Raw genomic sequence first — 46,058 nt, 5'->3', positions numbered from 1 at the left:
AGGTCTAAAAGCCTCATAGAACTGTACGAAATCTGTGTAGAAAAGAGAGGGGATTTTCAATGTTGACGAAGTCTAAAGCTTCTGCGTATATATTATCCTTACTCCTCTCTTTTGTTCTTTCTAATTTATCCTTAAATTTAATGAATTGTAAACTTAAGACGTATATAAAACATAGCTATTACAGGCTTCCGAGAGGTTCGTGTGTTTTTGCAAAGTCGCCAAATTTTTAAATTTGGCTTTTTGAGAAATTAAGATAAAAAGAAAATTTAAAAATTCGGCTTGGGTATAAACCGAAAGTTCCGTGTCTTTTTGCACGCTACGTTTCATATACCAACCGTTACCAAACATTTGAGCTAGACACCGAAAAAAATAGATATAGACAATCTATCATATACAAGTATTCCGATAACTATGTACTTTAATGAAAAACGACAGAATTTAGCTTCTGGAACTGGTTTCATTTACGAGCGGAATAAAAAATTGTATTTAGTTACAAACTGGCACAATGTAACTGGATTAAATCCGATTACCAAAGAGCATTTAGGAAATAATGGTGGAATTCCAGATGTAATAGTTTTGACTTTACAAACACAGAAAAAGCCTTACATAAAATGGAAAAATTTCACTTTCAATTTATATGACGAAAATGAAAATGCCGATTGGTATGTGCATCCCAAACATAAAGAATTGGTAGATGTTGTCGCTATTGAAATTGAAATCGACGAAAGTTTCGAAGGAATTTTTCAGCCAATAAACAATGTGAAATTCGATGATTTTAAGTTAGAAATATCGGACGATGTTTTTATTTTAGGATTTCCATACAAAATTAAAGGTGGTGGACAATTTCCAATATGGAAAAAAGGCAGTATAGCTACTGAACCTGATATCGACTTTGAAGGTTTACCTAAAATGTTTATTGATACAGCAAGTCGTCCTGGAATGTCAGGTTCACCTGTTATTTTTAGAAGAACTGGTATTCATAAATTTACCAACAAACAAAATAAACCTGACTTTATACTTGGGAGAATTCAAGGATTCGTTGGAATTTATTCTGGTCGTGTCATTGGAAAAACGGAATTGGATGCTCAACTTGGAATCGTATGGAAAAAAGAAGTCATTGATGAAATAATCGATGGAAACACAAAAGACAAAAAAACGTTTGGTAACACCGTGTATAATTAATTGCTTTGTTCTTCCCTACTTGCGAAAATTCCTGCGGAATTTTCACGGGTTCGTAAAAGTTTGCTAAATTAGTTGCTGAACCACGCAACTAATCATACACAAACACGTTATAAACAAGTTGAAGAAAGTACTACAATTAATATTTATAGTTATTGGATTAACTTCTTGCAAAGCCCAAGAAGTTGACGGAATTTGGATGTCATATAATAATCGAATTATCGAAGAAGGAAAACTCACTACTTCGAGAGATGAAGGAATAATTATAGATTTTGACAAACAAGCTATGGGAAAAATAACAGCTGATTCTATGTTACAGGTCAAAATTGATTATACCAAGTCAAAAATATTATTTAGTGCTGACTCTCTCAATATTGACTTTAAGGTTTTCGGAAAAGACTCGATTGAAATAGATTTTGAACGGAATATGATTCACGTCTTTAGACCTTTGAATTTAAAGCACAAATTAGAAGTTGATAAAAATGATATTGTACAATTTCTTACCAAAAACGAGTTTCAAGAAATAAATGAGGATTTAAGTTTAAAATTTCGAAATGAACTACACTTTTATTCTACAATGGCTGGAGATAAAAATGACCAACGCTTTTTGGAAAGTCGAATTGATACGAATGGATATTGGTCCATTGAAGAACTAAAAGGTAATTTCTTTTTAATATTTGCAATTGAGGAAATTGGAGAACAAAATATTTATCAAATAACTGAATTGACAAATTGCAGAATGACATTAGAACCAATGCAAGAATACGGCTATTGGATTAAGAATTTAACCGAATTAAAAACCTGTTTATAACCACGTGTATAATTAATTGCTTGGTTCTAGCCTACTTACGAATATTCCTGCGGAATATTCTATTCGGTTTTTATTTGCTAAATTACGTGCTTAACCACGCAACTAATCATACACATACACGTTGTAAGCAATTTGACAAAAATATCGTGATAAAGAACCTGAACGAATTACATAACTTATTTTTCAACGAGTGGAGATTGCCATTTATTCGATTAGAGAACGAGAATTTAATCTCTAAATCGAATAGTATTTTACTTAATTATGTCAAGAATTTTGGTGCATTAATTGAAAAAAACAACAATCAAGACCATTTTGAAATAAGTCAAAATTCAACGGAATTAGAATTGACCAATTTCATTGCAGAAAATTCTGGAAATTGGAATATAGCTGTAAATAGAAAGAGTGATAAAATTTATTCAAACGAACATTGGTTATATACGGAAAGTGACTTTACTGATTACAAAAAATTAAATTTTGGAATTGAGGAATGTTTAATAAGTTTTAGCTTGCAAGAAGTATATTTCGAATATTGTGAAAATAATATAAAAGCAAATTCAGAACTGAATCTAAAACCGCTTTGGATTGACAAAAGATATTGCTCAAATGAAAGAACTCATAGCTTTTATTATGATTCCGAATTTAAAGCTCTGAAATTCAATCACAGTCATAATAATTTTGAAAGAATAGCATTTATAAAATAACAATAGCGGAATAAAAACTGCTTACAACAACGTGTAAAATTAATTGCTAGTTCTAGCCTACTTACGAATATTCCTGCGGAATATTCTATTCGGTTTTTATTTGCTAAATTAGTTACTTAAACACGCAACTAATCTTACACAAACACGTTGTAAGTAATTTAAAAAAACCTCGAATTTGAAAAATATTTATTGGATTTTAATCCTGATTTCATTTCAATCATATTCTCAAAATGAACAATGGTTCGATTTTGAATTAGATTCTCTCATAAGATTTAAATTACCAGCCGAAAACGCAAGTTTATTCGATTCTGAACAAGATGGAATAAAAATGTACGAACTGTCAGCGGAAAAAAATGGAATCGTATATAGCGGAAATAAAATACTGATTTCTGACTCAAGTCTTCCGAATTCAATCGCTGACTTGAAAAGCATTTACGATGAGGCTATGCCGAACGTTTCAAAAAACTATCCAAATACAGTTGTAAAAAAACAAGATATTGAGAATAACGGATTTAAAGGACAAAAAGTGACTTTAACTGACAGCAATGGAAACCGATTATATGAATCTGAAGTTTATCTCTTAAACAATAACCTGTTCTTGTTTAATTGCATCTCTAAAAACGAATCTGACATTAAAGATTCTAATTTTTTCTTTAATCAAATTTCATTACCTAAAAACTCGGAAATAAAACAACTGATTGGAAAGTCTGACTTTCAAAAGACAATATCAAATTTTAAAACAGAACTTTTGATTTTAATTGGAATTATTGGATTGATAATCGGAATAATATTAATTAAAAAAAACTACTTACAACACCGTGTATAATTAATTGCTTTGTTCTTCTCTACTTGCGAAAATTCCTGCGGAATTTTCACAGGTTCGTGAAAGTTTGCTAACTTAGTTGCTTAACCACGCAACTAACCATACACAAAACCGTTCTACGCAATTTGCCAGACCAATGAAAATCATATTTAACGACAGCGTAATTGATAATAAAATAGTCGAACCTGACTATGAATCTGAATTTAATTCTGCGAAAGAAAACGGATTTGAAACTGAAATATTCAGCTTTGAGGAAATAGAAGATGGAAATATAAATAATGCACTGAAATTCATTAAAACTTGCGAAAAAATTGAATTAGGGATTTATCGAGGTTGGATGATGACACCGAAAATTTATGAACAGTTTTACAATGGACTTCTAAAAAAGAATATTCAGTTGATTAACAATCCAACAGAATACAAACATTGCCATTACTTACCAGAATCCTATGACAAAATAATTAAAGAAACACCAAAATCCAATTGGACTAAAGACATTTCCAAAAACAGTATTTTAGAGTTATCAAGTGAATTTGGAGATAAGCCGATTATTGTGAAAGATTATGTGAAATCGGAAAAGCATAATTGGAATGACGCTTGTTTTATTCCAAACGCATCTGACAAAATTAAAGTTTTGGAAATAGTCAATCGATTTATTGAATTACGAGGAGATTATTTGAACGAGGGAATTGTTTTCCGAGAGTTTATAGAATTAGAGTTTCTAACTGAACACTCTAAAAGCAAAATGCCATTAACTAAAGAATTTAGAATTATTTTCTTAAATAAGAAAGTTGTTCAAATTTTCAATTATTGGGACGAGGGAAATTATGATTCTGAAAAAACTGATATTGATTTCTTCCAAAATATTACAGAGAACATAGAAAGCAATTTCTTTACAATGGACGTTGCGAAAAAGAAAAATGGAGGTTGGATAATAATGGAATTAGGAGATGGGCAAGTTGCTGGACTTCCAGACAATGCGAATAGGAATAAATATTATAACGAACTGAATAAAAACTGCGTAGAACACCGTGTATAATTAATTGCTTTGTTCTTCACTACTTGCGAAAATTCCTGCGGAATTTTCACGGGTTCGTAAAAGTTTGCTAAATTAGTTGCTGAACCACGCAACTAATCATACACAAACACGTTGTACGCAAGTTGACCAATGCACTTTCCTGAAATAGGTTGACTAAAAATTAATCATTTAATTACAGTCACTTATGAAAACACAAAATGAACACTGGCGAAAAAAAAACTATCAAAAAGCAACACTAGAGACTAAACTTTTAGTCGTTGACAAAATCCTAACTGGACACATTTCCAACAATCAAGCTTCCAAAAAATACGATGTTCCCAGAACAACAATTTCCTATTGGTTAAGAAAATACAGTACCTTAGTGCAACAAAATACTGGTATGAGTAAAAACGATGAGATAAAAAAGTTAAGGGAAAAAATTGAAGAATTAGAGTTTCAGAAAGACTTTCAACAAGACATTATCGCTGATATGGAACTTACTACAGGAGTTGATATGTCAAAAAAGTCATTACCCGAAACATTAGCAAAAGAGATAGAGCGAAAGAAAAAGGCAATTATAAAAGAAAATGGCTCTATGGATGTTTTGGGATCAGCAAACAAGCCTTTTACAAAAGACTCAAAGCCCAAAAGAAAAAAGAAATAGATCATCAAAAAATGATCAAAATGGTGAAAGACTACCGTAAAAAAGTAGGCTCTAAAACTGGTGGAACCAAGTTATATAGTGAACTAAAACAAAACTTTATAGACGCTGATATTAAGATAGGTAGAGACAAATTCTATCGGTTTCTTAGGCTAAACAATCTTTTGGTTCCAAAAACTAAAAATTACATCACGACCACCAACTCAAACCATATGTATAAAAAATATAAAAACCTGATCAAAAACCACGTCCCTAACCGACCAGAACAACTCTGGGTGAGCGATATTACTTACATTAAAACACAATACGGCCATAACTACCTAGCACTAGTCACAGATGCCTATTCTAAGCAAATCATGGGCTATAACCTGGAGAACCATATGAGAACTTCACTTTGTAGTAAGGCTCTTGCTATGGCTATTAAAAATAGAAAATATCCCAATCAAAAACTCATTCATCATTCCGATAGAGGCTTTCAATACTGTAATCCTAAGTATACGAAGTTCGCTGAAGAAAATGGTATTGTAATGAGTATGACTGAGCAATACGACCCGTATGAAAACGCAGTAGCAGAGAGGATCAATAGAACACTTAAATATGAATATGGTCTAAAACAAACCATTAAAAGCACAGAACTAGCTCAAAAATTAACCCAACAAGCTGTTTATATTTACAATAATCTGAGAACACATTTTAGTCTGGATTTGAGGAAACCAGCCGAAGTACATTCAAATCCAAATATCAAATACAAGTCCTATCGAAAAAATAATGTAAATTTACCTGAACTCACGATTTAAGAACACAAAATTGTAACCAAAAAGAGTCAACCTATTTCAGTATAATACACATATACAGAACCGTTGTAAGCCATTTGAGAAAAACCGGAACGAATTGACCAAAATCGAAAACATTGAAAAGATTTTAAAAACAGTTGAAATCCACGAAAGAATTGTTCGTAAATCAACTGAAATTGACAACGAAACAAAACCCTATTTTCTTGAACTATCGAAATTCACTAAAGACTGTTTATCTGACGAATCTAAAATTGGGAAATTAAATTCGTATCAAATTAAATCATTGGAAAAAGAACTTTTGATTTACTGGAATGAAACTATAAGTTTGGAAACTGAAAAATTTTGGACTGAAATTCTAAACGAAAAATTAAATATTAAACGAAAAGAGCCATTGAAATTCGCTTTAGACAAAAATAGGTTTCGTAACGTTGAACAAGGAATTGAAGCAAGAAAATATTGGAACGAACTAAAAAAAATCAAGTCTATTAACGATAAGTTTTCGAAAACTGAAATTGAGAAAATCGAAAAAATAATTGCCGAAGACGAAAATAAACGAATAGGAATATTAAAAAAGTGTTTAGCGAAAAAAGTAATTCCAAAAAGTCATTATTTGAAGTTTGGAGAATGTATGGCTTATTTTACAAACTGTAGACTTTTTAATAAATATATGACTGAAAAAGAAGTTGATGAATTACACGAAATTTGGAGAAATTTCAAATCATAAACTGAATAAAAAACGGCTTACAACACCGTATAAAAAAAATTGCTAAATTAGTGCTTAACTAAAGGTAGTTGCATTTTTATCAACTTCTGAATTTCCTTCGGAAATTCCTCGCTGACAAAACCGCAACTTTCCTTATACAACAACGTTACCCAACATTCCTAAAATGAGAAAACAATTAACTTTTTAAACAAACAAATAAAAATTTGTGTAAAAAATTATAGTAAATTTGATGTTAGTTAGAATTTGAAAAAATATAAATGAGCAAAAAAAAGGAAAGTTTTAAAGATAAAGTTTACAGAAATCTATTTTGGATATTATTAATAATTGGTATGCTTATTTTGTATGCTTCATCTTGGACTGTTTTTAACGAGTATATTCAAGATATATTAGAAAAAATAGGATTATCTGTTCTTTCTTCAGGTGTTTTCGCCTCAGTCCTTAAGTCATTGCAATTTACTGGGATTTTTAAAAAAGAAATAGAAAAGATTGTTTTAGGAACAAAGTTTATAGAAAACAGGAATGACCTTCCTAAATTATGGAAAAAAGTATCAAAAAGCGTTTACGATAAAAAATTTCCAGAAATAAGTGATGAATTAGATGAAATAATTTTAAACTCTTATTTGCCTATTAAGCATAAATATTATTATCAAGACTTTAGATATACTTTGAAAATTGATGAGTTAACAAAAGACAACATAATTAAATTTACTCAAACTTATAGTTTTGAAGTTGTTCTAGAAAAAGGAGAGAATGAAGCTAAACTTGAAAGCGTTTTTACAATAGATAAAATTCCTGGGTTAGAAAATCTAGTTAATGAACGTTTATATTATAAAATTGATGGAGAAAATGTTCTTGACAAAACTAAACCTGAAATCACAGAAGATGAGTTTGAAAAGAAAATGAAATTTTCTATTGTTGTACCGAATAAGAAAAAATTTCTTGTAGAAACAAAAGAAAGGCGTGAATATTGCATAAATGAAGACAACTATAAATTATTGAGAGTAAATTCTATAACTAAAGAAATGGATGTAAGTATTACATACCCTAAAAATATGATGGTATCTTTCTTCAATATTGGACTAGTGAATAAATTTGAAAGAAAACATATTGACCACGAAAGAACTATTAGCAGAATTCATAAAAAAGGTTTAATTTTGCCATATCAAGGATTTGGCATAACTTTTGGAATAAAATAAATTATTGTTAATAACTTTGTTGTTCTTAAATAAAGTACATATATTGCTTTAAATTAGAGCAAATAATAAAAACTATTATAATATGAAAACATTAATCAAATTCGGAGAAGAAGATTTAATTTAAGTTAAACCACATAAACAAAAAAAGCAACTCAATGAGTTGCTTTTTTTGTTTATAAAAATATTGAATAACTAAATCTGAATAAAAAAACGTTGGGTAACAATGTATATAATTTATTGCTAGGTTCTAGCCTGCTTACGAAAGTCCTCGCGGACTTTCTATTCGATTTTTATTTACTAACTTAGTAACTTGATCACGCAACAAACCATATACTAAACCGTTGGCAACAAGCTGTAAAATTCGTGAAATCAAGAAAATTAGAAGTTTAAATTGATAATTTTGTATCTTTGATAAAAAGCTAATAAAATGGATTTACAAACAAGAAAACTGGAACTTATTCAAGAGTTTTTAAAGATTCAAAGTGAAGATGTTATTTCACGACTTGAAAAAATCCTTAGAAAAGAAAACAAGAATATTGATAATGGTGATTTTAAACCAATGACAATTGAGGAATTTAATTCTCGAATTGACAAATCTATGGAAGATTCAAGAAATGGTCGATTAATAGAATCTAGCGAATTAAAAGCCAAGATGGATAAATGGAATTAAAATTATTTTGGACTGATTTTTCTCAAAAAGAATTAGAAAAAATTTATCAATACCATCGGGAAAAAGCAGGAATTCGAATAGCAAAAAAACTAGTTAACGGTATTTATAACGAAACTTTAAAATTACAAAGGCAACCGAAAATTGGACAAGCCGAAGAGCTTCTAAAAAATAGAAGTCAAGGTTTTAGATATCTTGTCTATAAAAACTATAAAGTCATTTATTGGATTAACAAGGACGAGAACAGAATTGAAATAAATGATGTTTTTGATACTCGCCAAAACCCAATAAAAATAGAACGAAAAAAATAAAAGCCAGTTGCCAACACCGTGTATAATTAATTGCTAGGTTCTTCCCTACTTGCGAATATTCCTGCGGAATATTCACAGGTTCGTAAAAGTTTGCTAACTTAGTTGCTTAACCACGCAACTAACCATACACAAACACGTTGTGTGTAAGTTAAAAAATCAGAACGCTGAATGACAGAAACTGTTGAATTGAGAAATAAACCTGAATTAAAATTTATCTTGAATACGGATGAATTTAATGTCATTGATGCTTCCGAACCGAAAAATAACGGAACTTACTCATACACTGAAATAAAAAGTGCGGAATTGAACTCTGAACGGACTGATTGGCTGATTTCAGTTTTGAGCGTAATAGTCGACTTTTTAACTGGAAGTGGAAACGGAGGGAAATTTAATTGTACTTTCCTGAAATACGTTGACTAAAAATTAAACCTTTAATTATAGTCACTTATGAAAACACAAAATGAACACTGGCGAAAAAAAAGCTACCAAAAAGCCACTTTAGAAACCAAACTTTTAGTCGTTGACCAAATCTTAAATTGTCAGCTACCCAACAACCAAGCTTCTAAAAAATACGACGTTCCCAGAACAACTATTTCCTATTGGTTAAGAAAATACAGGTATGAGTAAAAACGATGAACTGCGAAGCACATCACGAATACCTTTGAAATAGAAAATAATGAGTAAATTAAAAGATTAAAGGAAAAGATTGAAGAACTTGAGTTTCAAAAAGACTTTCAACAGGACATTATCGCGGATATGGAACTTATTACTGGCGTCGATATGTCAAAAAAGTCATTGTCCACTTGAGCGAAGCATATGCATGAGTACCTATTTATTTAATATAATCAAAACGAATAAAACATTAGCAAAAGAGATAGAGCTAAAGAAAAAACAGCGTATAAAAGAAAATGGCTCTATGGATGTTTTACTCACAATATTTCTATTATTTATATAAGTGTTCGTGCATCTGCTTCACTCAAGTGGGATATCTAAACAAGCCTTTTACAAAAGACTCAAAACCCAATAAAAACAAGAAGTAGACCATCAAAAACTAACCAAAATAGTTAAGGACTACCGAAAAAAAGTAAGCTCTAAAACTGGTCGGATTAAGCTACATGCAGAACTTAAAGCAGATTTTAATAAGGCTAATATTAAGATGGGCAGAGACAAGTTCTATCGCTTCCTCAGACTTAATAATCATTTGATTCCTAAAACTAAAAATTACATCACAACGACAAACTCAAACCATATGTACAAAAAATATAAGAACCTGGTAAAAGACCACGTCCCTACTAGTCCTGAACAACTTTGGGTTAGCGATATAACTTACATTAAAACACAATACGGTCATAATTATTTAGCTATTGTTACAGATGCTTATTCTAAAAAGATTATGGGCTACAAACTAAATAACCATATGAGAACATCACTTTGCACCGATGCACTCGCTATGGCCATTAAAAACAGAAAATACCCCAATCAAAAGCTTATTCATCATTCGGACAGAGGTTTTCAATACTGCAATCCTAAGTATACAACTGTTGCTGAAGACAACAATATCATAATGAGTATGACTAAACAATACGACCCTTATGAAAATGCTGTAGCAGAACGAATTAATAGAACGTTGAAATATGAATATGGATTAAAACAAACGATTAAAAATACAGAAATAGCTCAAAAAATGACGGAGCAAGCAGTCTATATTTATAACAATTTAAGAACCCATTTTAGCTTGGAATTAACAAAACCAGCAGAAGTACATTTAAATACTAATATCAAATACAAGTCGTATCGAAAAAATAAAGTAAATTTACCTGAACTAACGATTTAAGAACGGGAAATTTTAACTAAAAAAGAGTCAACCTATTTCAGTATAATACACTTAGCAAAAACCTAATATTATTAGTCCTAGATATTAATGAAAACATTAAAAGAACAAACTGACGCTAAAATCGCACAAGGCCGAAAAGCAAAACCCGAATTTATGCAAGGGGTCGATGACATAATCCTTAAAGCCAAAGCTTTTAAACCAGGGGAAAAGGCCATTAAAATTGGAGAAAACGCTCCAGATTTTAATCTTCCGGATGCAAACGGAGATATAATTTCATTATCAACTCTTTTACATAAAGGTCCAGTAGTTGTTACTTTTTACCGTGGTAGTTGGTGCCCATATTGCAACTTACAATTAAGAGCTTTACAAGCTAAATTAGATGAGATTAAAGCTTTGGGAGCCAACTTAATTGCTATTAGTCCAGAAGTTCCAGATGGCTCAATGACGGAAAATGAAATTAGTAAAATGGATTTTATCGTTTTATCAGATCAAGATGCAAAAGTGGCATCAGCATATGGTGTGGCTTGGGAAGTCCCGGATTTTTTAATGGAACATATGCGAGTAGATCGTAAACTCGATTTAGAAAACATAAACAATGGTAATAAAAATATATTGCCAATTCCTGCCACATTTATATTAAGTAAAGATGGTGTTGTAATATGGAATTATGTCAATGTCGATTACAGAACTCGCTCTGAACCAGATGATATTATTGAAGCTTTAAAATCACTTTCTTAATATTTTTGCATTTTTTATAAAATTAAGCCTTATTCAATTCAGTAAGGCTTTAATTTTTATTACTAGCTTAAATAAAATTGAACAATTAAGAATAAAAGCGTGTCGCAAAACGTAATTAAACGAATCTATCAGTTAGACTTATTTAGATTTATAGCTGCCCTTGTGGTAATGCTTTATCATTATTTATTTAGAGGTTTTACGGCAGACCATTTATCTGACTTAAGTTTTAGTGCACTCACTGACTATTTTAAATATGGATTTTTAGGCATCAATATCTTTTTCATAATAAGTGGGTTTGTTATTTCACTTTCAATTAAAGATAGATCTATTGTAAAATTTGTGATTTCAAGAATTTCAAGGTTATATCCTATGTATTGGACTAGCGTGCTAATTACTTTTATAGTAATTCTATTATTTGGAGCACCAAGATTTACAGCAGAAATAAGTCAATTTCTTTACAACCTTACCATGTTTCAAAATTACATTGGTATCGAAAGTATTGATGGTGTATACTGGACTTTATTTATAGAAATGAAGTTCTATATTTTTATAATTGGCACATATTTAGTCTTAAATAAATTAAAGGAAATAAAACTCGATTATTTAATTTATACCTGGCTAACAATGTCCGTTTTATATCTTTTTTTCTATGATTATTATATTTTTAGACTAGCGAAATCTGTGTTTATTTTAGACTGGAGCTCTTATTTTATAGCCGGTATTATATTCTATCAAATTTATAAGAGTCACTTAAACCTAAAGTATGGCTTACTCCTATTAATCTCAGTAATAGTATCCGTAAATCATACTATAATAGAAACCGCAAGAAAAGCAAGACATTTTAATCTTGAATTTTCACCAGAAATATCCAGTGGAATCATCATCGTATTTTATTTGCTTATGATACTCGTCGCTTGCAATAAATTGAAGCGTTTAAATTCTTCAAAATTTGTTACAATAGGTATGCTGACTTACCCACTGTATTTAATTCATCAGAAAATTGGCTATATTATATTCAATCACTTTGGTAATGATTCAAATAAGTATTTCGTGGTTATTTCTACGATAATCTTTATGCTCAGTTTCTCCTATTATCTTACAAAATACTACGAACCTAAAGTTTCTGGTTATCTAAAATTGAAATTAAACCAACTCGCCATAAAATATTTAAAATTATAGAAAGTTACTAGTTGTTACCCTAAAATTTTAACCAACAACTCTTTAAGTAAATCTCCCTGAGGTACCGATTTAGCGCCTACACCTTTACTTTGTACATCAGTTTCGCGCAATAAGCCAATAATATAACTTACTTTTTTCATAGGATACTGTCTTGCAGCAGCAATATATTCGTTTACAAAATAGGGATTTACTCTTAATGCAGAAGCGACACTTCTGGGGTTTTTATCAGACATGCCATGAAGATGTAATAAATCTGAAAAGAATTTAAAAAGTAAGGCCACGGATACCACGATTGGATTATCCTTAGGATTTTCTGCAAAGTATTTTGCAATTTGATGCGCTTTTAAAACATTTCGTTCACCTACAGCTTTTCTTAATTCAAAATTATTGAAATCTTTACTGATCCCTATATTTTCTTCTATATGTTCTGGTGTTATTTGTGTCCCTTCAGGTAATACAATTTTCAGCTTATTTAGTTCATTATCAATCTTACCGAGATCTGTACCGAGAAACTCAACTAACATCTGGGCGGCTTTTGGTGAAATATTATAATTTTGTCCTGCTAAAACACGTCTAATCCAGTCAGCAACTTGGTTTTCGTACATTTTTTTGCTTTCAAAAACAATACCACCATTTTTATTAATAGCTTTATATAACGCCTTTCTTTTATCAATCTTTTTGTACTTATAATTTAGCACTAATACTGTAGACGGTTGCGGATTTGCAGCATATTTAGCCAACTGCTCTATTGTTCTGCTCAAATCTTGAGCTTCCTTTACAATAACCACTTGGCGTTCTGCCATCATTGGGTATCGTTTGGCATTGCTCACAATATCATCTATTGTAATATCACGACCATAAAGTACCATTTGGTTAAAGCCTTTTTCGCTATCATCCAAAACATGCTCTTCAATATAATCTGAAATCTTATCTATATAATAAGCTTCCTCACCCATTAAAAAATAAATGGGCTTTATATCTCCTTTCTGTATTGCGCCTACTAGTTGTTTTACGTCGTCCAAAATATGCGTTTAATGTCAATTACTTTTTGATATCGGAAAAAATTCCAAATTTCAAAAAGCTCCTATTAAATAATTTGAATTTTGATAATCGAAAATTGTGTTTTGTGGTATTCTCCTTTAACTTTGAAAAAAATTAACGATTCTCAGTGTTTCAAGAACTCAACTTTCCTAAGTTTGAATACCGATTCAAAAGTACAGAAAATAAAGTTTCTATTTTTGATGTTATTCGGAAAAAATTCATCATTCTTCAACCTGAAGAATGGGTGAGACAACACTGTGTACACTATCTGATATCGGTAAAAAATTACCCAAAATCATTAATAAATGTTGAAAAAGAACTGATTATAAATGGCTTAAAAAAACGCTACGATATTGTTGTTTTTAATCCTGATGGTAGTATTCACTTAATCGTGGAGTGTAAATCTGATACTATAGCAATAGACCAAACAACTTTCGATCAAATTGCACGTTATAATATGGCATTAAATGCTTCGTATTTAATGGTTACTAATGGTTTAAATCATTATTATTGTGAAATTGATATGAAGGCCGAACGGTTATCGTTCTTAAAAGACATTCCTAATTATAACCAAGAGTAAATGCTGCAAACCAAAGACTTAGCGATTGTTATTTTAAACTGGAATGGAAAAGCTTTACTTAAAAAGTTTTTACCTTCTGTCATTAAATTTTCGGATGATGCGGTAATTTATGTCGCTGATAACGCCTCAACGGATAATTCTGTGGAGTATATTTCGCAACATTATCCTACAGTAAAACTTATTTGCAACACCGAAAATGGAGGATACGCCAAAGGCTATAATGACGCTCTAAAACACGTTAAAGAGCCGCTACTCTGTTTACTCAATAGCGATATTGAAGTTACTAAAAATTGGCTTCAACCAATTGTTTTTACTTTTAACCATGAAGCTAATACAGCAATTATACAACCTAAAATTTTAGATTATAACAATAAATCGTATTTTGAATATGCTGGTGCTGCCGGAGGATTTATAGACAAGTATGGTTACCCCTATTGCAGAGGGCGTATTTTCGATACTATTGAGAAAGACCATGGGCAATACAACAATTCTACAACTATATTTTGGGCTTCAGGCGCTTGTTTTTTTATAAGAAATGAGGTTTTTAAAAGTCTTAATGGCTTTGATGAAACTTATTTTGCACATATGGAAGAAATTGATTTGTGCTGGAATGCCTTCAATTCTAATTATACCACTAAATATGTGAGCGACTCTACCGTATTTCATGTTGGTGGAGCCACATTAAGTAATACCAATGCTAAAAAAACATACCTCAATTTTAGAAATAGCCTATATACACTAGTAAAACATACCGATAAGCATGTACTATTTAGGGTTCTATTTAAAATGGTCTTAGATGGCATTGCTGGTTTACGTTATCTATTTCAGTTAAAACCTACATTTTTCTTTGCCATATTAAAAGCACATTTCTCATTTTATAGCAATTTACCACGACTAATAAAACAACGAAAACAAAGACCTAAACGCTCTGGTTATTACAAAACTGAGTCTATTGTTTGGTCTTATTTTGTAAAAAAGCGAAAGGTCTTTTAATTATTTATAAAAGTGTTAAAATTTCTGTTAATCCATGTCTACCTCACTTTTGTTTTGCATAATTTTGTTATGTTAAACTTAACAATATAAACTAGAGTTCAATTATGAAAAAATTAATGTTATTAAGTGTTTGCTCAATGGTATTTTTAGCATCTTGCGTGTCTAAAAAAGACTATTTAGCACTTGAAGCACAACACAAAGAAACCCAAGATTTGTTAAATACGGCTACGGTTAAATTAAATAGTTGTTTATCTGATGTTGCTGCTGCTAATGCGCGAGTGGAAACAATGAAAGATCAACTTGCAGATTTACGTAAGGCAAACCAAGATTTAATTGATACTAAAGGAGATTTAACTATTTTAACTAAGAAAGGTTCTGAGAATCTTGAGAAGTCTTTAGAAAGCTTAAAAGAACGTGATTTAAAAATCACAAGATTACAAGATGCTTTAACAAAAAAGGATAGTGTTACCTTAGCTGTTGTAACAAGCCTTAAAAAAGCTGTTGGCATCAATGATCCAGACATTGAAATTAATGTAGAAAAAGGTGTAGTATTTATTTCTATTGCTGATAAATTATTATTTAAGAGTGGAAGTTATACTGTAACATCTAGAGCTAAAGATGTTTTAGCTAAGGTTGCTAAGGTAATTAATAGTAAACCAGATTTTGAAGCTATGGTGGAGTCGCACACAGATAATGTACCATACAATAAACCACCGTTAGTGGACAACTGGGATTTAAGTGTAAAACGTGCGACATCTGTAGTTAGAGTTTTAGAGAGCTTAGAAGTTAACCCACAACAGTTAATTGCTGCAGGACGTAGCCATTATGTACCTTTAGTAGAAAATGATACGGCAGAAAATAAGGCAAAAAACAGACGAACACGTATCGTTGTAATGCCTAAAATAGACCAATTCTATGAAATGGTTGAAAATGAAATGAAAAATTTATCTGAGGGTACTGAATAATAATTCTAGAAGATTTTGATATAAAAACAAAAACCCAATGCGTTGCATTGGGTTTTTGTTTTTATCTGGTTATGATATTTAGGTTAGTTTAGATTATCATAAGATTTTACTAGTCTAATAAACTCTGCTCTATACCCTTCATTATCCTCTCCCCTTCCTCGTTCTGCTAATTCAATTACTTTTGATAATGTCGCATTATTATAATATTTAGATTGCCTCAACTGCATACCAAATAATGCCACAGCAGAAGCAAAATTCATATCATCAGATGCTGTAGTTAGCATTGTATTTTGAATGTGTATCATTTCAATACTTTTATCTTCATTCGGTCTTTTATATCTAAATTTTACGGTGAATAATTCATTCTCATAGTTAGAAGTAACATCAGACTTTGTATATTTTAAATCAGGTACTGTTTTCAGATAATCACTTCTTATTCCGGTCGGAATAATCTCATACAACGCTGTAACTGTATGGCCACTTCCTAATTCACCTGCATCCTTTGTATCATCTACAAAATCCTCATCTGCTAATAATCTGTTTTCGTAGCCTATTAATCGGTAAGCTTGTACTTTTTTAGGATTAAACTCTACTTGAATTTTCACATCTTTAGCAATTGTAAATAACGTACCTCCAAATTCCTTTCCGAATACTTTTTGTGCCTCCTGCATATTATCGATATATGCATGGTTTCCATTTCCTTTATCAGCCAAGGTTTCTAATTTTGAATCTTTATAGTTTCCATATCCAAAACCTAAAACAGATAAAAACACACCTGACTTTCGCTTTTCTTCAATTAAGATTTGCATGTCGTCGTCACTTGTAGCTCCTACATTAAAATCACCGTCGGTTGCTAGAATAACGCGATTATTTCCGGTTTTCTTGAAATTTTTTTCCGCTAATTTATATGCTAATTCAATACCTTCACCACCAGCTGTAGACCCTCCAGCATTTAAATTATCTAATGCTGAAATTATGACTTCCTTTTTATGCCCTGATGTTGGTTCTAACACAACTCCTGCTGCACCAGAATATACTACAATAGAGACTTTATCTTTTTCACGGAGTTGATTTACTAACAGTTTAAATGCACTCTTTAACAACGGTAATTTATTTTGTGAACTCATTGAGCCAGAAACATCAATTAGAAATGTTAAGTTTGACGCTGGTAATTTATCATTATCGTACGTTTTGCCTTGCAATCCTATTCTAACCAATTGCGTCTTTTTGTGCCAAGGTGTTGCAACTACTTCTGTGTTAATAGAAAATGGATGTTCATCTTTAGGTTGTGGATAATTATAATTAAAGTAATTAACCATTTCTTCAAGCTTTACAGCATTTGGTGGAATCGTTTCTCCGTTATTAATCATGCGTCTTATATTACTATAACCCGCTTTATCTACATCTATTGAAAACGTCGAAAGAGCAGCAAGGTTAGTGCGCTTAAATATGTTCTCTTCGATTTGAGTATAAGATTCATTCAAAAAATTATCAATATCATCAAAATTGACTTTGTTTTTATGACCTTTTGTTCTTAAAATAATAACACCTTTTGTACCATTATAACCATACACCGCATGTCCTTGGAGAGCATTCAAAATTTCGATATGCTTAATTTTATCTGCTTTAATTTTTCGAAACTCGCTTTCTGAAATTGGTTGCTCATTTAGAATATAAAGCGGTTCTTTTGAGCGTGCTGTCGCACTTCCTCTTATAACAATATTTGGTGATGTCCCACTTGAATTTTGAATTGTAACACCTGCTACTTTCCCAGAGAGTTTGGATGCCAGAGTAGGCTTTGGTTTAGAATAATGTTTGTAAGAATCTCTTCGTGAAGTACCATAACCCATAACAATGACTTCCTCTAAGTTATTACTATCGTACTTAAGTGCAATATTATAAACTAAAGCAGTACCTATAGTAACATTTTGAGTTTGCATACCGACATAGCTAACTACAATAATATCACCAACATTTGCTTTTAATTTGAAATTACCATCAAAATCTGTTTGAGAACCGTTAGTGGTCCCTTTAATGATAATACTTGCACCTGGTAAAGGTAAGCCATCTGCTGCTGAAGTTACAGTGCCTGAAATTGTTTTTTCTTGTGCCGTTACGTATCCTATAGACAACGAAACACATAAAATAAGTATTAGGTTTTTCATAATAGTTGATTTATAAGTTTTTATAAACCTACAACCAACTATTATGAAATAAAACCAACAATGAGTAAACTCCTTATTTCAATGAGTTAAGCCTCTAAAACAGCTTTTATACTTTTCTTACGTTGTATTTTGCCATTAACAGTTTCAACAAAGTGATCTATTGTATAAATTGCTTTAGGCACTTCAAACTTAGTTAAACCTTTCTGTTGTTTTATTCGATTAGTAATACTCTCAATTGAATCTCTTGGGTTTTCAACAATTAAGATTAGTTTTTCGCCTAATTCGGCATCATCTTCGCCTGCTAAAATAAAACGCTCGTCTATAATTGGTTGAAGTTTTTCTTCTATTTGCTCAGGAAATAATTTAACACCTCCTGAATTGACAACATTATCAAAACGACCCAAAAGTTTAAAGCTTGTCTCCGATTTAAATTCCACTATATCATTAGTAACTAAAGTTTCATCAACTAAATTTGGCGCATGGATTACAAGACAATTTCTTTCATCTTTTTCAAACTTTATATGTTCTAAAGCATTAAAATAAGTCTCTTTATCTCCTGATTTAGAGTCCAAAGATCTTACAGCAACATGTGTTACTGTTTCTGTCATGCCATAAGTTTCATAAAACTTAGGATTTGTATGTTTTATCTGTTCTAATAATGGCTTAGTCACCTTAGAACCACCTACAATAATAGTTTTCATGTTATAAATATGATTAATTGTATGCTTGACTTGCAATGGAATCATAGCGCAAAAATCATATGTCTTTTCATAATCAAAAACTGGATGAGCAGAAGGTTCTACAAAATCAATTTCTAAACCTAATACTAAAGCCCTAACAAACATCATTTTGCCGGCAATAAAATGGCTTGGCAAACAATGCAAAGCTTTATCACCTGGTTTTAAACCTAAAAAATTACCTGTAGCAATAGCAGAATTTACCATGGCTTGTTTCATTAATTTAATTTCTTTAGGGAAACCTGTAGAACCGGAAGTTGTAACGTATAAAAAGTCCTTATTATTTAACCAATCAATTAAAAAATTGCCAGTTACTTTTTCAAATGGTTCTCCTTCTTTTATAAGACTGTATGCTACTTCTTTTAATTCTTCGTGACTAAAATGAAGTCCATTAAACTTAAAACGGTTGTGTACTTTGTTGTATGCTGGTGTCATAATCTAATCAATTATTTTATAATTTTCTTTTGGTGGCTCTTCTACTTTCCCGAATAATTTATCCTTCCAGTTGGTCCATCCATATTTTTTTGAAAGTATGAATAACATCACAGGATAAACAATTAAAACGGGTAATATAATTTCTGAAATAGCTCCTAATTCTGGTTGAGATGTATCTTTAAAAAGTGCATCTGTTTGCAATGCTGTCCAATCTGCAGTTACTAAAAGTGATGCGATAAGATTATTACCTAAATGAAATCCTAAAGCCAACTCTAAACCTTCATCCATTAAGGTCATAATGCCCAATAGTAATCCGGTTCCTACATAAAAAATCATCATTTGCCAAAATCCTATGGCACCTACCTCTGGATTTGCACTATGAGCAATACCAAACAATACAGATGTAAATAATAGCGGAAACCATTTATTCTTTACTAAAATACCAATATGTTGCATAAAATAGCCTCTAAAAAGGTACTCTTCTAAACCAATCTGAAATGGAAATAACAGTACACTTATAATAAATAGAACCGCAAATTTACCTGGATTAAACTGAAATACAATTTCTGAAGAATCCATGTTATACATAATAAAAAACGACGCTACCGTATAAATGGTAATCATTAGAAACGAAAATAGTATGCGTTTAAAATCGACTTTAAGTCGTGTGGTGGTTAAAGACAATAACGATCTCTGATGCACGTATTTTACCATAACAAACAAAAGCCCAAGTAAAAACACAAACGGTAATAAATTTACAACAAGCATTACATTTGCTGGTAAATTCCAACTTTTCATGGCATCCATTGCGGCATCTAAGTCCTCTGGATCTGTCATTAAATAAAATACAAAATTACTAATAAAGATACCAGCAACTAAAACTGTTGTTAGGATAAACATCCATAATTCACGTTGTCCTTTATAGGCTTGTTGTATATAATTCATTCTATAAATTAAATTTCCAATGTTGTTTTAAATCGTAATGCAAAGTACCATTTTTTACCTTTAATGGCGAAAGAAAATTGTTGGTAAATAAACTACCAGTTCCTAAACCTTGTGGCATGGAATTCTTTAAAGTATAGGTCCATTGAGCTATAGCATTTAATCCAACATTACTTTCTAAAGCACTAGTAATCCACCAATTAACATTTAAACCTTCAGCAAAATCAATCCATTGTTGACTTCCAGAAAATCCACCAACCAAACTAGGTTTTAAAATAATGTACTGCGGTTTTATAGTTTGAAGTAATTTGTACTTCTTGTCTTCTGAGCATACACCAATTAATTCTTCGTCTAAAGCAATCGGTAAGGGTGTTACTTCACAGATTTGCGCCATGACGTCAAATTGCTTAGGTTTTATTGGCTGTTCTATAGAGTGCAATTGGTATTCTGACAGCCGTTTTAATTTTTCTAAAGCTTCTTCTGGCAAGAAGGCGCCATTTGCATCAACTCGAAGTTCAATATCTGAAACTGAAAACTCCTTGCGTATGGATTTTAAAATGTCTAATTCCGATTGAAAATCTATAGCACCAATTTTTAATTTAATACAATGAAATCCTGCTGAAATCTTGTCCTTAATTTGTTTTCTCATATAGTTTTCAGATCCCATCCAAACTAAACCGTTAATTGAAATATTATCTGCCCCTTGAGTAAATTTTGAAGGAAATAATTGAAATTGATCGGTACTTTCTAAGGATTTAAAGGCCGTTTCTAGTCCAAATTGAATACTTGGAAACTCTATTAGCTCTGCTAATAAAGTTTCTAATCCAAGAATAATATTTTGGCAAACCCATTTTAACTTCGCTTCATAATCGGGTCTATCATCTATAGATAAACCTCTTAAAATACCGCACTCTCCTACTCCTTTACTGGCATCGCTTTCTAATACAATAAACCAGGTTTCTTTTGTGGTCATTACACCTCGAGAGGTTCCACTAGGACGTTTAAAATCTAGAATATACTTATGGTAAGTTGCTTTTATCATAGAACTCAAAAATAGTTATTTATTTTCGTAAATTAGAGCACAAATCACAACTCATAATGCCCAATTTTCCTAATATTATTCTTTATGCAATTCCGTTTTTTATTTTGGCAATGTTGTTAGAGTTGTACGTTACTACCAAACAGCATATTAAAACATACCAAACTAAAGACGCATTCACTTCTATTGCCATGGGTCTAGGCAACGTAATTTTAGGTTTTGCTAGTAAAATTTTAGTGGTATTTGTATTTTTCTTAATCTACGATAATTTTAGAATATTTACTATTCCTGTAGTATGGTGGTCGTTTGTGTTGCTATTTTTTGCTGATGATTTTGCATATTACTGGTTTCACCGTGTATCGCATGAATGTCGTTTGTTTTGGGCTTCACACGTAGTGCATCATTCTTCAGAGTATTTTAATTTAAGTACTGCACTTAGACAAACTTGGTCTGGTGGTTTTTACACATTTATTTTTTGGTTATGGTTGCCATTGCTAGGCTTTCATCCGGCAATGATATTACTTCAAATGTCTGTGAGCTTATTGTATCAATTCTGGATTCATACTGAAGCCATTCAAAAAATGCCCAAATGGTTTGAAGCTGTTTTTAATACTCCTTCTCACCATCGCGTGCACCATGGAAGTAACCCTATTTACTTAGATCGCAATCATGCAGGAATTCTAATTATTTGGGATAAATTATTTAGAACATTTCAAGAAGAATTAGATTATGAGAAAGTCACTTATGGCTTGGTTAATAATATTAAGAGTTACAACCTGCTGAAAATAGCTTTTAAGGAATGGTGGCAACTTTTAATAGACGCCTCAGGCAAACGGATGTCTGTTAAACACCGTATTCTTTACCTCTTTAAATCTCCTGGTTGGAAACATGATGGCAGTGGAAAAGTTAGTAATGATTTAAGAAAAGAATGGTTAAAAAACAATACGAACCCTTAAAATATATGTTCAATTTATTGGGCTAAATGATACACTTGTAACGTCTGATCTACCATTAAATCTTCAGAAAAATTTCGACTTACATAATCATATGCATTTTCTCCATAATCCCTTAGTTTTTCAGGATGCATGGCTATGTTATCAATAATATTGGATAATTGTATAACATTTTCAGATTCAAACAAATACCCGTTTTCACCTTCTATTATTTGATCTTTTGCTCCCTCGATATCTGATCGTATAACCGGCTTTTTCATCATCATTGCTTCTAATGGCACCAATGGAAAACCTTCAACTCTAGATGGCAGTATAAGTACATCTATCATATTATAGATTTCTAAGGGATCTCTAAATGGTATTAACGTTATTTGCTGTTGCACTTTATATTTGCTAATTAAACCTTTTAGCCAATCTACATTGCCATCCCCAAGAATGATAAGGTGTAGGTTTCGTTGTTTGCATTGGGAAAAAGCTTCTATTAAAACATCAACACCTTTACGCGTACTGATGGTACCCACAAAACCAAAAATCACGACATCTGTAGGTATGCCATTCGTTTGTTTTAAGTTAAGAACACTAGTCGCATCCAATACCATGTTATGGTCTTTAACACCATTAAATATCAGCTTTATTTCATCTTTTTTATATTCATAAGTTGTCCTTAAACTCGTTTCTAATTCTCTGCTTATAGCTATAGCATAATTTCCTTTTCTATTAAAAATATGTTTAGGAATATTCATATTATGATGGGTTACAATAAACTTCTTTCCTGTTAAATACCTATATATTGCAGCTACATACGTCGTTACAGGATAATGTGCATGAATCACGTTGGGTTTTAATCGATACAATTGAAATAATGCGATGGGTATAGAATAGATGTATGCGATTAATTGCTGCAATCTAGTAAAAAAGCTAATCTTGCTGTATAAAGGAAAAGGAAGTTTTACAAATTGCACTCCATGAGCTTTAGCATTTTCATAAAGTAGATTTGCATTAGGCTCTCCGCCAGTACCTCTCGATAAAATATAAATCTGATGTCCTCTTTTGCAAAGGTTTTCTGCTACAGCATACATATGTGTCGTAGAACCTTCAGCTGGTAAATATCTTGCCAAGAAAACAATTTTCATATTACCTAAATCATATTCTAACTCACTTAATACGTATTAATGTGAAGTTATATTTATTAAACCATTCTAAACCAAATGTTCAGCTGCACATAAATAACACATAATAAACTAATAAACAAAGATTTAAGACCAAATGTCAATATATAATCCCAATTGACAAAAATATGGAACCTTTAAAAGAAAATTCATAAAGTGAGATATGAAATATTTCGTATTTGACATCTATATATTTATCTAAAGGCGTGATTTTAAAGTATACCTATCAAATTAAAGACTATTTTTCTACCTCTTTAAATTTCCAAAATTTATTATCGGGTAATGGTGCTTCAAATGTTATTAGCTCTTCAGAATTAACATCTTTATAGCTTAGCTTCCAAGCATGAAGACAAACCGATAAAGGGTAATAGCTTTGATCCGATCCATATTTTTCATCTCCAATGATGGGAAGTCCTATGTGAGCTAATTGAGCTCTTATTTGATGAAAACGCCCCGTTTTAGGTCGTATTTCTAGGAGGTAACCAAAATCGTTTTGATCCATGACTTTGTAAGACAATCTACAATTTAAACTCTGTTTCGTTTTAGATTTAACAATATCAGCTTTTTTCTCTAAAGTATTCTTCACAAGAAAATTAACCAAATTACCACTACTTTTTGAAGGTTTATTTTTAACAATGGCGAGATATGTTTTATGAACCTTACGGGAACTAAAAAGCGTATTAAAAGAGGATAGTATACTTTTTTTCTTCGCAAAAATTAAAACTCCACTCGTTACTCTATCTAACCTATGAATTACTCCAACATAAGGTTTTCGCTTAGTTTTCAAAATATGTTGAAATACTTGATCCTCTATAGTAAGGTTTTCGTAGAGACTTTTTTCAGTAATGAGTCCGGCAGTTTTATTAACAACAATAAAATCATTGTTATCATTGATAATCTCAAGTTTTGACATTAGAAATGGGCTTAATTAGCGTCTTTTAGGTCTCGACTTCCGCTTCTTTTTCCGACGTGGTTTTTTTGAAAAATTTGAATCTGTAGCAGGTACCGCATCATCAAATGTATTTTTTACAGCCTTTAGGTTCACACTTTTCCAAGCCTTTTCCTTAGTTTCGGGTAACAAAACATTTAGCAAATCTTGGCGACCAACTTTATTCAGTGTTTTTCTAATCCAATCTTTGTTTTCCTTTTTATACCAGAAGAAAAAGCGATGTTGTTCCTCCTTTTCTCTTTTGGACTTAGGAGTCTTTGTAGGCTTTAAGGTATAGGGATGATAGCCACTATAATAAATGACCGTGGCAACCGTCATAGGTGTTGGTGTAAAGCCTTGTACTTGCTCTAATTGAAAACCCATATCCTTAGTTTCTGCAGCTAAATTGGCCATATCTTCCACTTCGCAGGCTGGATGATTTGAAATAAAATATGGAATTAACTGTAGTTTAAGATCTTTCTTAATATTAATTCTATCAAACCGCTCTTTAAATTTATGAAAGTACTTAAATGATGGTTTTCGCATTAATTTTAAAACAGGATCAGAAGTGTGTTCTGGTGCTACTTTTAAACGACCAGAAATATGTTTTGTCATAACTTCTTCCGTGTAATCATCTAATTCTTTTGGATCCGCATTTTTATTAAATTCGGGTACCAACATATCATGTCTAATACCACTTCCAATAAATGATTTCTTTACCTTAGGGTGTTTATCTACAGCCTGATATAATTGTGTTAAGGGCTTATGTGATGTATCTAAATTACTACAGATTACAGGCGAAATACAAGACGGAGCAACACATTTGTCACAAATAGATTGTACTTTTCCTTTCATCTTATACATGTTGGCAGAAGGGCCACCAATATCTGATAAATAGCCTTTAAAATCTGGCATGTTAGCCACTTTATCTACTTCTTTTAAAACCGATTCTTGACTACGACTAGCAATAAATTTTCCTTGATGAGCTGAAATGGTACAAAAACTACAACCGCCAAAACATCCACGATGAATATTGATAGAAAATTTAATCATTTCAAACGCAGGAATTGGACCACGCTTATTATACTTTGGATGCGGTAATCTTGTGTAAGGCAAATCGAATGACGCATCAATTTCTGCTTCTAACATTGTTGGAAACGGAGGGTTGATTACCAGTTTCTTTTTATTTACTCCTTGTATAATTCGTTTTGCTCTAAGTTTATTAGATTCTTGCTCAATCACTTTAAAGTTAGAAGCAAACTTCTTTTTATCCTTTAGACAAACCTCATGCGATTGAATTTCTACATCTTCCCAATTTTTATTTTTTGGTAAAGCTTCCTCTCGTTCTAATAAAACGGCAGTTTGTTTTATGGTTTTTAAACTTGAAAAAGGCACACCTTTTTGTAACAACTCTACAATTTCTCGCAAAGGCTGTTCTCCCATTCCATAAACCAACATATCGGCTTTAGAGGTTTCTAAAATTGTAGGCATCAATTTATCACTCCAATAATCATAGTGAGTTACACGACGTAAGGACGCTTCTATACCACCAATGAGAACAGGAACATTAGGAAATTTCTCTTTTAAAATATTAGAATATACAGATGTAGCATAATCAGGTCTAAACCCTATATCACCATTTGGAGTATAGGCATCTTTATCTCGACGTCTTTTACTAGCTGTATAATTACTTACCATAGGATCCATACAACCACCTGTTACAGCAAAAAATAATTTAGGAATTCCTAATTTGGTAAAATCTTGCAAATTATCGTTTACACTTGGCTGCGGTACAATGGCAACTTTGAGACCATAACTTTCTAGAATACGTCCAATTACTGCAGGTCCAAAGGATGGATGATCTACATAGGCATCTCCACTAAAAAGTATAACATCTAGCTCTTCCCAACCTCGAATTTTAATTTCTTTCTTCGTTGTAGGTAACCAATCTGTAAGTTTATTCGTTTTCATAGTGCTGCAAAGATACAGTTAAATTCCATTCAGAACTCAACAGGCAAAGAATACAGCTTTTGAAGTTCTTTTTCTGTAATTAAAAAATAAGTCAGCAAATTGACTTTTGAGCATCTTAATACTGTAAATTTAGACATTACAGTACCATACAAAAACCTTTATTAATACCTCTGAGTTACCATAAAATTTAGGTCATACTAAAATGATCTAGAATTGTTTCATGCTAAAACAATCAAATAAATACTAAATTAAGTACTGAAACTCTGAAAACAAAAGGTTAAAGCTCTATACGCTCTCCAATATCTAATAGCATTAAATCTTTTCCTTTATCGAAGAATTTTCGTTTGGCCTCTTCATGATTAATCTCTATATATCCAAAAGTGTCATAATGATAGCCAAGAATTTTATCACATTGTACAAAATCACTAGCAAGAATAGCATCATTAATACCCATAGTGAAATTATCTCCTATAGGTAAAATTGCTAAATCGAGATTAACTTGCATCGGAATTAGTTTCATATCCATGGTTAAAGCCGTATCACCAGCAATATAAACAGTTTTGTGTTCACCTTCGATAATAAATCCTCCTGGTTGCCCACCATATGATCCGTCTGGAAAAGAAGACGTGTGTATGGCATTAACATATTTAAGATTACCAAATTCAAAATCCCAAGAACCACCATGATTCATAGGGTGCGCTTCTAATTCTTTGTTTTGATAATACGTTGCAATTTCATAATTAGAAACAATAACAGCACCTGTGCGTTTCGCAATGGCTTCCACATCTAAAATATGATCTTGATGCGCATGTGTCACTAAAATATAATCTGCTTTTAAGGATGTAATATCGATATCTGAGGCTTTTTCATTTCCTGTTATAAAAGGATCGACTAATATATGAATATCATTAATTTGAATGCCTAAAGAGGCATGTCCGTAGAATGTAATTTTCATGCTAAACGAATTTAAAAACTAAAATGATTTTAAAGTTAATACAAAATATAGCCAACTCCTAAAAGTATAGCCATTAGAAATGTAGACAAAGCCAAAACTTTTAATTGACTATCAAAATCTTGAGCGGTTTTTGCTTTCTTTATTTTAAGAACATGAATACATAATGGTAAAAATGCAATTAAAAATAAGAAATTATACGGCTCTACATAATACAATAATGAAAATAAAATAGTGATTAACATTGCTCCTACAATAAGTGCATAATGGTAGCGTTTTGCTCCTGCTCTACCTAATTTTATTGCAAGTGTAATTTTACCTGCATTGGTATCCGAATCAATATCTCTCATATTGTTTAAGTTTAAAACACCTACGCTTAAGAAACCTATGGCTATGGCTGGTAATACAACCACATGATCTAAAGTGTGTAAGTACAGAAAATAACTTCCCATTGTGCTTAACAGACCAAAAAATACAAAGACAAAAACATCTCCGAGGGCACGGTAACCATAGGGAGAGTTTCCCATGGTATAATTTAAAGCGGCATATACAGAGAGACCACCAAGAAATAGAAATAAAAATATATAAAGTAGGCTACTAGGATCAAACGCATTCCAAATTAGCGCCATAGTGAAGATAATAACGAGTATGATATTTAGTTTTATGCCATCCATCATTTCATCTGGAGAAATCGCTCCACTTTGTATGGCACGTTTAGGCCCTAAACGCTCATCATTATCTGTACCACGTACACCATCTCCATAATCGTTTGCTAAGTTAGATAGGATTTGCAAACTAATAGTCGTTAACATCGCAAAACTAAAAATCCATGGATTAAAGCGACCATTGTAATACGCAAAACAACTACCAAGAATAATTCCTGATACAGAAAGCGGTAACGTTCTTAAGCGCATGGCACTGAGCCATGGTTTAATTTTATTCATGTGATATAATTGGGATTAAGGAATCCATTTTTTTGGAAAATTAGGCTTCCTCTTTTCTAAAAAGGCATCTCTACCTTCTTTAGCTTCTTCTGTCATATAAGCTAATCTTGTGGCTTCGCCAGCAAATACTTGTTGTCCAACCATACCATCATCGGTAAGGTTCATAGCAAATTTTAGCATTTTTATAGATGTAGGTGATTTTGCTAAGATTTCTTGAGCCCATTCGTAAGCTGTCGTTTCTAAATCTTCGTGGGGAATAACAGCATTTACCATTCCCATTTCATAAGCTTCTTGAGCGGAGTAATTTCTACCTAAGAAGAATATTTCTCTTGCCTTTTTCTGGCCCACCATTTTTGCCAAATACGCAGAACCATAACCACCATCAAAACTGGTGACATCTGCATCCGTTTGTTTAAAAATAGCATGTTCTTTACTCGCTAATGTAAGATCACAAACCACATGTAAACTATGTCCACCACCAACTGCCCAACCTGGTACTACAGCAATTACTGCTTTAGGCATAAAACGAATTAAACGCTGAACTTCTAATATATTTAAACGATGGTAACCATCTTCACCTACATAGCCTTGATGGCCACGTGCTTTTTGATCTCCACCAGAACAGAAACTCCATATTCCATCTTTATTAGATGGGCCTTCGGCACTTAATAACACGACGCCAATATTTACATCTTCATTTGCATCATAAAAAGCATCATATAGCTCTGAAGTGGTTTTAGGTCTAAACGCATTGCGTATATCTGGTCGATTAAAAGCTATTCTTGCTACACCATTGCATTTATGATATGTTATATCTTCATAAGACTTTGCAACTTTCCAATCTATATGGTTCATATTTATCACTGTTTTGAGCGTAAAAGTAAGAAATTAATAATAATATCTAAACCCTTAAATTTTACTTTATTTTAATTAATGAGGATAGTATCTTTGCGCGCCCATACACTTAACAGACAATGAATTACAGATCGAAATATAATAAAAGTCCAAAATTGTATAATTTAAAAATTGGAAAAGTATTTCTATATGAGGATTATATTATTACCGAGTTTGACGAAGGAGTGGACGTCAATTTTAAAAACTTCAATGAAATTTCTAAAATCATTGAAGAAAATTTTGAAAACAGAGCGTTTGGTTTTATTGCAAATAGAGTAAATTCCTATTCTATAAACCTTAAAGACGCCAAGTTATTTAATGAGAAATTTAACAACGCAATAGCTTATGCTATAGTCGCTTACTCAGATCTAACTAAACGTATTATTGAAATAGAAAACCACTTCTTTAAGTTCAATAAGCAAGTATTTACTACTACTGACGACGCCATAGCATGGGTTGAAGAAGCCTTAGCACACCAATATGCCGATGGTTACAACAAATAAATACCGTCTTCTTTAATTTCAATTTGGCGTTCTTTATAGAGTGAACCAATGGCTTTTTTAAAGCTCTTTTTACTCATTTGAAGCAAATCTTTAATGGTTTCAGGATTTGATTTATCGTGCACTGGTAAAAACCCTCCGTTATCATGTAATTCATTTAAGATATAATCCGCATTTGGCTCTATATTTCGATAACCAATTTGATTCAATGAAATATCTAACTTATTATCGGGTCTTACCTTTTTTACCAAACCTTTAAGACGATCACCTACACTGATATCTTTATAAATATCATCGTTAAATATTAAGCCTAAATGCATATTGTTTACAATAACATTCATACCTAATTCAGAAGGATGCGAAACAATAAGATCTACCTCGTCAAATTGAGATACCGTTAATTCTTTATTATCTAAAAAACTATTGGTTTTACTTGAAGCTACTAAACGTTCGCTCTCATCGTCTAGATAACAATGAACCAAGTACCAACCTCCTGCTTTCATTTTAAACGCTTGTTCTCTAAACGGACAGAACAATTCCTTTACCAAACCCCAATCTAAGAAAGCACCATAATCTGTTACCTGATTACATCGCAATAAGGCGAAATCCCCCTTTTTAATATAAGGATGATCTGTTGTGGCAACAGGACGCTCTTCATTATCTAAATAAACGAAGACTTCAATGTTATCACCAATTTCAAAAACTTTTGGGACGTACCTATTGGGTAAAAGGACTTCACCATCTTCACCATCACCTAAAAATAATCCAGGTTCTGTGTCTCTTAAAATTTCTAATGTATTGTATTCACCTAAGTTTATCATGCTACAAAGGTAAATATATTTTTATAAGATATAATAGGAAATTACATGGATAGTTAAATATATTCTCCATAAAAAAAGCGTTACAATTTTAAAATTGTAACGCTTTATATTATATCTATTTATGATTATGCGTAAACAGCTTCTTTTTTAAAGTGCTTAGTTAATAAATAATACACTACTACTCTATACTTTGTTCTGTTAGAACGACCGTATGTTTCCATAACATCGTCAATAGCTTTATCTAATTCTGCACCTTCTGATAAACCTAATTTCTTAATTAAAAAGTTATTCTTTACAGTTGCTAATTCTTTCTCATCAGAACCCGATACTGTTGATGAATCTGCATTGTATATTGATGGACCTAAACCTATAGTGACTTTAGTTAATAAATCCATATCTGGATTAACACCACATTTGTCTTTTAAATCTGCCGCATACTTTACGATTAAATCATCTCTTTTACTCATGTTTCTTTTTGTTTTAAGTTAAATAATAACCCTTTAAAGGTACTATTTTTTAGACACAATTAAAATCAAAAAGTCACATCTTAACTGTTTTTTCTCAATTACTTAATATAATTAAAGAAATCCAATAGCACAGTATCATTAACACGAGATGGTGTAAATATTTCTAATAATTTAGGACGTTGCGTATCCTGGTAGAAGGCTTCTAATTGTGCATCTAATTCCTTTTCGTCTTTAGCCAAGTTATAATCAAAACCATACATGTCACTTAATTGTTTTGCAGATAAATGATGTTTGGTTTCAAAAAAACGATCAAAATTCTCAGTGTTTTTAGCACCTGGTAAGATTCTAAAAATACCTCCACCTTCATTGTTTATTACTATTATTCTAAAGGTATTTGGTATATAGTTATTCCAAAGTGCATTGCTATCGTAAAAGAAGCTTAAATCGCCTGTAATAAATGTAGTGCGTTTTTCTATAACGGTTGAAGCTCCTATGGCTGTACTTGTACTACCATCGATTCCGCTCGTTCCTCTATTACAAAATACATCGATGTTTTTAGGCAACTGAAATAATTGTGTATACCGAATTGCAGAACTATTACCAACTTGCAACTGACTCTGTTTAGGCAACTGCTTTAAAATCGTATTAAAAACTTTAAAATCGGAAAAAGGAAGGGTTTGCAAATACGCTTCTTGTAATTTTCTACGTTTTTGGCGAACGGTTAACCAGTAATGTTTGTAAGTACTTTTTGTGTGATGTGTAACTAGAGGTAAAAACACACTAAAAAAAGTATTAGGATGTAGTTTTATCTGTTTTTCTAAACTAAAAAAGGTATCATTAGCTTGTGCTAAACCTATATGAAAATGAAATTGTGGTTTATAGGTTCTTAAAAATGCTTTGATTTTTTTTGATACAATTAAACCTCCAAACGTTAAAAGTAAGTCGGGTTGTAAGGCTTTAAAATCTTCGTCATCTAAAGGAGCAATTAACTTATCTATTCCAGAAAAAAAATCGGGATGGTGTAAATTAGACGTGGTTTCGGTAAGAACAATAATACTATCGTCATCAGCAATTTCTTGTATCCATTGTGCTTCAATTGAATTGGGCTGCAACACTCCAACCAAAATCATTTTTCGTTTCGCATTTTGCCAAACATCTAATAAACTTTTTATTTCAAAACGGTCTACTTTATCCTCTCTGCTTTGAATTTTAAAAGGTTTAGGATTAATACTAAGTTCCTCTATTGTTTCGTATAAAGGTTCATCAAACGGGCAATTTATATGTACAGGCCCTAAGTTTAATTTTGAAAGTGTAAGCGCATCATGAATTTCGGATTCATTATAGGTTTGTATATCTTTCTGAAGGCCTAAAAAACGTTCTAACTTATTTTCAATATTTTTAAGAATAGGTTTACCATTCTCTGAAAAAGAGGCTGTTTTTTCTGAAATATCGAGTTTTAAATTTGCATTATACAACACATGTTCTCCATAGACATTTTTCTGCTTAATTGTTTGTCCATCACCTATATCTATTAAGTGTTTTGGTCGATCAGCTGAAATAACCACTAAAGGAATATGACTGTAATAGGCCTCTGAAACCGCAGGATAATAATTAAGCAGTGCGCTTCCAGATGTACAGACTACAGCAACAGGTTCTTGTAGTTGCTGTGCTATTCCTAAAGCAAAAAATGCAGCACAACGTTCGTCTACAATGCTATAACACTTAAAAAACTCATCGTGTGTAAACCCAATGGTTAATGGTGCATTTCTACTACCTGGAGAAATAACAATATGTTTTAAATTATGCGTTTTGCATAGCGTTACTACCGTTTGTGATAATGGAATTTTTGAATATATCATAAGCGCAACTTCCAACTAAAAACAGGAAGTGTTTCATTTTTTTAAGTTAAAAATTTTAATCTAAAACCGATCCTATTGTTTTCGACTTATTAACGGTTTCCTCCCATTCATTTTCAGGAATCGAATCTTTAGTAATACCTCCGCCTACAAAAATGTTTGCAACATCATTTTTAAGCTGCATACATCTTAAATTGACATAAAAATTAGATTGTGTTTTTACTACAGCATAAGCATTGTTCTCTACATTCCGTCGGTTGTTATTTCGGCTGGTGGTTTGTTTTAGGTTTAATTCACCTAAAAACCCTGTATAATATTCGCGATTATAGTTTTCGTGTTTTAGAATAAACGCTTTGGATTCGCCCTTTGGAAAACCACAAACTGCAGGTGTAGGATGCAAAGCTTCAATAATAGATTTTAATTTGGCTTTATCATTAAGGACACTCGTAATTTTTGTTTTAAGATGCAACAAATTACCTGCTCTAACCGTATTGACTTCAGACACATTAATCTGCTTTGTATAAGGCTCTATTTGCTCTGTGATATAGTCGGTTACAATCTGCTGTTCTTTGTATTCCTTAGCTGTCCACTGAGGTTGAGAAACTCTTTTATAGGGTTGTGTACCTGCGAGGGAAATAGTTGTGAGTCGCTTCCCTTCTACTTTAAAAAGCAACTCTGGTGTGGCACCAATCCAAAGTCCTACTTTAGGATGAAACCAACAATATACCATTGCATTTTTATAACGACTTAAAAGCCGTTTAAATATAGTGATGGGATTATGGTTTTGAATTCTTTTTGTTTCACATCTGGATAAAACGACTTTTTCTAAAGTATCTGTTTCAATGTGTTCTATACCTTTTGAAACAAGATGAATATGATGCTGTTTCTGTTCTTCATTTTGAAGAATTTCAGTAGAACTAAACGTGTCTGTCTCTACAAGATCACTATTTATTTCTGCAAACCAGCACTTTTCTTGAGGAAAAAGAACGCTGCTGTCGCTGTCCTTAAGATTAAATGGTGCAAATACAAAACCACTTTCTTTAAAGGTGTCTGTTTTATATAAATCATTATCTTTTTGAAGCCAACACTTAATTACCGAATTAATCGGTCTACTATACACCACAAAAGGCAACTGTTTAGAATATTGCGATTCTAAATCTTCAAAAAACGAATCTTCATTCATTCTCTTCTTATTTTTTAGGAAGTGAAATTGTAGATAAACGACATATTGATATTAAGTTACCCGCCTCATCTGTAACTTTAATATCTAATAGTTGTGTTGTTCTTCCTTTATGTAAAAATGTAGCCTTTGCATAGATAAAACCTTCGCTAATACTTTTTAAATGGTTGGCTGTAATTTCTAATCCTCTAATAAAAAATTTTTCAGTATCTATAAATATATGCGATGCAAAACTACCTACACTTTCGGCCAATGCTGCTGTAGCTCCTCCGTGTAAAACACCATCTGGCTGATGAACTTTTGACGTTACAGGCATTCTTGCAGTTAAGAAATCGTCTCCAAAATCTACAATCTCAATACTTAAGGTTTCCATTAAGGTATTTTTACTAGCCGCATTTGCCTTTGCTAGCATATCTTCTTTAGTCATTTGCATAGAATACTGTATTTTTAAACTTGAAAAACAAAGATAAAGAAACCACAAAGAAAAAATGATTCCGCAAGAGAAAGAAATCACATATACCACTCGTAACTCATATTCTACTTTAAATACACTTACTGAACACACAAAAACAGTTTGGCTGGTTTTCCATGGTATGGGTTATTTAAGCCGATATTTTCTAAGATATTTTAAGACCTTAAATACGAGGGAAAATTATATCATAGCGCCACAGGCTCCGAGTAAATATTACATACAACCCAAAATGCATGTTGGCGCCAATTGGCTTACACGAGACAACACTATATCTGACACAGAAAACCTTATAAATTATATTGATGCTGTTTTGGAGAACGAAGCACTTCCTGAGAACATCAATTTCATCATTTTAGGCTATTCGCAAGGTGTTAGTATTGCTATGCGATATATAGCCAAACGACAATTGTTATGCCATCAGTTAGTTTTGCATTCTGGTGGCATACCAAAAGAATTAACCACAAATGATTTTACATATCTCTCTCAACAAACCCAAGTAAAGTTAATATACGGAACCGACGATGAATATTTGGATAACAATAGAATACAACATGAAATAGAACGCGCTAAAGAATTATTTCATCATCGTGTTTCTATCTTACCGTTTAAAGGTAAGCATGTTGTAAATATTGATCTTATTAAAGGACTTGTACCATAAAACTACAAAGGCTTTTACTCTCTTTGAAGATTTGCCATTATCGTTTGCAATTCACCTGCTTTTATTGGTTTTATAATATAATCTGAAATTTCACTTATATTTTTTGCTCTTTCAATATCTACAGGATCTACAGACGAAGACACCATATATATCGTTATTTTCTTATTCCATTTTGGTTTAAGTTTTACATATTCTTCCATAAATTGGAAGCCATCCATTATAGGCATGTTAATATCTAAAAAAATAACGTCGGGCAACTCATCATCATTATAGAGGTTGGCGATTAAGAAGTCTAAAGCCTCCTCTCCATCTGAGAATGCAATAATTTTTTTATTGAGTTTTAATGATTGTAAAATTTTTGTTATGGTATACTGATAGATATCATCATCATCAATAATACATATATTGTACTGATTGCTCATGTTTAAAACTGTATTGTAAATGTTGTCCCTTCATTAACTTTACTCGAAACTGCAATGGTTCCTCCCATAGCTTCTATTTGGGTCTTGGTCATATATAAACCAATACCTTTAGCATCTGGATGTCTGTGAAATACTTGGTTAAGACCAAATATTTTATGACCATGTCTATCTAAATTGATACCCAAGCCATTATCACTGATTTTAAGAACTACTTGACTGTTATTAATAGCTGATTCAATATAAATCTCTGGAATACGATCCTTTGATCTATATCTTAATGTATTACTGAGCAAGTTAAGAAAAATACTTTCTAAATAAATTTTATTGTAATTAATTATTGGAACTTTTGAAAAATCGGTCTTAATTATAGCATTGGTTTCAATAATTTCACCTGCTAAAATTTCGGTAGTGGACTTTAAAACATCGTCAAATTTAATATCTTCTCTTTCTTTCTCATGATCACTTCTAACTTTAATTGCTTCTACTAAAGTGTTTAATGTGGTTGTAAGATGATTGGTAACCATCTGAAATTTCTTAACTAAAATTGCTTTTTCTTCCTCATCAGAATCATTATAAAACCCTAAAAGTGCATTGAGATTACTTACTGGAGCACGTAAATTATGTGATGTAATCTGAGCAAAATCTGCCAATTGTGTATTTTGAATTATTAATTTCTGAGCTAATTTTTCTAAATCATTTTTTGCATTTATAATCTTTAATTTTGCTGATTTTTGAATTGTAATATCTCTAATGGCTGCAGAAATTAATATACCTTCTTCAGTTTTTAGAGGACTTAAACTTACTTGAATAGGAATTTCTTTACCTTCTTTGTTTTTTCCTGTAAACTCTTTTATATTTTCTACTCCTAGTGAGCTTAAATCTCCATTCTTAAAAATTGTATTTGACTGCAAGTCTGCATTTCCAGATAACTGATTAGGTATAAGAACCTCTACAGATTCCTCAAATAAATCATCTGCAGAATACCCAAACAAGCGTTCTGCCTGTTTGTTTATAAGTTGTATTTGTCCTTTTTCGTTAACAATAACCATGGCATCTGGAGCCGACTCTAAAAGTCCTCTAAATTTATTTTCAGCCATTCTTTGAGCTGTAACATCTTGGCATGTACCAAATATTTCAGTAATATTACCATGGTGATCTGTAATTACTTCTGCGCGTATTTGTACTATTTTTTCTGTACCATTAGCCAACTTAATTCTGTGAACGATATCCTCAAATATTTTATCTTTAAAAACCTTTTCACGGTGTTTAACAACTAATTCAAGGTCTTCTGGATGAATACAGTTAAAGTAGGTGTCATAATTTATTTCTGCATCTTCATTTAAGCCAAGAATACAAAACATGTATCTAGAATATTCAACTTTATTATTCACAAAATCTGACCGCCAATTGCCCATAAGACTCAACTCTTCAGCAAAACTTAATAATTGATTTTTTCTAATGATTTCAAGCTCTGCTTTTTTACGTTCAGAAATATCTGTTGACACTCCCAAAAATCCTATTTTCTCTCCTTCACTATTTTTAATGGCGGTTAATGTTAATTCTACAGGAAATGTAGAACCATCTTTTCTTCTGAAAGTCCACTCTCTGGTATCAAAGGCATTATTTTTAGCTATTTCTAAATAAGGATCAAAACCTTCTAAATCTTTATTGTATTTTTTTGCAATGTCTATTCTAAAATTTTCCAATTCTTCTTCGATGTGAAAAATTTCCGGTTCTTTAATGCCTACAACCTCTTCTTTTTTATAACCGAGTAAAATTTCAGCACCCGAATTAAAGTGATTTAGAATCCCGCTATTATCCGAAGACATTATCGCTATAGGTCCTGAATTGAATATAGCCTTTAGTTGTGTATGTGCTTCGTATAATTTTTTCTCAGCAGCTTTGGAAGCAGAAATATCTTGACAGGTACCTATCATTTCTACAATATCACCATTTTCGTCAGTAATCACCTCTCCTAAAAGCTCTATATATTTTTCCTTACCATCACCTGCAATAATGCGATGGGTAAATACATTGAGTCGTTTATCGTGTTCTATATTATTAAAGTACGCAGTAACGATATCTCTATCATCAGGATGTACAAAGTCAAAATACGTTTGAAAACTTAATTCTCGTATCGTTTCATCGAGTTGAAAAATTTTATATAAGCTATCAGACCAGCGAACACAATCTGCTACCGTATCCCATTGCCAATTGCCCATTAAGGTGATTTCTTCGGCAAAATTTAGTAATTGATTTTTTCGAATTAATTCGTTCTCTGTAATTTTTTTCTCTGTAATATCTGTTGAGACACCCAAATACCCAATATGGTTACCTTCTTCATCCTTAATGGACGTTAATGTTGACTGCACAGGTAAAAGGCTTCCATCTTTTCTTAGGTAATTCCATTCGCGCATATCAAAATCATTATATTTTGACATTTCTAGTTGTGCATCAAAGCCTTCTTCATCTTTGCCATAACGCTTTGCTATATCTGCCTTAAAAGCATCTAATTCAGGTGTTAAATGAAATAACCTTGGAGTTTCCTTTCCTATGACTTCGGAAGCCGAGTATCCTGTAAGAATTTCGGCACCTGGATTAAATTTATTTATGTTACGATCTAAGTCTGTTGTAATAATGCCTATTGCTTTAGTGTTAAATATAGCGTTCAATTCTGCATTTGCCTTTTTTAATGCTAGCTGTGAGAGTTTTCTATTATTAATATCTTGCATTAACCCATATAGTCTAACACTTTTCCCATTAACGCTTTCTATTTGGCAAATTGAGCGTACCCATATCACCTCTCCTTTGGTATTAACCATTTCTAACTCTAGATCATAGGGTGTGCCGTCATTTATAGCAGCATTCAGTGCTTTAATAAGTGTGTCCCTACTTTTTCCTTCTTTATAAAATTGAATCCCCTTTTCTGTACTTATTTTATAATCTTTTGATATACCATGTATGTCTCGCACCGCATCGCTTAAAAAGGATTTATTATTTACTAAATCAACTTCCCAGGCTCCAATTCTTGCCACCTCGTTAATTTTATATAATATATCTTTTATACGCTTATTTTTAGTTTCATTGTTTTTTAAATTCGTAATATCACCAGTACTTATTACGATACCACCAATAGCACCTTCAGTATTATACCAAGGAATGGTGTCCCAATATACCCACTGTACAGAACCATCTTTTCTAAAAAAAGGAGCTTCATCACAACGGTTTTTTTCACCTTTAAGACAACGTCTATTTATTTCTCGCCATTCTTCACTAATCTCCGGAAATACATCATAATGTAATTTACCAATAACCTCTTCTCCTTCCAGTTTAAATACTTTAATCCATTCTCTAGAAACCGAAATATAACGTAAATCCTTATCTAGCATTGCCACAGGTGTTGGAAGTTGCTCAATAAACATCTGATTAAAAAATTCACTAGATTCAATATTAGATTTTAACCTCTTGAGCTCAGAAATATTTTGAGACAATTTTTCTTCAGATGCCTCTAAAGATGTATTAGCTCTCTTTAAAGCCTTATTTCTTTCAAATAATTTTCGGGTGATAGGCATCACCATAAATAAAAATTGACCTAATACAATAAGTAAAGCAATACCAACAAATAAGTAAATATTTGTTTTTAATCTTTGTAAATGGTCTTCGGTAGCTTTTTGATATTCTAAGACTAGAATATCGGTATTAAGTAAATATGGCTCTTCTAAACTAGAGATTAGATTAACGTCGTTTTGCAAATTGCTTTTATCAGAATTTTCAACAATACGCATTCCTGCTGTATAGATGCCTTCTTGATATTTTTCATTAATTAACAATAAAGAATCAATGGTCTTATTTTTCCATTTATCTTTATTAATGTCATGGAGGTAGCGATGCCTCGTTTCCCATTCTGTTAATATAGAATCTAAAGTCTTTATATACTTCTCATTATTCTCTTCAACCTCGTTGTAGTTAATTTTATAGGCTAATTTTGTTAAGTTCTGACTTAACATACGTTGACGACCAGAAACATTTATTAAATGGGCATCCGTAATTTGAGAATTTATACTATGCTGAATAAAAAGCAACATAGCAAGAATTATTAAAATAAATGTAGATACAAATAGTAGGTATTTATACTTAATCGATTTCTCTAATATTTTCATTTATCTTCCTTAAATCAAACCTAGTCTTAACCAACACAATATAACACCATATTTGGTGCTTTCTTTTAAAATAAAATTTCTGAAAATCTACAAGCCATATGCTCGAAAAAGAAAATATAAGTGATTAGAATTGGGGTGTTAAATTTTTATAATAAAATGTTAAAATACAAAAAATATTTTACTACAAACATTTAAATCTTAATAACAGGATTAAAATTACAAATTGTAATAAAATTTATATATACGTGAAATTAAGAAAGTTAGACTTAAAATAAAAATAAACACACAATATATTATAAAATTTGAGTTCTTTGGTTATTGAGTATTAACTAAAGCTAAACAAACATGAAATATTAGTGTTTTTGTGGTGAAAAATTTAATTAATATTTAATTTAAAAGAGGATCAAGTTATTTTATATACATTCAAAAATTATGTAGCAATAAAAAATGCAAATTCTAAAAAGAATTTGCATCGTTATACTTCATCTTAAACTTGCTTTTGAAGTGTCTTATTTTTTGATTTGAGAATGGCTAATTGTTTTTCTAACAAGGTAATTGCTTGCTCTGTTTTGTAACTAGACTTTGAAGCAAAATCTTCTAAATCTTGTTTTAATTTTTCTTTGCCAGATACAGCGGCTTTAGATAAATCTTCTTTTACTTCTACAAAATCAGAAGTTATTTGATTTTTAATTTCTTTCCCTTCTTTTTTAAGTTTTTCTCTTGTTACACTTCCTTTTTCTGGTGCCAATAAAACTCCTGCCGTAGCTCCTAATATGGCACCTAATACTAATGCTCCTTTATGTATCATAACGTATTTTTTTTTGATTAAACATGTGTTGTACATTATACGTCGTGAAACCTATAGTTTTGTTACAAACAAATTATTACCAGTGATTTATAAATCATCTATGCTGTTCTAAATTTACTTTTTTCTATATATAATGACTAATACACTAACTTGTCAACAATAGCTTTAACTGGAAGAATTTTATGAGTATGTTCAATACTAGGACCTGCAACCCAAACGGTTTTGTAGGTCGCCTTTTTCGCAGCATTTTCAGTAGCTTTCATACCTATAGAAAAACGAATCATTTTTACCCATTTCTTTAAACTCTTGTTTTTATTTAATAGATTTTCTAGCCAAGTAGCTTTTGTGCCAATTTTCTGAACATATGGAGTATTAATCACTGTACATGGTGTGCCAGAAATACGTTCGGTCATAATAATGTCTTTAGCTCCATATTCTACACATGCTTGTTTGTACTCTTCTGTGACACCAGCTTCTATAGACGCAATAAAAGGACTACCTACAGAAACTCCTTCTGCACCATAGCTTAGCATTTTATCTATATCAGCCTTACACCCTACGCCTCCTGCTGAAATTACAGGAATTTCTAAGGCTTTACTCAATTGATTGGTTAATTCTTTTGGTGATAAATTTCCTCTATGTCCACCAGCTTCATTATTTACAGCGATAGCAGCATCTGCTCCTAAATGTTCTACTTTTTTGGCAAATTTTAAATCGGTAACATCGCAAAACACCTTAATACCAGCTGCATGTGCTTGTTTAATCGTTTCTTCTGGACTTCCTAATGAGGTGATAATAAAGTCACAACCTTCTTCACAAAGTACTTCTAGTTGACCTTTGTACTTAACGTTAGATTTGTTAACAATTAAGTTAAATCCAAATGCCCCTCCTTCAACTTTATTTTTCTTCAACGTTTGTATGGCATCTCTTAATTCTTCTAAAGTTCGGTAATTTAATGCCGGAATACAGCCAGCTATTCCGGATTTCATGGCTTCTGTAACCATCGCAACATTAGAAACCAAAAACATTGGTGCCTGAATCACTGGGTGTTTGATATCGAGAAGTTCGGTTAGTTTAGTTTGCATACATTATTAGTTTATTCAAATATATAAAAAAATATTATGCATGCATAACACTTTTATTCTAAAAACTGATAATATCCACATTTTAGATATGCACCTTCTACAAATGAAATTGGATGATCAATATCATGAGTAGTTTTCAAGAAGGTTTCAAAAAGTCGCGATTTAGAATTTAAAACCTGAGCATTTAAATCAAAAAATGATTGCGCCATAACTCGAGAAGAACATGACGCCAAGACCAAAAGCCCTTCTTTTGCGGTAAGCTGCTCTCCGAGTTCAGCTAGCTGTGCATATTTCTTTTTAGCTAAATCAATTTCGGATTGTTGTTTTGCAAAACTTGGAGGATCTATCACCACAACATCATAGGTTTTCCCGTTCTGTATTAAAGATTTCATTTGGGCAAAAGCATCTCCAGAAATGGTTTTATGCTTTCCAGAATAATTATTTAGTTTTCCATTTTGGCGTGCTATATCTAAAGCTTGTTTACTAATATCCAAACTCGTAACCTCAGTAGCTCCATTTGCTAAGGCATGTACTGAAAATCCACCTGCATAAGAAAAGACATCCAATACCGTTTTATTTTTACTTAATTTTCCAACACGTCGCCTGTTATCTCTATGATCTAAAAAGTAGCCTGTTTTATGCCCTTTTATAACATTAGCTGAAAAATTCACGTCATGTTCTACAAATTCTACTACTTCATTTTCAAGTAAACCATACACAACCTCACCATCTTTTATAGCGTGATTCTGACTAAGCTTTAAACCTCTACTTAAACGCATTACAATAGTCTTGGATTTAGACACCTCCTGTAAACTTTTCAAAATGGAATCTAGATAAGGTAACCAAATTTCTGAATATAATTTTACGACTAAGACTTGGTTATACACATCTGCAATTAAACCCGGAAAACCGTCATTTTCACCAAATAACAATCTATAACTATTAGTGTTGGTTTGAAATAGCTCTAAGCGTTTATTAAAAGCTAATTGAATTTTCTGATAAAAAAAAGCTGCATTGATTTCAACTTTGGTTTCTGCTTGATGAATCATCTTAATTCTAATTGGCGAATGAGCATCGTATAAGCCAAGGCCAATAACTTTGTTTTTATTTTTGCTGAAAACAATTGCTAAATCACCTGTTTTAGCATTATCATTAATTTTAACAATGCTATTTGAGAAGACCCAAGGATGTCCCTTAACGACAAATTGTTCGCCTTTTGCATTGAGTTTTACAGCTAAGCGTTTGGGTTGCAGGCTTGATTTTATATGATTTGAAAATGACATTTATAATTTGAATTTAGTCGCTGTGAAAGTACAAAAATTGAGCCGTCGTTTCGAGCAAATCGATGCATTCTGATTAATATTAGAATATTTTGAATAATATTGCATCTTTAAATCTGACTCTGAAACTTTAAAAATAAAAAAACGCAACCAAATTAATGATTGCGTTTTTTAACTTATGGTTTAAGTGACGTCCCAAATTAAATTCGAGATCTAGGAATCACTAAAATTTTCTAAGAAAATTTAGTTTACCGCTTACTTCACTTCTTCAAAATCTACATCTTCAACATCACTATTCTCGTCAGCGGCTTGTCCTTTAGCACCTGCTCCTGCATCGGTTGGTCCACCTTCTGGCGCTCCTCCTTGTGCTTCTGCCTGAGCTTTATACATTTCTTCACTTGCTACTTTCCAAGCTTCATTGATTTTCTCTAAAGCTGGCTCGATAACTGCGATATCTTTAGTTTCGTATGCCTTCTTCAATTCTTCAAGAGCCTCTTCAATTGGCTTTTTCTTATCATCAGATAACTTATCTCCAAATTCTTTCAGTTGACTTTCAGTTTGGAAAATCATAGAATCTGCCTCATTTAATTTTTTAGCATTCTCTGCTGCTTTAGCATCCGCTTCTGCATTAGCTTCAGCATCTTGCTTCATTTTTTGGATTTCCTCTTCTGTTAATCCAGATGATGCTTCGATTCTAATATCTTGTGATTTATTTGTTGCTTTATCTGTTGCAGATACTTTGATGATACCATTAGCATCAATATCAAATGTTACTTCAATCTGAGGTGTTCCTCGTCTTGCTGGTGGAATACCATCTAAGTGGAAACGACCAATTGTTTTGTTATCTGCTGCCATCGGACGCTCACCTTGTAAAACGTGAATCTCCACAGAAGGCTGATTATCTGCTGCTGTTGAGAATACTTGCGATTTCTTAGTCGGAATCGTGGTATTTGCCTCAATCAACTTCGTCATTACATTACCCATAGTTTCAATACCAAGAGATAATGGTGTAACATCTAATAAAAGAACGTCTTTTACATCACCTGTTAATACACCACCTTGGATACCTGCACCTAAAGATACAACCTCATCAGGATTCACCCCTTTACTAGGCGCTTTACCGAAGAACTTCTCTACTGCTGTTACAACTGCTGGGATACGTGTAGAACCACCAACCAAAATGATTTCATCGATATCAGATTTTGATAAACCTGCTGCTTTTAATGCAGATTCACATGGTTCGATTGTACGTTTGATTAAATCATCAATTAACTGTTCAAATTTAGAACGTGTTAAGGTACGTACCAAGTGTTTTGGTCCACTTGCTGTAGCCGTAACATAAGGTAAGTTAATCTCTGTTTGAGAAGAAGAAGATAATTCTATCTTCGCCTTTTCAGCAGCTTCTTTTAAACGTTGTAAAGCCATTGGGTCTTTACGTAAGTCCATATCTTCGTCAGCGATAAATTCTTCTGCTAACCAATCAATGATTCTTTCATCAACATCATCACCTCCTAAGTGCGTATCTCCGTCTGTCGATAATACTTCAAATACTCCATCACCTAATTCTAAGATAGAAACATCATGTGTACCTCCACCAAAATCGAATACTACGATTTTTTGATCTGTACCTTTTTTATCCATTCCGTATGCTAAGGCTGCTGCTGTTGGTTCGTTAATAATTCTACGAACTTTTAAACCTGCAATCTCACCAGCTTCTTTTGTAGCCTGACGTTGTGCATCGTTAAAATATGCTGGTACTGTAATTACAGCTTCAGACACATCTTGTCCTAAATAATCTTCAGCAGTTTTCTTCATTTTCTGAAGAATCATTGCTGATAATTCTTGAGGTGTATATAAACGTCCATCGATATCTACTCTAGGAGTATCGTTATCACCTTTAACCACTTTATATGGTACACGCTCTGCTTCGCTTTTAGACTCAGAATACTTATTCCCCATAAAACGTTTAATAGAATAAACGGTTTTTGTTGGGTTAGTAACGGCTTGTCTTTTTGCTGGATCTCCAACTTTAATTTCACCACCTTCAACGAAAGCGATAACTGAAGGTGTTGTTCTCTTACCTTCAGCGTTTGGGATTACAACAGGCTCATTACCTTCCATTACAGAAACACAAGAGTTAGTTGTACCTAAATCAATTCCAATAATCTTACTCATAATTATATTTGTTATTTGTTTTCCGCTTTCACGGAAATTATAGTGTTATTAATTTTAAACTCGCTAACTAATAGTCAATGATTATGCCATGACAAAAAATATGACATGATGTCACTTTATTAAATTGTTACCTCATTATTATACGCAGCAACAATAAGTATACATCTACGTAACATTCTTAAAAGTTTCTTCATTCATAGATAATATAGAGTACATCATTTAGACATGTTTGGTTGATAATTTCACAACAACTAAAAACAACCAAACATTATGAAACACATTTTACGTTTACTATTACTCTTTTTTTCATGCCTAGCAAGTGCTCAACTGAACACAGGAGACATGGCATTTACGGCTTTTCATGCCAATGACGATGACGATTTTGCGCTAGTGACATTTGTTGATATACCAGCCAACAGCATTATTTATTTTTCGGATAAGGAATGGACAGGTACCTCATTTAATTCTGGCGAAGCCAATTACGAATGGCAAACAGGATCTAGTATTATTTCTGCCGGAACCATTATTACGTTTTACACTATAAGTGCCACTCCAAATGTGTCACACGGCACAATTGTGGGTTCTCCTGGTGGAATTTCAGCATCATCTGAAGCTATTTTTGTTTATCAAGGTATCGATGTAGATACACCAACAACCTTTATAACAGCTGTTGCCAATTCTGCCTCTGCTTTTGATGATGGTGCAGGAACTGGATTACTTGGCACAGGCCTCTCGTTTGGCTCTACAGCTATAACCTATGCTAACGGAACCTCTTTGGCTGATTACAACGGTCCAAGAACAGGATTTACCGCTAATGGTTATAGAGTTGC

45 protein-coding genes (1 of these 45 only partly in view) are annotated in these 46,058 nt (G+C 32.1%); 23 read left to right on the top strand and 22 right to left on the bottom strand.

The genetic code is table 11. The features are described 5' to 3' along the window. Window positions 1-411: 411 nt before the first annotated feature. From C8N41_RS12705 to C8N41_RS12630, 16 genes are all read left to right on the top strand, one after another. Complete coding sequence (locus tag C8N41_RS12705; RefSeq protein ID WP_115839515.1) at window positions 412-1,182, top strand: S1 family peptidase; 771 nt, start codon at window positions 412-414, stop codon at window positions 1,180-1,182. 118 nt (window positions 1,183-1,300) lie between these two features. After that, window positions 1,301-1,990: a hypothetical protein gene (locus tag C8N41_RS12700; protein ID WP_115839514.1), complete on the top strand. Its 690-nt coding sequence runs from the start codon at window positions 1,301-1,303 to the stop codon at window positions 1,988-1,990. A gap of 146 nt (window positions 1,991-2,136) precedes the next feature. Next, window positions 2,137-2,691 carry a hypothetical protein gene (locus tag C8N41_RS12695; protein ID WP_147298963.1) on the top strand — a complete coding sequence of 185 codons (555 nt, stop codon included), beginning with the start codon at window positions 2,137-2,139 and terminating at the stop codon, window positions 2,689-2,691. Between the two features lie 175 nt (window positions 2,692-2,866). Next, the gene (locus tag C8N41_RS12690) at window positions 2,867-3,517 is read left to right on the top strand and encodes a hypothetical protein (protein ID WP_115839512.1); all 651 of its coding nucleotides are present in this window, start codon (window positions 2,867-2,869) and stop codon (window positions 3,515-3,517) included. Between the two features lie 133 nt (window positions 3,518-3,650). Next, the gene (locus tag C8N41_RS12685; RefSeq protein WP_115839511.1) at window positions 3,651-4,553 is read left to right on the top strand and encodes an ATP-grasp domain-containing protein; all 903 of its coding nucleotides are present in this window, start codon (window positions 3,651-3,653) and stop codon (window positions 4,551-4,553) included. Window positions 4,554-4,737: 184 nt separating this feature from the next. After that, window positions 4,738-5,196 (top strand): helix-turn-helix domain-containing protein, encoded by a 459-nt coding sequence (locus tag C8N41_RS12680; protein WP_249033273.1) that lies wholly within the window; start codon window positions 4,738-4,740, stop codon window positions 5,194-5,196. After that, window positions 5,142-5,990 carry an IS3 family transposase gene (locus C8N41_RS12675; protein WP_249033278.1) on the top strand — a complete coding sequence of 283 codons (849 nt, stop codon included), beginning with the start codon at window positions 5,142-5,144 and terminating at the stop codon, window positions 5,988-5,990. Before C8N41_RS12680 ends, C8N41_RS12675 begins: the two co-directional genes overlap by 55 nt. 94 nt (window positions 5,991-6,084) lie before the next feature. Continuing rightward, window positions 6,085-6,711 carry a hypothetical protein gene (locus C8N41_RS12670; protein ID WP_115839509.1) on the top strand — a complete coding sequence of 209 codons (627 nt, stop codon included), beginning with the start codon at window positions 6,085-6,087 and terminating at the stop codon, window positions 6,709-6,711. Between the two features lie 257 nt (window positions 6,712-6,968). After that, complete coding sequence (locus C8N41_RS12665; RefSeq protein WP_115839508.1) at window positions 6,969-7,907, top strand: hypothetical protein; 939 nt, start codon at window positions 6,969-6,971, stop codon at window positions 7,905-7,907. A 427-nt stretch (window positions 7,908-8,334) separates the two neighbouring features. After that, window positions 8,335-8,577: a hypothetical protein gene (locus tag C8N41_RS12660; protein WP_115839507.1), complete on the top strand. Its 243-nt coding sequence runs from the start codon at window positions 8,335-8,337 to the stop codon at window positions 8,575-8,577. After that, window positions 8,568-8,885, top strand: a complete 318-nt coding sequence (locus C8N41_RS12655) for a type II toxin-antitoxin system RelE/ParE family toxin (protein ID WP_115839506.1) — start codon at window positions 8,568-8,570, stop codon at window positions 8,883-8,885. Before C8N41_RS12660 ends, C8N41_RS12655 begins: the two co-directional genes overlap by 10 nt. A gap of 168 nt (window positions 8,886-9,053) precedes the next feature. After that, a complete protein-coding gene (locus C8N41_RS12650) occupies window positions 9,054-9,305 on the top strand; it encodes a hypothetical protein (RefSeq protein ID WP_211318200.1) in 252 nt (83 codons plus the stop codon). A 27-nt stretch (window positions 9,306-9,332) separates the two neighbouring features. Beyond that, window positions 9,333-9,512, top strand: a complete 180-nt coding sequence (locus C8N41_RS17170) for a helix-turn-helix domain-containing protein (protein WP_249033272.1) — start codon at window positions 9,333-9,335, stop codon at window positions 9,510-9,512. A 433-nt stretch (window positions 9,513-9,945) separates the two neighbouring features. Continuing rightward, on the top strand, window positions 9,946-10,719 hold the full coding sequence (locus tag C8N41_RS12640) for an IS3 family transposase (RefSeq protein WP_115839505.1): 774 nt from the start codon (window positions 9,946-9,948) through the stop codon (window positions 10,717-10,719). 87 nt (window positions 10,720-10,806) lie between these two features. Beyond that, the gene (locus C8N41_RS12635; RefSeq protein WP_115839504.1) at window positions 10,807-11,457 is read left to right on the top strand and encodes a peroxiredoxin-like family protein; all 651 of its coding nucleotides are present in this window, start codon (window positions 10,807-10,809) and stop codon (window positions 11,455-11,457) included. A gap of 99 nt (window positions 11,458-11,556) precedes the next feature. After that, window positions 11,557-12,636 carry an acyltransferase family protein gene (locus C8N41_RS12630; protein WP_147298962.1) on the top strand — a complete coding sequence of 360 codons (1,080 nt, stop codon included), beginning with the start codon at window positions 11,557-11,559 and terminating at the stop codon, window positions 12,634-12,636. 14 nt (window positions 12,637-12,650) lie between these two features. Here C8N41_RS12630 and holA read toward each other — a convergent pair whose 3' ends face one another. Continuing rightward, the gene (gene holA, locus C8N41_RS12625) at window positions 12,651-13,658 is read right to left on the bottom strand and encodes a DNA polymerase III subunit delta (protein WP_092447512.1); all 1,008 of its coding nucleotides are present in this window, start codon (window positions 13,656-13,658) and stop codon (window positions 12,651-12,653) included. Window positions 13,659-13,804: 146 nt separating this feature from the next. Between holA and C8N41_RS12620 the strand changes: the two genes are divergently transcribed. The 3 genes from C8N41_RS12620 (at window position 13,805) to C8N41_RS12610 (ending at window position 16,215) form a co-directional block, all read left to right on the top strand. Then, on the top strand, window positions 13,805-14,257 hold the full coding sequence (locus C8N41_RS12620; protein WP_115839503.1) for a type I restriction enzyme HsdR N-terminal domain-containing protein: 453 nt from the start codon (window positions 13,805-13,807) through the stop codon (window positions 14,255-14,257). Beyond that, the gene (locus C8N41_RS12615) at window positions 14,258-15,250 is read left to right on the top strand and encodes a glycosyltransferase family 2 protein (RefSeq protein ID WP_115839502.1); all 993 of its coding nucleotides are present in this window, start codon (window positions 14,258-14,260) and stop codon (window positions 15,248-15,250) included. 104 nt (window positions 15,251-15,354) lie between these two features. Beyond that, window positions 15,355-16,215 carry an OmpA/MotB family protein gene (locus C8N41_RS12610; protein WP_092447509.1) on the top strand — a complete coding sequence of 287 codons (861 nt, stop codon included), beginning with the start codon at window positions 15,355-15,357 and terminating at the stop codon, window positions 16,213-16,215. Between the two features lie 83 nt (window positions 16,216-16,298). On the opposite strand, the gene C8N41_RS12605 is transcribed toward C8N41_RS12610, so the two are convergent. The 4 genes from C8N41_RS12605 to C8N41_RS12590 all read right to left on the bottom strand — a co-directional run bounded on the left by C8N41_RS12605 (window position 16,299) and on the right by C8N41_RS12590 (window position 21,533). Then, the gene (locus C8N41_RS12605; protein WP_115839501.1) at window positions 16,299-18,380 is read right to left on the bottom strand and encodes a vWA domain-containing protein; all 2,082 of its coding nucleotides are present in this window, start codon (window positions 18,378-18,380) and stop codon (window positions 16,299-16,301) included. 86 nt (window positions 18,381-18,466) lie between these two features. Further along, entirely contained in the window at window positions 18,467-19,552 is a 1,086-nt protein-coding gene (locus C8N41_RS12600; protein WP_115839500.1) for an AMP-binding protein, read from the bottom strand. Between the two features lie 3 nt (window positions 19,553-19,555). Continuing rightward, on the bottom strand, window positions 19,556-20,497 hold the full coding sequence (locus C8N41_RS12595) for a CPBP family intramembrane glutamic endopeptidase (protein ID WP_115839499.1): 942 nt from the start codon (window positions 20,495-20,497) through the stop codon (window positions 19,556-19,558). Between the two features lies 1 nt (window position 20,498). Continuing rightward, entirely contained in the window at window positions 20,499-21,533 is a 1,035-nt protein-coding gene (locus tag C8N41_RS12590; protein WP_115839550.1) for an o-succinylbenzoate synthase, read from the bottom strand. A gap of 59 nt (window positions 21,534-21,592) precedes the next feature. Here C8N41_RS12590 and C8N41_RS12585 point away from each other — a divergent pair, with 59 nt between their 5' ends. Beyond that, window positions 21,593-22,489 carry a sterol desaturase family protein gene (locus tag C8N41_RS12585; protein ID WP_115839498.1) on the top strand — a complete coding sequence of 299 codons (897 nt, stop codon included), beginning with the start codon at window positions 21,593-21,595 and terminating at the stop codon, window positions 22,487-22,489. Between the two features lie 14 nt (window positions 22,490-22,503). Here C8N41_RS12585 and C8N41_RS12580 read toward each other — a convergent pair whose 3' ends face one another. From C8N41_RS12580 to C8N41_RS12555, 6 genes are all read right to left on the bottom strand, one after another. Then, on the bottom strand, window positions 22,504-23,619 hold the full coding sequence (locus C8N41_RS12580) for a glycosyltransferase family 4 protein (protein WP_115839497.1): 1,116 nt from the start codon (window positions 23,617-23,619) through the stop codon (window positions 22,504-22,506). Between the two features lie 274 nt (window positions 23,620-23,893). Continuing rightward, a complete protein-coding gene (locus tag C8N41_RS12575) occupies window positions 23,894-24,568 on the bottom strand; it encodes an RluA family pseudouridine synthase (protein WP_115839496.1) in 675 nt (224 codons plus the stop codon). Between the two features lie 15 nt (window positions 24,569-24,583). Continuing rightward, entirely contained in the window at window positions 24,584-26,554 is a 1,971-nt protein-coding gene (locus tag C8N41_RS12570; RefSeq protein WP_115839495.1) for a YgiQ family radical SAM protein, read from the bottom strand. Window positions 26,555-26,831: 277 nt separating this feature from the next. Then, complete coding sequence (locus C8N41_RS12565; protein WP_115839494.1) at window positions 26,832-27,509, bottom strand: metal-dependent hydrolase; 678 nt, start codon at window positions 27,507-27,509, stop codon at window positions 26,832-26,834. Window positions 27,510-27,544: 35 nt separating this feature from the next. Further along, window positions 27,545-28,450, bottom strand: coding sequence for a 1,4-dihydroxy-2-naphthoate octaprenyltransferase (menA, locus tag C8N41_RS12560; RefSeq protein ID WP_115839493.1), 906 nt, complete (start codon window positions 28,448-28,450; stop codon window positions 27,545-27,547). 15 nt (window positions 28,451-28,465) lie between these two features. Next, the gene (locus C8N41_RS12555; RefSeq protein WP_092447499.1) at window positions 28,466-29,305 is read right to left on the bottom strand and encodes a 1,4-dihydroxy-2-naphthoyl-CoA synthase; all 840 of its coding nucleotides are present in this window, start codon (window positions 29,303-29,305) and stop codon (window positions 28,466-28,468) included. 119 nt (window positions 29,306-29,424) lie between these two features. Here C8N41_RS12555 and C8N41_RS12550 point away from each other — a divergent pair, with 119 nt between their 5' ends. Further along, entirely contained in the window at window positions 29,425-29,847 is a 423-nt protein-coding gene (locus tag C8N41_RS12550; RefSeq protein ID WP_115839492.1) for an STAS/SEC14 domain-containing protein, read from the top strand. On the opposite strand, the gene C8N41_RS12545 is transcribed toward C8N41_RS12550, so the two are convergent. The 5 genes from C8N41_RS12545 to C8N41_RS12525 all read right to left on the bottom strand — a co-directional run bounded on the left by C8N41_RS12545 (window position 29,835) and on the right by C8N41_RS12525 (window position 34,601). Further along, window positions 29,835-30,665 (bottom strand): CvfB family protein, encoded by an 831-nt coding sequence (locus C8N41_RS12545; RefSeq protein WP_092447497.1) that lies wholly within the window; start codon window positions 30,663-30,665, stop codon window positions 29,835-29,837. The two genes, C8N41_RS12550 and C8N41_RS12545, sit on opposite strands and share 13 nt — an antisense overlap. A gap of 125 nt (window positions 30,666-30,790) precedes the next feature. Then, on the bottom strand, window positions 30,791-31,132 hold the full coding sequence (locus tag C8N41_RS12540) for a DUF2853 family protein (protein WP_092447496.1): 342 nt from the start codon (window positions 31,130-31,132) through the stop codon (window positions 30,791-30,793). Between the two features lie 98 nt (window positions 31,133-31,230). Next, entirely contained in the window at window positions 31,231-32,991 is a 1,761-nt protein-coding gene (gene menD / locus C8N41_RS12535) for a 2-succinyl-5-enolpyruvyl-6-hydroxy-3-cyclohexene-1-carboxylic-acid synthase (RefSeq protein WP_115839491.1), read from the bottom strand. Window positions 32,992-33,046: 55 nt separating this feature from the next. Continuing rightward, window positions 33,047-34,171, bottom strand: coding sequence for a chorismate-binding protein (locus C8N41_RS12530; RefSeq protein ID WP_092447494.1), 1,125 nt, complete (start codon window positions 34,169-34,171; stop codon window positions 33,047-33,049). 7 nt (window positions 34,172-34,178) lie between these two features. Next, on the bottom strand, window positions 34,179-34,601 hold the full coding sequence (locus C8N41_RS12525; protein WP_092447493.1) for a PaaI family thioesterase: 423 nt from the start codon (window positions 34,599-34,601) through the stop codon (window positions 34,179-34,181). 55 nt (window positions 34,602-34,656) lie between these two features. On the opposite strand from C8N41_RS12525, the gene C8N41_RS12520 reads away from it, so the two are divergent. Next, window positions 34,657-35,298, top strand: coding sequence for an alpha/beta hydrolase (locus C8N41_RS12520; RefSeq protein WP_092447492.1), 642 nt, complete (start codon window positions 34,657-34,659; stop codon window positions 35,296-35,298). A gap of 14 nt (window positions 35,299-35,312) precedes the next feature. On the opposite strand, the gene C8N41_RS12515 is transcribed toward C8N41_RS12520, so the two are convergent. From C8N41_RS12515 to dnaK, 6 genes are all read right to left on the bottom strand, one after another. Continuing rightward, window positions 35,313-35,720: a response regulator gene (locus C8N41_RS12515; RefSeq protein WP_092447491.1), complete on the bottom strand. Its 408-nt coding sequence runs from the start codon at window positions 35,718-35,720 to the stop codon at window positions 35,313-35,315. Window positions 35,721-35,722: 2 nt separating this feature from the next. Continuing rightward, window positions 35,723-39,880: a PAS domain S-box protein gene (locus C8N41_RS12510; protein WP_115839490.1), complete on the bottom strand. Its 4,158-nt coding sequence runs from the start codon at window positions 39,878-39,880 to the stop codon at window positions 35,723-35,725. Window positions 39,881-40,367: 487 nt separating this feature from the next. After that, a complete protein-coding gene (locus tag C8N41_RS12505) occupies window positions 40,368-40,688 on the bottom strand; it encodes a YtxH domain-containing protein (protein ID WP_170137123.1) in 321 nt (106 codons plus the stop codon). A 137-nt stretch (window positions 40,689-40,825) separates the two neighbouring features. After that, window positions 40,826-41,773 carry an NAD(P)H-dependent flavin oxidoreductase gene (locus tag C8N41_RS12500; RefSeq protein WP_115839488.1) on the bottom strand — a complete coding sequence of 316 codons (948 nt, stop codon included), beginning with the start codon at window positions 41,771-41,773 and terminating at the stop codon, window positions 40,826-40,828. Between the two features lie 53 nt (window positions 41,774-41,826). After that, the gene (locus C8N41_RS12495) at window positions 41,827-43,056 is read right to left on the bottom strand and encodes a class I SAM-dependent rRNA methyltransferase (protein WP_115839487.1); all 1,230 of its coding nucleotides are present in this window, start codon (window positions 43,054-43,056) and stop codon (window positions 41,827-41,829) included. Between the two features lie 252 nt (window positions 43,057-43,308). Next, entirely contained in the window at window positions 43,309-45,228 is a 1,920-nt protein-coding gene (gene dnaK / locus C8N41_RS12490; protein WP_092447485.1) for a molecular chaperone DnaK, read from the bottom strand. Window positions 45,229-45,498: 270 nt separating this feature from the next. Between dnaK and C8N41_RS12485 the strand changes: the two genes are divergently transcribed. After that, on the top strand, window positions 45,499-46,058 hold the beginning of the coding sequence (locus tag C8N41_RS12485; protein ID WP_115839486.1) for a choice-of-anchor I family protein. Its footprint extends 2,980 nt past the window's final position; the window shows 560 of its 3,540 coding nt (coding positions 1-560); the start codon lies at window positions 45,499-45,501; its stop codon lies off the right edge, out of view.

The sequence above is a fragment of the Winogradskyella sediminis genome, assembly GCF_003387355.1.
Taxonomy (GTDB): Bacteria; Bacteroidota; Bacteroidia; order Flavobacteriales; family Flavobacteriaceae; genus Winogradskyella; species Winogradskyella sediminis.
Note: the sequence above shows the minus strand (reverse complement) of the source record. Positions and strands in the feature narration are given on the sequence as shown.

What these genes read in the sequence shown, in the direction of transcription:
- C8N41_RS12705 (WP_115839515.1), top strand. Translation starts at nt 412, where the DNA reads ATGTACTTTAATGAAAAACGACAGAATTTAGCTTCTGGAACTGGTTTC.
- C8N41_RS12685 (WP_115839511.1), top strand. Translation starts at nt 3,651, where the DNA reads ATGAAAATCATATTTAACGACAGCGTAATTGATAATAAAATAGTCGAA.
- C8N41_RS12680 (WP_249033273.1), top strand. Translation starts at nt 4,738, where the DNA reads ATGAAAACACAAAATGAACACTGGCGAAAAAAAAACTATCAAAAAGCA.
- C8N41_RS12665 (WP_115839508.1), top strand. Translation starts at nt 6,969, where the DNA reads ATGAGCAAAAAAAAGGAAAGTTTTAAAGATAAAGTTTACAGAAATCTA.
- C8N41_RS12660 (WP_115839507.1), top strand. Translation starts at nt 8,335, where the DNA reads ATGGATTTACAAACAAGAAAACTGGAACTTATTCAAGAGTTTTTAAAG.
- C8N41_RS12655 (WP_115839506.1), top strand. Translation starts at nt 8,568, where the DNA reads ATGGAATTAAAATTATTTTGGACTGATTTTTCTCAAAAAGAATTAGAA.
- C8N41_RS12650 (WP_211318200.1), top strand. Translation starts at nt 9,054, where the DNA reads ATGACAGAAACTGTTGAATTGAGAAATAAACCTGAATTAAAATTTATC.
- C8N41_RS17170 (WP_249033272.1), top strand. Translation starts at nt 9,333, where the DNA reads ATGAAAACACAAAATGAACACTGGCGAAAAAAAAGCTACCAAAAAGCC.
- C8N41_RS12635 (WP_115839504.1), top strand. Translation starts at nt 10,807, where the DNA reads ATGAAAACATTAAAAGAACAAACTGACGCTAAAATCGCACAAGGCCGA.
- C8N41_RS12615 (WP_115839502.1), top strand. Translation starts at nt 14,258, where the DNA reads ATGCTGCAAACCAAAGACTTAGCGATTGTTATTTTAAACTGGAATGGA.
- C8N41_RS12610 (WP_092447509.1), top strand. Translation starts at nt 15,355, where the DNA reads ATGAAAAAATTAATGTTATTAAGTGTTTGCTCAATGGTATTTTTAGCA.
- C8N41_RS12605 (WP_115839501.1), bottom strand. Translation starts at nt 18,380, where the DNA reads ATGAAAAACCTAATACTTATTTTATGTGTTTCGTTGTCTATAGGATAC.
- C8N41_RS12600 (WP_115839500.1), bottom strand. Translation starts at nt 19,552, where the DNA reads ATGACACCAGCATACAACAAAGTACACAACCGTTTTAAGTTTAATGGA.
- C8N41_RS12595 (WP_115839499.1), bottom strand. Translation starts at nt 20,497, where the DNA reads ATGAATTATATACAACAAGCCTATAAAGGACAACGTGAATTATGGATG.
- C8N41_RS12585 (WP_115839498.1), top strand. Translation starts at nt 21,593, where the DNA reads ATGCCCAATTTTCCTAATATTATTCTTTATGCAATTCCGTTTTTTATT.
- C8N41_RS12580 (WP_115839497.1), bottom strand. Translation starts at nt 23,619, where the DNA reads ATGAAAATTGTTTTCTTGGCAAGATATTTACCAGCTGAAGGTTCTACG.
- C8N41_RS12575 (WP_115839496.1), bottom strand. Translation starts at nt 24,568, where the DNA reads ATGTCAAAACTTGAGATTATCAATGATAACAATGATTTTATTGTTGTT.
- C8N41_RS12570 (WP_115839495.1), bottom strand. Translation starts at nt 26,554, where the DNA reads ATGAAAACGAATAAACTTACAGATTGGTTACCTACAACGAAGAAAGAA.
- C8N41_RS12565 (WP_115839494.1), bottom strand. Translation starts at nt 27,509, where the DNA reads ATGAAAATTACATTCTACGGACATGCCTCTTTAGGCATTCAAATTAAT.
- menA (WP_115839493.1), bottom strand. Translation starts at nt 28,450, where the DNA reads ATGAATAAAATTAAACCATGGCTCAGTGCCATGCGCTTAAGAACGTTA.
- C8N41_RS12555 (WP_092447499.1), bottom strand. Translation starts at nt 29,305, where the DNA reads ATGAACCATATAGATTGGAAAGTTGCAAAGTCTTATGAAGATATAACA.
- C8N41_RS12550 (WP_115839492.1), top strand. Translation starts at nt 29,425, where the DNA reads ATGAATTACAGATCGAAATATAATAAAAGTCCAAAATTGTATAATTTA.
- C8N41_RS12545 (WP_092447497.1), bottom strand. Translation starts at nt 30,665, where the DNA reads ATGATAAACTTAGGTGAATACAATACATTAGAAATTTTAAGAGACACA.
- C8N41_RS12540 (WP_092447496.1), bottom strand. Translation starts at nt 31,132, where the DNA reads ATGAGTAAAAGAGATGATTTAATCGTAAAGTATGCGGCAGATTTAAAA.
- menD (WP_115839491.1), bottom strand. Translation starts at nt 32,991, where the DNA reads ATGATATATTCAAAAATTCCATTATCACAAACGGTAGTAACGCTATGC.
- C8N41_RS12530 (WP_092447494.1), bottom strand. Translation starts at nt 34,171, where the DNA reads ATGAATGAAGATTCGTTTTTTGAAGATTTAGAATCGCAATATTCTAAA.
- C8N41_RS12525 (WP_092447493.1), bottom strand. Translation starts at nt 34,601, where the DNA reads ATGCAAATGACTAAAGAAGATATGCTAGCAAAGGCAAATGCGGCTAGT.
- C8N41_RS12520 (WP_092447492.1), top strand. Translation starts at nt 34,657, where the DNA reads ATGATTCCGCAAGAGAAAGAAATCACATATACCACTCGTAACTCATAT.
- C8N41_RS12515 (WP_092447491.1), bottom strand. Translation starts at nt 35,720, where the DNA reads ATGAGCAATCAGTACAATATATGTATTATTGATGATGATGATATCTAT.
- C8N41_RS12510 (WP_115839490.1), bottom strand. Translation starts at nt 39,880, where the DNA reads ATGAAAATATTAGAGAAATCGATTAAGTATAAATACCTACTATTTGTA.
- C8N41_RS12505 (WP_170137123.1), bottom strand. Translation starts at nt 40,688, where the DNA reads ATGATACATAAAGGAGCATTAGTATTAGGTGCCATATTAGGAGCTACG.
- C8N41_RS12500 (WP_115839488.1), bottom strand. Translation starts at nt 41,773, where the DNA reads ATGCAAACTAAACTAACCGAACTTCTCGATATCAAACACCCAGTGATT.
- C8N41_RS12495 (WP_115839487.1), bottom strand. Translation starts at nt 43,056, where the DNA reads ATGTCATTTTCAAATCATATAAAATCAAGCCTGCAACCCAAACGCTTA.
- dnaK (WP_092447485.1), bottom strand. Translation starts at nt 45,228, where the DNA reads ATGAGTAAGATTATTGGAATTGATTTAGGTACAACTAACTCTTGTGTT.